This window comes from Szabonella alba (assembly GCF_016765775.1).
GTDB classification, from domain to species: domain Bacteria; phylum Pseudomonadota; class Alphaproteobacteria; order Rhodobacterales; family Rhodobacteraceae; genus Szabonella; species Szabonella alba.
Window position 1 is genome coordinate 111200 of the sequence record NZ_JAESVN010000006.1, and the last position, 55995, is coordinate 167194.

Here is a 55995-nt window from a genome sequence, read left to right on the forward strand (position 1 = left end):
TCCGTCCTTTTCGACCTCGGCGGTTGCGTCAAAGCGTTCCACCAATTCGACGAATTTCGCCGAAGCCCGGGCATGCAGGCCCTTTTCATTCACGATCTTCAGACTGCGTTCGATCATGGATGCGCGTCCTCTCCGCCCAGATCGAGGCTGTTGATATATTTGCGCCCCGCATCCAGCGACAGCGCCACCGCAACCGGAACCTCCAGATCGCGCGATTTCGCCAGCTTGATGAGCATGGGAAGATTTGCGCCATACAGGATGCGCCGGTTGCGCCCGATACAGGCGGGCATCGACAGGTTAGAGGGCGAGCCGCCGAACATGTCGGTGACCACGACGACACCCCGTCCGGTATCGACCGCCTCGGCCGCCGCGCAGATCTCATTCTGCTTGTCGCTGCGGTCGTGATCCTCCTCGATCGAGATGGCGACCATGTTTTGCTGTCGGCCCACGACATGCTCAACTGCGGAAAGATATTCCCGCGCCAGCCCGCCATGCGCGACGATGACGATACCGATCACCCCAGATCACCCGTTCCCGCTGCTGGCACGGCAACCGCGCCGCGTTCAAGCTCCCTGTGCCGTTTTGCCACCGGCCAGCCCGCCTCTGCAAGCCGTGCCGCAAGAATTTCGGCCATTGCGACCGAACGGTGTTGCCCGCCGGTGCAGCCAAAGCCGATGGACAGATGCGCCTTGCCCTCTTCGGCCTGCGCTGGCAGCAGGAAAAGCACCATTCCAGTCACCCGTTCAAGGAATTCGGCAAAGCGCGCATCGGTCGCGATATGATCCACCACGCGCGGATCCCGCCCGGTCAGCGGGCGCAATTCGGCGTTCCAATGCGGATTGCGCAGGAAACGGCAGTCGAAAATCATGTCGACACCGCGCGGCAGGCCGCGCTTGTAGCTGAAAGACTGGATCGAGACGGCAAGCCGCGTCGCCGAACTGACCGCAAACCAGCGCCCGATCTCGGCCTTCAGGTCATGGGGCGACAATTCGGTCGTGTCGATCAGATGATCGGCCCGCGCCCGCACGGCGGCCAGCAGATCCATTTCCCGCGCGATACCCGTGGCGGGCGTGTCATCCGGGGCCATCGGATGACGACGCCTTGTCTGGTTGAAGCGACGGATCAGTTCCTCGACCGCGCAGTCAATATAGATCACTTCCAGCATCACGCGCGGGTCGCGGGTCATGCTGTCGATCAGTTCGATCAGCGCCGTGGTATTGAATTCGCGGTTGCGCGGATCCAGCCCCAGCGCCAGCGGGCGCCCGGGATTGGGCGCCTCGATCAGCCGCGGCACAAGGCTGAGCGGGATATTGTCGATCACCTCATAGCCCAGATCCTCCAGCGCGTGGATCGTAGTGGACCGCCCGGCCCCGGACGGGCCGGTCACAAGGACCATGCGCTGTTCAGCCTGTGAAGGGCCCTGCGTCATCCGATCATCCCTTCCGCGCGGCGTCCATGCGTTAGGTAGAGCATTATTGCGGCTGCAAAATGCCCCCCCTGTCCGGGAAAGACAAGATCAACCGCCACGTCAAGAAGGTCACGTTTTCGATCAGGCGGCAGGCGCTGATCCTCACGCCCGTCCAGATCGACGATCAGCGCCACGGGGGCCGGCCCGGCGGGTGCGGCGGGCAAAAGGCCAAAGCCCCGCGCCTCGATCAGCCCCGACAGGCGCGGCGGACAGGCGGCAATCACTTCCGCCCCTGACCGGGACAGCCGGACCCTGTCATCGGCGATCAGCCCCGCCCCCAAGGCCATCAGTTGCAGCGCCAACCCCGATTTGCCCGCGCCCGAAGCGCCAAGGATCAGCGCCGCGCGGCCATGATGGGAAATGCAACTGCCATGAACCGTTACAGTCGCAGGCCCGGCCATCGCGGTCACACCGGAAGACCGACCACGAAACGGGCGCCCAGCGGTTCCGAGGTCGGATCGGCATGGGTCGGGCGGATGTTTTCCGCCCAGATCACGCCGCCATGCGCCTCGACGATCTGTTTCGAGATCGCAAGGCCAAGGCCCGAGTGATTGCCGAAATCCGCTTGCGGACGCTCGGAATAAAAGCGCTTGAACACTTTGGTCAGCGCCTGTTCGGGAATGCCCGGCCCGGTATCCTCGACCACCACCAGCACGCGGTTTTCACGCTTGCGGGCCCAGACCCGCACGGCATCCCCCTCGTCACAAAAGGAAATCGCATTGGTGATCAGATTGACAAAGACCTGTGCCAAACGCCCTTCGAGTCCCTGAATGACGATGGGATCCACCGGCAGGTCGGTGATGAAATCGACGCCCTTCCCGGCCGCCTGCTGGCCCAGATACTCACCCAGATTTTCCAGCGTGTGCAGAAGGTTGAAGGGTTCTTCCTCTTCCTTGACCAGTTCACTGTCCAGCCGTGAGGCGTTCGAGATGTCGCTGACCAGACGGTCGAGGCGGCGCACGTCATGGTCGATCACTTCCAGCAGGCGGCTGCGCTGGTCGTCACGTTTCGCGACATGCAGAGAGGCCACCGCCGAGCGCAGGCTGGCCAGCGGGTTCTTGATCTCATGCGCGACATCGGCGGCAAATTGTTCATTCGCGTCGATCCGGTCGTAAAGGGCCGCCACCATGCCGCGCATCGCCACCGACAGGCGGCCGATCTCATCGGGGCGGGCGGCCAGATCGGGCAGGCGGACGCGTCCGGGTGTCATGCGGCTGCTGTCGCGGTCACGGCCCAGTTCGGCGGCGGCGGCCAGATCGGACAGCGGATTGGCGATGGTCGAGGCCAGAACCAGCGACAGGCCGACCGAAACCAGCAACGCCACCACGAACATTTGCAGGATCTGCTCACGCTCATTGCGCACAAGGCGGTCGATCTCGCCTTCAGCCGAGGTCAGGGCCACGACCCCCAGCACCTCACCTGCCACCATGATCGGGGTCGCTACTGAAAACAGGGTGCCGCCATCCGGCACCTGCGCGGTATTCGCGGCGGTCTGTCCCTGCGCGGCAGGGCCATGCAGATTGCGCGCTAGCCCTTCGGCATCCACCGTCGCAGGTTCGGGACGTGAAAAGGTCAGAAGGCCCGAAACCGTTTCCCAGACCGCGTTGAGGAAGTCCGTGATCACGGTTGATTCATGCTGCGGGCCCGGGGCCGTCACCGGATTGCCCGCAACCGAGGCGACCAGTTGCCCTGCCGGATCAAAGACGTAAAGACTGACCCCCGGTTCGACATTCAGCCTGCCCAGCATGTCCCGCATCGCCTGCCCGTCCAGCTGCGCGGCAGGGGTGTTTTCGGTGGAGGTATTTTCGGTGCGGGTGTTTTCGGCGGGGCGGTTCTCGGCGGTGCCAAGCGACAGTTCGAAAACGCTGGCGATCAGTCGCGCCTCGGAGACAAGCGCCTGTTCGCGCTGCAACACCAGCGTGTCGCGGAACGGGTTCATGAACAGGACACCGGCCACCAGAATGACCAGCGCCATCATGTTGAACAGGATGATCTTGCGCGCCAGCGGCGACCGGTTCAGCGAGACCAGACCCCGCCGCCCGCGATATTCGCGCAAGGCCGGTTCGACCACCTCTCCGGGGGCAACCCAGTCTTCACCCAGCAAGACCTCAGCCTCGGATCCGCTTTTGCGGTCCGGCCGGGTGCTGCCCTGTGATCCTCGGGGCGATGCTGGGGGCGATACTCGGGGCATGGCGGTCATCGCGCGCCGTCATTCCTCATTATAGCGGTAGCCGATCCCGTACAGCGTCTCGATCGCCGAGAATTCTGAATCCGCCATGCGCATCTTCTTGCGCAGGCGCTTGATATGGCTGTCGATGGTGCGGTCATCGACATAGACCTGATCATCATAGGCCACATCCATCAGCTGATCCCGGCTTTTGACGAAACCGGGCCGTTGCGCAAGGGTCTGCAGCAGCAGGAATTCCGTGACCGTCAGCGAGACATCATTGCCTTTCCAGCTGACCGAATGGCGCAGCGGGTCCATACGCAGGTTGCCCCGCTCGATCACCTTGGTTTCCTCGGTCACCGCGACGGTATCATCGGCCAACGCCTCCTGCCGGCGCAGCAGCGCGCGGATGCGTTCAACCAGCAGGCGCTGGCTGAAAGGCTTCTTGACATAGTCATCCGCCCCCATCCGCAGGCCAAGCACCTCGTCGATCTCATCATCCTTGGAGGTCAGGAAGATCACCGGCATCGAGGATTTCTGCCGCAGGCGCTGCAACAGATCCATCCCGTCCATCCGGGGCATCTTGATATCCAGAACGGCCATATCCGGCAGGCGCCGGTTGAAGGCGTCAAGCGCCGACTGGCCATCATTGTAGGTCTCGACCTCAAAGCCTTCGGCTTCCAGGGTCATCGCGACCGACGTCAGGATATTCCTGTCGTCATCCACGAGGGCGATCCTTGACATGGGCTGCTTCCCTATACTGCTCGGATTTTCTATTTTTTCTACATAATCCTGACTTTGAAGGGTGGAATCAACCGGTAACTGCGAATCACCCCACAGCACCCCCCTCAGGAGACCGGAAATTCCCCAAGGAATGGCTAATATGTCTCAGTCCCCCTGCTGGTTGCGCTATCATCCGGTTTGGTTGCGCTAACGACCTGTATCGCTGCTGTTACGATCCGGATTGCCCGTGATATAGCGGGCGCGTCAGCCCCGTTGCGGGGCGGGCCGGTGCAACCCTGTGGCCGGGGCCGCCGATTTCAGACCCGGAGAAGCCGCGCTGCGGCAAGGGGAGTTCGCATCAGATGACCAATGGACACGTCAACCCGGATCATACACTGGAACAACACGGTCTCCGGGACCTCGGACAGGTCTATTACAACCTCGTCGAACCCGCCCTGATGGAGGCCGCCATCGCACGCGGTGAGGGGCGGCTGGGTCTGGGCGGCGCCTTTCTGGTTTCGACCGGGCAATTCACCGGGCGTTCACCGAAAGACAAATTCGTTGTCCGCACGCCCTCGGTCGAAGACAGCATCTGGTGGGAAAACAACAGCCCCATGACGGTCGCAGGCTTCGATACGCTGCGGGCAGACATGGTCAACCACATGAAGGGGCGCGATTATTTCGTGCAGGATCTTTATGCCGGGGCCGATCCGGCGCATCGTCTGGATGTGCGGGTCGTGACCGAACTGGCCTGGCATGGCCTGTTCATCCGGCATCTGCTGCGCCGTCCCGACCGCGCCGATCTGGCGACCTTCACCCCGGACTGGACGATCATCAACTGCCCCTCCTTCAAGGCCGATCCCGCGCGCCATGGCTGCCGCACGGAAACCGTGATCGCGCTGAATTTCGACGCGAAGGAAATCCTGATTGCCAATACCGCCTATGCGGGTGAGAACAAGAAATCGGTCTTCACCCTGCTGAACTACCTGCTGCCCGAAAAAGGCGTGATGCCGATGCATTGCTCGGCCAATCACGCGGCGGGCGATCCGTCGGAAACGGCGGTGTTCTTCGGCCTGTCGGGCACCGGCAAGACCACGCTTTCGGCCGATCCCGCGCGCATCCTGATCGGCGATGACGAACATGGCTGGTCCGACAAGGGCAGCTTCAACTTTGAAGGCGGCTGCTACGCCAAGACGATCAACCTCAACCCCGAGGCGGAACCGGAAATCTATGCCACCACGCATCGTTTCGGCACGGTCGTGGAAAACATGGTCCATGATCCCGACACGCTGGTGCTGGATTTCGACGATGACAGCCTGACCGCGAACACCCGCTGCGCCTATCCGCTTGAGGCGATCTCGAATGCCTCGGCCACGGGTCTGGGCGGGCATCCGAAGAATATCATCATGCTGACCTGTGATGCGTTCGGCGTGCTGCCCCCCATCGCGCGACTGACGCCTGCGCAGGCGATGTATCACTTCCTGTCCGGCTTCACCTCCAAGGTTGCGGGAACCGAGCGCGGCGTGACCGAACCGCAGCCGACCTTTTCCACCTGTTTCGGTGCGCCCTTCATGCCGCGCCGGCCCGAGGTTTACGGCAAGCTGTTGCAGGAAAAGATCGCACGCCATGGTGCGACCTGCTGGCTGGTCAATACCGGCTGGACCGGGGGCGCCTATGGCACCGGGCGGCGCATGCCGATCAAGGCGACCCGCGCCCTGCTGACGGCGGCACTGGATGGCAGCCTGTCGGATGCGGCCTTCCGCCGTGACCCGAATTTCGGCTTTGAGGTTCCCGTCGATGTGCCGGGCGTGGATGCAGCATTGCTGGACCCGCGCGCGACATGGGCCGACGCATCCGCCTATGACGCGCAGGCCGCCCGTCTGGTGCAGATGTTTGCCGATAATTTCGGGCAATATGTGCCCCATATCGACGCCGATGTGAAAGCCGCCGCTATCGGTTGATCGGGCGGCTGAACGGGTTCTCAGGGGCGCCAGTCACGGGCGCCCCATCCGTTCAGAACCCCAGCGCGCGGCGCATCAGGTTCAGACCCGTCAGCACCAGCAAGACCTGCGTCCACCAGCGGAACCGGGCCTGATCCATCCGGTCCTGCACCCGGTATCCCAGCATCAGCCCCGCCATGCCGGGCAGGATCAGGGCCGCCGAGAACGGCACGGTCTGCGCGTTCATCACCCCGGTCTGCAGATGCGCCAGAAACAGCACCACCGCCCCGATCAGGAAAATGACCCCGCTGACGCGGATGCTTTCCACCTTTTCCGCTCCGACCGACAGCAGATAGACCAGCACGGGCGGCCCCCAGACCCCGGAAATCCCGCCATAAAGCCCGCCGATAATGCCCAGCCCCCATTCCGCCAGCCTGCGGTTGCGCAGGGGCAACGCAAGGCTGCGCCCGCTGAGTTGCAGCAGCGCATAGGCCGTCACCGGCACCCCCAGCAGCAGCAGGAAAAGATCCTGCGGGATCGCGCGCACGAACTGCGCCGAGATGATGATGAAGACCACTGTCGCGGTAATCATGCGCCAGTATTTGCGCGCCGACTCCAGCGCCGCCGCGACGCCCTGCCGGAACGCCTGCGAGATATTGGTGACCAGCGTCGGCAGGATCAACCCCGCCAGCGCGATCTCGGGCGGCAGGAAGGCCGAAAAGGCGGAAATCATGATCAACGGCATGGCAAATCCCACCGTGCCCTTCACGAAACCCGAAAAGAAGGTGACCGCAACCGCGCCCCAGAAGGCAAGCGCGGGCAGGCCCGCCATGATGCTGTCCATATCTCTGCCCCTTCTGGCTTTTCCACCGTTCTAGCGGCTTCGCAAAGCGGCTGCATCAGCGATTCGCCCGCGACACTTTCAATCCCTCAGACGCGCCATATTGAAATCTTGTTGCGCTGCGCGCGCAAAGATCCTATCCCCTTCGCAGATGCAGAAACGGAGCCTGACCATGCCGCATGACGGACAGCCCCCCCGCCCCGCCAAGACCGCGCAGCTTGACGGTCTGACCGCCCTGACCGCCGCCGCCCTGCCCGAGATCGAGGCGCTGTTCGCCGCAGGACGCGAGGCATTGCGCGCGCTCGTCACCGTCGATGGCAAGGTTTCCACCCCGGCGATGGAGGTGCATCAGTTCGCGGCCCATACGCTCAGCTGGCTTGCGACCTATACCGAGGCGCTGCGCCAGTTGCAGGGCTGGGCCGACCGGCTGCAATCGGCGGGCAGCTTCGGCGAGATGGAGACGCTGATCCTGCAGATCGGCTTTGGCGAATATCTGGCACAGATCGCGGGCGGTATCCCGATGAGTCAGGGAGAGATTGCCCGCCTGTCGGATCTGAGCCTTGACTGGCAGCCGGGCCCCGAGGCCACGCGCCTGATCGCCTGCGGCAATTCCCCCGCCGCGCGGATGCGGCTGCTCGCCCTGATGCGCGACAATGCAGGCCGCGCGACCTTTGGCGCCACCGGTCTGGATGAGGAACTGGAGATGATCCGCGACCAGTTCCGCCGCTTCGCCGATAGCGAAATCACCCCTCATGCCCATGGCTGGCATCTGAAAGATGAATTGATCCCGATGGAGATCATCGACAAGCTGGCCGAAATGGGGGTTTTCGGCCTGACCATCCCGGAAAATCTGGGGGGTTTCGGCCTGTCCAAGGCCTCTATGGTCGTCGTCTCGGAAGAACTGTCGCGCGGCTATATCGGTGTGGGCAGTCTGGGCACCCGGTCCGAGATCGCGGCCGAGCTGATCCTCTGCGGTGGCACGGATGAGCAGAAATCGCATTGGCTGCCGAAACTGGCCAGCGGGGAAATCCTGCCGACAGCGGTGTTCACCGAACCCGATACCGGGTCCGATCTGGGGTCCTTGCGCAGCCGCGCGCGGCGCGACGGCGACGACTGGACCATCACCGGCAACAAGACATGGATCACCCATGCCGCGCGCACCCATGTGATGACGGTTCTGGCCCGTTCCGTCGAGGGAACCAGCGATTACCGGGGCTTGTCGATGTTTCTGGCCGAAAAGACGCCGGGAACCGAGGCCGAACCCTTTGTCGATCCGGGCCTGTCGGGCGGTGAGATCGAGGTGCTGGGCTATCGCGGCATGAAGGAATACACCGTCAACTTCGACGGCTTCCGCGTAAAGGGCGAGAACCTTCTCGGCGGGGTTGAGGGGCAGGGCTTCAAGCAATTGATGCAGACCTTTGAATCGGCCCGCATCCAGACCGCCGCCCGCGCCATCGGCGTTGCCCAGAACGCGTTGGAGGTCGGATTGCATTACGCAGAGGACCGCAAGCAGTTCGGCAAGGCGCTGGTGGAATTTCCCCGCGTCGCGGGCAAACTGGCCATGATGGCGGTCGAGGTGATGATCGCCCGGCAACTGACCTATTACAGCGCCTGGCAGAAAGACCATGACAAGCGCTGCGACCTCGAGGCGGGCATGGCGAAACTGCTGGGCGCGCGGGTCGCCTGGGCGGCCGCCGACAATGCGCTGCAAATCCATGGCGGAAACGGCTTTGCGCTGGAATATCAGATCAGCCGTATCCTGTGTGATGCGCGGATCCTCAATATTTTCGAAGGCGCTGCCGAAATTCAGGCGCAGGTCATCGCGCGCCGCCTGCTGGACTGAACTGATCTGCGGGGCCGTCTGTCTGGTCGGTCCCGTCAGAGCCTCGTCACGGTGCGCTGACCGGGCCTAGGGGGAACCGGGGCAAAACTCAGCCCAAGGCCCCCTCGGCCGTCCCGGCCTGCCGCGCCAATGCCGCGACCAGCCTTGTCCGCGCCTCGGGCAGGCTACGCCCGTTCAGAACCGGCTGCCAGCCGCGATCCAGAAAATGCCCGGTGATCGCCAGCCCCTGCATCACCTCGGCCCGATCCGCAGGGCCCTGCCCCAGCATCGCCACAGGCAGCGGAAGCAGCCTTGGCGCCCAGTCCCCGGCCCCGGCCCGACTGACCGCGCGACCACTGCGCGGGCTGACATAGGCCAGATCGTCGCGCGCCCCCGTCACCGCACAGCGCGAAAGATCCAGCCCGAATCCGGTTTCCTCCAGCAACAGCAACTCCCATCGCAGATAGGCCAGCGGCCAATCCGCCGCCCCCGCCTCCATCGCGGCCAGCAGGCCAAGGGTCGGTTGCCACAGGCCGGGTGCGGGCGCGCGCTCGGGCAGGGCAAGGCGCAGCATCGCGCAGACCGCCCCCAGCCCCAGAAGGGCCAGCCGGTCCTCCATCAGGCCCGCGCGCGATTGCAGCGGTTCAACCGTGAAGGCGCCCAGATGATCGTCCAGCCGCGCCCGCCAGACCACGGCAAGCTGCGTGCCCGGCTGCAGGGTCGCGGCCATCTTGCGCGAACCGCCGCCCCGCACCACCCCGGCATGACGGCCATGGCCCAGCGTGAAGATCTCGACAATCGCCGAGGCCTCGCCATGCGGGCGCAGGGCAATCAGCAGTCCTTCGTCACGCCATTCCATCCCGGCACTATCCCGCCCGGCCGTGGTCTTGCCAAGGGGATTGCGCATTTGCCTCCCCTTGCCAATCGCGGCCGGCCGCTTCACCTCCCCGTCAAACGGCGCCGCGCCCCCTTGCCAATCGCGGCCCCGCGCGGCACATCCCCGGGATGAATGCCCGCAACCGCGCCCTTTCCGCCGTGATCTGCGCCATCGCCTCTGCGGCGCTCATGGCGCAATTCTTGGTCGTGCAGGGTCGCGCGCCGGGGCTGGGGCCGACGCTCTGGGGGCTGGCGGGCTATTTCACCATTCTGACCAACAGCCTTGTGGCGCTGGCCTTTGGCGCGCAAGCTCTGGGCCGCCGCCTTTCCGCGCGAGAGGCCGCCACCCTGACCATCTCCATCGTGATGGTCGGGCTGGTCTATCACCTGCTGCTTTACCGGCCGCTGGTGCCGTGGTCGCTGCGGTGGTGGGCTGATCTGGGCCTGCACCGGATCATGCCGCTGCTGACCGCTTTCTGGTGGTGGCGCCACGCGCCCCGGACGCTCGTGCTGCGCGATCTGCCCTACTGCCTGATCTGGCCGCTGGCCTATTGCGGCTATGCGCTGCTGCGCGGGGCGTTCAGCGGCTTTTATCCCTATCCCTTCCTGCATGTCGCGCGGCTGGGATGGGAGACGGTCGCGGTCAATATCGGCGGGCTTGCGCTTGCCTTTACCGGGCTTGCGGCGGTGCTGTGGCTGATCGGGCGGCTCAGTCGCTGAGCCCCTCCTCCTCCAGCAGGGTGCGGCCCGCGCGATCCTCCACCTCGATCACCCAGAGATCGGGGTCATAGCCCCGCTGCCGGGTGATTGCGGCATCCACCGCCGCCTCCGCGCCCTCGGCCAGCACGACCCAGACCCGTGCACCGCTCATCAGGTCGAAAGACCGCTGATAGGCCCGCGCCTGCCCGTCCAGCGTGGCCAATTTCACCAGAACAGCGCCTGCGGTGGCATCACCGCGTGCCACGACAAAGGCCGGAATATCGGCCAGCCGCAGCCGCGCCAGATAGGCCCGAACCCAGAAATCCGCCGTCAGCCGGGGCGTCATCGCTGCCCTTTCATCTTGGCAAAAATACCTCCGCCGGAGGCATCCGGACCCTGCAAAGCGCCGATCCGGCGCAGATCAGGTCCCGTCTCAGTTCCCGTCCTTGAAATCCAGCCCCATCTCGGAATAGCGCTCGGGCTCATCCTGCCAGTTCTCGCGCAGCTTGACCTGCAGGAACAGATGCACCGGACGGCCCAGAAACTCCATCAGATCGACCCGCGCCGCCTGCCCCACGGCCTTGATCGTCTCACCCTTGTTGCCCAGCACGATGCCCTTGTGACCATCGCGTGAGACATAGACGATCTGGTCGATCCGGGTCGAGCCGTCAGGGCGGTCTTCCCATTTCTCGGTCTCGACGGTCAGCTGATAGGGTAGTTCCTCATGCAGGCGCAGGGTCAGTTTTTCGCGCGTGACCTCTGCCGCGATCATGCGCATCGGCAGATCGGCGATCTGATCCTCGGGATAGAACCACGGCCCGTCAGGCACTTCATCCGCCAGCCAGCGGCGCAGCTTGTCCACCCCGTATCCGCGTTCGGCGGAAATCATGAAGGTCTCGGCAAAGGGAAAGGCCGCGTTCAGCTTTTCGGTCAGCGCCAGCAGAACCTCGGCCTTCACCCGGTCGATCTTGTTGATCGCCAGCGCCACCTTGCGGCCCTGCGGAATGCGGTCGGCCAGCGTGTCGATGATGGCCTGCACCCCTTCGGTCAGGCCGCGATGCGCCTCGATCAGCAGCACGATCACATCGGCGTCCCCTGCCCCGCTCCAGGCTGCGGCGACCATTGCCCGGTCCAGCCTGCGGCGCGGACGGAACAGGCCCGGTGTGTCGACAAAGACGATCTGCGCCTGCCCCTCCATCGCGATGCCCCGGATGCGCGCCCGCGTCGTCTGCACCTTATGCGTGACGATGGATACCTTGGCCCCCACCATCCGGTTCAGCAGCGTTGATTTTCCCGCATTGGGTTCGCCGATCAGGGCCACGAAACCCGCCCGCGTGCCTGTTGCCTCGGTCATGTCCGTTTCTCCATCCGCGCCAGAAGGGCGCGCGCGGCGGCCTGTTCGGCGGCCCGTTTCGTTCCGGCTTCGGCCCGCTCGGCCTCGCCGTTTTCCAGTCGCGCCTCGACGGTGAAGACCGGCTGGTGATCCGGGCCTGAACGGCCTAGCTCGTCATAAACCGGGGGCGGCATTGCGCGCGCCTGCGCCCATTCCTGCAGCGCGGTCTTGGGGTCGCGCGCATCGGTTTCCACCAGCGCTATCCGCCGCCCCCAAAGCCGCAGCACCAGATCGCGCGCCGCCTCGAACCCCGCATCCAGATAGACGGCGGCAATCACCGCCTCCATCGCGTCGCCCAGCAGCGCCTCCTTGCGCCGCCCGCCCGACATCATTTCCGACCGGCCCAGTTTCAGCACCTCGCCCAGCCCGATTTCCCGCGCGACATCGGCACAGGTCTCCTTGCGCACAAGGGCGTTGAACCGCGGCGCCAACCGCCCTTCTGACGCTTTCAGGTCCGCCGCCAGCAACGCCTCGGCCATGACCAGACCCAGCACACGGTCGCCCAGAAATTCCAGCCGCTGATTGTCACCCCGCGTCGGCGAGGAGATCGAACTGTGCGTGACCGCGCGTGTCAGAAGGTCAGGCGTGGAAAACCCATGGCCAAGCCGCGCCGCAAAGGCGGCCAGATCGGCCGAGAGCTTCACTCCACCGCCTTGAAGAAACGGTCGGAACGCCATGTCCAGAAATAGAGCATGGACCGCCCCGCCGAAGAGAACATGATCCGGTCCGCGCGCCCGATCAGATGGTCGGCGGGCACGAAGCCCACGCCCCCCACCGATTGCGCATAGCGGCTGTCCTGACTGTTGTCGCGATTGTCACCGACAAAGAAGTATTGCCCCTGCGGCACGGTGAAGACATCGGTATTGTCGCCGAACCCGTTGCTGTCGATGTTCAGCACCGAATAGCTGCGCCCGCCCGGCAGGGTTTCGGTGAATCGTTCCTTCTGGCACAGCCCGCCCTGACCGACCGGCGCATTCTGGCAGCGCGGCAAACCGCCCATTGGTCCCTGCGGTTCATTCACTTCCTGAAAGATCCCGTTGGGGGCCTGCGGCAGTTCCTCACCATTGATCCAGATGCGGCCTTCACGCAGTTGCACCGTATCGCCGGGCAGGCCGATCAGGCGCTTGATGAAATCCGACCCGTTGACCGGGTGACGGAAGACCGCGACATCGCCGCGTTCGGGTTCGGAAAAGAACAGCCGCCCCTCGAAGGGACAGGCCGAAAACGGGCAGGAAAAGCGCGAATAACCATAGGCCATCTTGTTGACGAACAGGAAATCACCGATCAGCAGCGTATCCTTCATCGACCCCGAGGGGATCCAGAACGGCTGAAAGAACAGGGTCCGGAACACCCCGGCAATCAGCAGCGCATAGACGATGGTCTTGATCGTCTCGACAATGCCGCCTTCGGATTTTGCCTTGCTGGCCATGTGGTTTCGCGCCCTGTTTGTGCTGTGCCGCGCTTCTTGCGCTTGTGAGGGTCAGAGTCAAGCCGGGGGCTGTTTCGGGTCGGTCTCGATCATACGGGCCTCGATCACCACAAAGGCCTGCGCCCAGGGGTGATCGTCGGTCAGCGTCACATGCACCAACGCCTCATGCCCCGGCGGGGTCATTGCAGCCAGACGTTCGGCGGCCCAGCCGGTCAGATGCATGACGGGCTGGCCCGTGGCAAGGTTCGACACCGCCATGTCGCGCCACGAAATCCCCATGCGCAAACCCGTTCCCAACGCCTTGGAACAGGCCTCCTTGGCAGCCCATCGCTTGGCATAGGTGCCCGCCTCATCCTTGCGCGACGCGGCCTTGCGCTGCTCGCGTTCGGTAAAGACACGGTTGCGGAACCGGTCGCCAAAACGCTCCAGCGTGGCGGCGATCCGCTCGATATTCGCCAGATCCGTGCCAATGCCAAGGATCACCGTGGCCCGTCCCCGTTCCGCCCATCCTGCCGCTGACCGCGCATCCCGCTCAGGCCAGCCGCGCGCGGGCCGCATCCATGCGGCGGCGCATTTCCTCGATGGCCGGGCCAAGGCCCCGGAACACTGCCTCTCCCATCAGGAAATGGCCGATATTCAGTTCCACCACCTGTGGAAAGACCGCGACATGGGTGGCAGTTTCATAATCCAGCCCATGGCCCATATGCACCTCAAGACCCAGCGCATGGGCCTCTTCCGCGCCCCGGCGAAGCGCCTCCAGTTCGGTCGCCGCCTCGGCCTCGCGCCCTTCGGCCCGCAGATCGCAATAATGCCCGGTATGCAGTTCGACCACTGCAGCACCAATCCGCGCCGAGGCGGCGATCTGCGCCGTCTCATGCCCGATGAACATCGAGACCCGGCTGCCTGCCTCCCGCAGTGGCGCGATGAAGGCGGCAAGCCGTGCCTCGTCGCCCGCCACATCCAGCCCGCCCTCGGTCGTCCGTTCCTCGCGCTTTTCCGGCACGACGCAGATGGCATGGGGCTTGTGGCGCAGCGCAATGGCCTGCATTTCCGCCGTCGCAGCACATTCGAAATTCAGTGGCAGCGAAATCCCCGCCATCAGCGCCTCGATATCTCCGTCGCGGATATGGCGGCGATCTTCGCGCAGATGGGCGGTGATGCCGTCGGCCCCGGCCGCCTCGGCCAGCAATGCCGCGCGCAACGGGTCGGGCAGCGCCCCGCCGCGCGCATTGCGCAGCGTTGCCACATGGTCGATATTCACACCCAGTCTGAGCCGTCCGGCGGTTTGCATCGCGTCGTCCCTCGCATCATCCCTTGCGGCGCGCCGGACGATCCGCCCGCAGCGCCGCCTGCCGCCGCCAAGGTAGGAGCCGGACCGCGCCAAGGCCAGCGGAAAATCGCCGCATCCCACCCGCGCGGGCCACCGGAGAACCGCCCGTCAGGGTGCGCCCGGTGCATCATCCGCGCCCGGTGCCGGGGTCGTGGATTTCGCTTCGATCGCGGCAAGGCGTTTCTCAAGCCGTTCGCGCAGCTTCTTCTTGCGCCGGTTCTGATAGGCGATGATGACCGGCAGGCTGATGTAAAAGCAGATCCCGCCCGCAACGATCCCGGGCAGGATGCCGCCCACCAGATAGGGATACCAGACCGAGCGGACAAAACGGAACAGCCGGTCCCAATGCGCCGGTTCCCCGCTGAAGGGCGAGGCCAGATTGTGCCAAAGTTCATTGCCAGCCTGTCCGAAGGCGGTGAAAATCTCCAGCGCGGGCATTTCACCGGGCCGGCCCAGAATCCAGTTGCCGAATTCCACGCCAAAGGCCGCGATGAAGGGAAAGGTGATCGGATTGCCGAAAAACGTCGCCATAAGCGAGGCAAGGATATTGCCGCGCATGATCCATGCCAGCCCCGCAGCGCCCAGAAAGTGAAATCCGAACAACGGGGTGAAGGAGATGAAGACCCCGGCAAAGATACCGCGCGCGATGCGGTGGGGCGCATCGGGCAGACGCCGCAACCGGTGGTTCACATAGGACGCCGCCCGGGCCCAGCCCCCACGAGGCCAGAGGCTTTCGAGGATGACCCGCCCCCAGCTACGCTTGTCCCGACGCTTGAAAACCATCTTCGCCCGTTCCGGCCTTTCAGGGCTTGCGCTTCAGATCGCGCCGCCGGGCGACCTCGGCCACATCCGTCTCGGCCTCAAGCGCGGTCATCACCATATGCAGATGCTCTACATCCCGCAGATCAACGTCAACCAGCAAACGATAGAAGTCGGGCTTGCGGTCGATGAACTGCAGGTCCGAGATATTGGCCTTCTGCTCTCCGATCAAGGTGCAGACCCGCCCCAGCACGCCCGCATCGTTGGAAATCGTCAGATCAAGGCCCACGGTATTGACTGGCGCATGGCGCCCCGAATGCCAGTTGAGATCAACCCAACGTTCGGGCTGCTCCTCCAGTTCCTCCAATGCGGGGCAGTCGATGGCATGCACCACGACGCCCTTGCCGCGATAGGTGATGCCAACGATCCGTTCCCCCGGCAGGGGCTGACAGCAAGGCGCGCGCTCATAGGTCTGTTCAGGGCTCAGCCCGACCACGGGGCGTCGGGCATCCACCTCATCGCCCGACTGGCGTTCAAGTTCGGGATACAGCGTTTCCAGAACCTTGCGCGCATTCAGTTCGGCACTTCCCAGACGGGCCAGCAGATCCTGTTCATCGGCAAGGCCCAGTATCTTGGCCGCCGTGCGCAGCGCCTTGTCCGTCGCCTTGCGCCCGACATGGTCAAAGGCCGCCCGGGCCAGTTCCTGCCCCAGCCGGATGAAGCGGCTGCGATCCTCTTCGCGCAAGCTGCGGCGGATCGCGGCCTTGGCCCGGCCTGTGGTGACAATGTCGATCCAGCTTGCCTGCGGACGCTGGCCCTCAGCGGTGATGATCTCGACCGACTGCCCGTTCTTGAGCCGTGTCCAGAGCGGCACGCGGATCCCGTCCACCTTGGCCGAAACGCAGGCATTGCCGATGCGGGTATGGATGGCATAGGCGTAATCCAAAGGCGTGGCACCGCGCGGCAACTGGATCACATCGCCCTTGGGCGTGAAGCAGAAAACCTGATCGGTATACATTTCCAGCTTCACGTTTTCCATGAAGTCGTCGTGATCGGCCTCATCCAGCCGTTCCGAGAGGCTCGCCACCCATTTCGCCGGATCGACGGCAAAGGGGTTCTGGGCGCGCACGCCCTCACGATAGGACCAGTGGGCTGCCACGCCCGCCTCGGCGACCTCATGCATCTGGCGGGTGCGGATCTGCACCTCCACCCGTTTGCCGTCGCGGCCCGAAACCGTGGTGTGGATGGACCGGTAGCCGTTCATCTTGGGCTGGCTGATATAATCCTTGAACCGCCCCGGCACCGCGCGCCAGCGTTGATGGATCACCCCCAGCACACGATAGCAATCCGCCTCGGACCCGGTGATGATGCGAAAGCCGTAAATGTCGGACAGGCGCGAAAAGGCCAGATCCTTTTCCTGCATCTTGCGCCAGACGGAATAGGGCTTCTTGGCGCGACCGTAAACATCGGCCTCGATCCCGGCGCGGTCAAGTTCGGTGCGGATATCGGCGGTGATCTTGTAGACCACATCACCCGCCTCGCGTTGCAGCGTGATGAAACGGCGGATGATCGAGTTGCGGGCCTCGGGGTTCAGGACGCGGAAGGCCAGATCCTCCAGTTCCTCACGCATCCATTGCATGCCCATGCGACCGGCAAGGGGGGCGAAGATCTCCATCGTCTCGCGCGCCTTCTGGGCCTGCTTTTCCGGGCGCATCGACTTGATCGTGCGCATGTTGTGCAGACGGTCGGCCAGTTTGACAAGGATCACCCGCAAGTCCTTGGACATCGCCATGAACAGCTTGCGGAAATTTTCGGCCTGTTTCGACTGGGCCGAGGACAGTTGCAGATTGGTAAGTTTGGTCACCCCGTCGACAAGTTCGGCGATCTCATCCCCGAACAGGCGCGCAACTTCCGAATAGGTGGATTTCGTGTCTTCGATCGTGTCATGCAGCAGCGCCGTCACGATGGTCGCATCGTCCAGCCGCTGTTCGGTCAGGATTGCCGCGACCGCGACGGGATGCGTGAAATAAAGCTCTCCCGAATGACGGAACTGCCCGTCATGCATCTGCAATCCATAGGCATAGGCCTTGCGGATCAGATCGGCATTGCTGCGCGGATTGTAGTTATGGACGAGCGCGATCAGGTCTTCGACGTCGATCATGCCCGTCCGCTTTCACCCAGTCCGACGTCAGTTCGCGCCTTGCGCTTCCATCAGCGCGCGCAGAAGTTTTTCCTCGGACATGTCGTCACGGGCGGGGCGATCTGCCTCACCGCCCATCAACAGGGCCATCTGGTCCTCTTCCGGCTCATCCACCTCGATCTGGGTCTGGTGGCTTTCGATCATCCGCTCGCGCAGGGCATCGGCCGACTGGGTTTCCTCGGCGATCTCACGCAGGCTGACGACCGGATTCTTGTCATTGTCGCGCTCAATCGTCAGCGGCGAACCGGACTGGATTTCCCGGGCGCGATGGGCTGCGAGCATGACCAGCTCGAAGCGGTTCGGGACCTTGTCGACGCAATCTTCGACCGTAACGCGGGCCATGGGGAAACCTTTCTGCCTTGGGAAGCGAGGAAGCGTCTATGTAAGCCCATGCGCGAAGCTTGACAAGTCGCGAACCAGGACGAAACCGCGTCACAACCGCGCGATTTCCGAAGATTGCAGGGTCATCCGGCCCAATTGCCACGCCGATCGGCGCGGATCGGGGCGCATCGGGGAATCGCCCGACGCGTCCGCCGTCCGGTAACCGCGCCAAGAGTGGGGATCAGCCCTCCGGCGCCGTTGCCTGCGGCAAAGCCCCCTCCCCCCGAGGTCTTTCTGCCAGGATGAAAGGGCAAGGACCGCGGATCAGTCCAGCCGCCGAACCGCGTCACGGTCCCCTTGCGGCAGGGAATTGAGCATGTCGGTCGCGGTCAGGCCGGTCGCGGGGTGGCGCCAGTCGGGCGCGACATCGCAAAGCGGGACCAGAACAAAGGCGCGGTCGGCGATGCGGGGATGCGGCAGGATCAGGCGGTCGGGCGCTTTCTGCCGCTGCAACGCCGGATCCATCAGCCGCCAGCGGGATTCAGTCGCGACATCGGGCAGGATCCTGTCACCCATGGCCAGAAGGTCCAGATCCAGCGTCCGCCCCGCCCAGCGGCTGATGCGCAGCCGCGCATGACGCGCCTCGACCCGGTGGAGCCGATCCAGAATCTGCACCGGATCGGTTGCGGCATCGGATGTCAGGGGCGGATCAAACGCCGCCACTGCGTTGACATAATCGGGGCCAGCCCCGGCGGGAAAGCAGGGTGTTGCGTAAAACGGGCTGATCAGCCGCAGCCGCAGCCCCTCTGCCGCCAGATCCGTCAGCGCCGCGCGCAGGGTGGCGGCGGGTTGTCGCGCAGGTGTCACCGCGTCATTGGGCAGGTTCGCGCCGAAAGCGACAAGGATCGGCGCTGCAACAGATGTCATCTTTCTTACACTTTCGTATAGATGCGCTTGAATCGGGAACAAATGACCCGATACTTCGTTCATTCGTTGACGGATTGATAAAGGCCCGACACTCGGGGCCAGTTTACCCAGTTATACGGTCCGTCCGCGAATTGATTTGAGGGGACAAGAAATGTTTTACAAGGACGAAAGACTGGCGCTTTTCATTGATGGATCGAACCTCTATGCCGCCGCCAAGGCGCTGGGGTTCGACATCGACTACAAGCTCCTGCGACATGAGTTCATGCGCCGCGGAAAACTGCTGCGCGCGTTCTACTACACTGCGCTGCTGGAAAATGATGACTATTCGCCGATTCGGCCGCTGGTCGACTGGCTGCATTACAACGGCTATTCCATGGTGACCAAACCCGCCAAGGAATATACCGACAGTCAGGGCCGCCGGAAGGTCAAGGGCAATATGGATATCGAACTGACTGTCGATGCCATGGAGCTTGCGCCGCGCATGGATCATGCGGTGCTGTTTTCGGGCGATGGCGATTTCCGCCCGCTGGTGGAAAGCCTGCAGCGTCAGGGCGTGCGCGTTTCGGTGGTCTCGACCATCCGCAGCCAGCCGCCGATGATCGCGGATGAGTTGCGCCGTCAGGCCGACAATTTCATCGAGCTGGACGAGTTGCGCGAAGTCGTAGGCAGACCGCCGCGCGAGCCGCGCTTTGACCGGGCCGAAACCACGGAAACGGTCGAATCGAAGTGATCGTCTGATCTTGCGGAAAGGGACGCGCAGCCGCAGGGCCGCGCGTCCTTTTGCATTTTCCGGCGGACAGTCAGCGGGCCATGCGCGGCTGATCTTGACAGGATGGCGCAGATCGGCCAAAGAACCGCCGCAGTGGGGTCGTAGCTCAGTTGGGAGAGCGCGTCGTTCGCAATGACGAGGTCAGGAGTTCGATCCTCCTCGGCTCCACCATTTCCCTTGTTTCGCCCTCTTCGGGATGCAGGCGTGCAGCCCTCACCGGCGGCGTCAGGGATGAAAGAACACTTCTTCCATCGGCGCCCACCATTCCCCTTTCGCCACGCTGTCCAGTTGCCGCTGGCAGGGTCCGCACTGGGCCCACCACTCCTGCGTCACCGGATCGGCGGCCATGCGTGCGGCGTCCGCAGGCCAGTCCTGCCCGTGATATTCAAAATGGGAAAACAACAGGTTTTCCGGTTCGCGCAGATAGATCACGAAATTGCGGATGTTGCAGTCGCTGATCTTCTTCAGCACATCAGGCCATGCCGCCGCGTGCAGGCGCTTATACTCGGCAATCATTTCCGGCCTGACGCCGATCACGCCCCCCATCCGCTGCATCACGCGTCCTTTCGGATGTCGATGTTGAATTCCGCAATCCCCCGCGCGGCCAGCGCATCATGGTCCCAGGCGATGCCGATGCCGGGGGTTTCCGGCGCATGGGCCATGCCGTTTTCGATATGAAGGCCGGTCTCGGTGATCTCATCCAGTTGCGGGATATATTCCACATAGCGCCCGTTCTGCACGGCACAGACAAGGCTGACATGCAGTTCCATCAGGAAATGCGGGCAGACCGGCAGATTGAAGCATTCCGCCATATGCGCGACCTTCAGCCAGGGGGTGATCCCCCCGATCCGCCCGGCATCGACCTGAATGACCGAGGCCGCCCCCTGCGCGATATATTCCGCGAAATGCCGGACGGAATAGAGGCTTTCGCCAACGGCAATCGGCATGACCGCCGCGCGCGCCAGATCGACATGGCCCGCAATATCATCGGCGGCCAGCGGCTCCTCGATCCAGGCCAGATCGAAGGGGCGCAGCGCCTCGGCGCGCCTGCGCGCGGTGTCGCGGGCAAAGCCCTGATTGGCATCGGTCATGATTTCATAGGCTGGCCCCAGCGCATCCCGCATCGCGGCGATGCGCGCCACATCCTCGGCGGCTGTTGGCTTGCCGATCTTCACCTTGGACCCGGTAAAGCCCTTTTCGCGCGCCGCCAGCGCATCCTCGACCAGTGCCGGAATCGGGATATGCAGCCAGCCGCCCTCGGTCGTGTAGCAAGGGGCTGCGGGGCGCGCCCCCCCCGCCAGCCGCCACAGGGGCAGACCCGCCCGCTTGCATCGCAGATCCCACAGCGCGGTGTCGATGGCCGCCAGCGCGATGGAGGTGATCGCCCCGATCGTCGTGGCATGGGTGGCGAATTCCAGATCATGCCAGATCGCCTCAACCTCCTCGGCCTCACGCCCGATCAGGCGGGGGGCCAGGTGATCGGCCAGAAGCCGCATGACCGAGGATCCCCCCGTGCCGATCGTGTAGGAATATCCGATACCCACCGCGCCATCGCTGTCGGTGATGGTCACCATCGGGGTTTCCTGACTGACGAAACTCTGGATCGCATCCGTGCGTTTCACCTTGGGGGCAAGGTCAACCATGGACAGTTGCACGCGTTCGATTCTGGCCATTGTCCCCTCGATTCAATCAGGAAGATTGTAGAAGCTGCGCGCGTTCAGATGCCCGATCTGCGCGCGCTCATCCGCCGAAAGACCGGCCAGCAAGCGCTGCGTCAGGTCGATCCAGCCGGGCAGGCCCGGTCCCAGATCGACCACCGGCCAATCCCCGCCCCAGATCAGCCGGGACGGTCCGAACAGGTCCAGCGCGGCCCCGGCAATCGCGGCGGGCGGATCGGCAGGGCCCGCATCGGGCGGCACATAGGCGGTCATGCCGGAAAACTTCACCCAGACGTTCGGCAGGTCCGCCAGCCGGGCCATGCCCGCCCGCCAATCGTCAAAGCCGCCCGCGCGGAAATTGTTGGTGCCGAAATGATCCAGCACGAAGGCCACATCCGGGCAGGCGCGCACCAGATCGGCCGCGATATCCAACTGATGTGCCGACAGGCACAGATCCACCGGCCAGCCCGCCGCCCCGATGCGGCGGATATTGCGGCGATAGGTTTCGGCGCGTGACATGTCATCGGGCATGGTCTGCATCAGCCGCCGGAAACCCACCACATGCAGGTCGCGGCATTCGTCAAGCCACGCCTCGAAACCCTCATCGCTTTCCGGGCGGCAGGCGGCGATCTGACCCAGCATCGGCAGATCGCCGGTGTCTGCAGCATCCTTGCCCATCATCCCCGCGACCAGCCGCGCCTCGCGTTTGTAATCGGCCTCATCCACGCCGGTTTCCATGAACAGCGTCGCGATGACCCCGCGCCCGGCGACAAGGGCGTTGTAATCGTCGCGGGTGAAATCCCCCGCCAGCGCGTCGATGCCTTCGGTCCAGCCATAGCCCAGATGATTGCGCAGGATCAGGTGTTGATGCGTGTCGATAAGCTCCATCGCGGGGCTCCTTCTGTCTGGTTCTCGGTCAGCCGCGCCTCAGGGCTTCAGCGCAAATTCATCCATCGCGGGCCAGACCGCATCGGGCACGCTCCGATCAAAGAGGTCGATATTGCGCTGCAGGCTGGACGGTTTTGCCGTTCCGATCAGGACCGAGGCGACCAGCGGATCGCGCAGCGGGAAATGCAGCGCCGCCGTGGCAAGGTCGGTGCCCTGATCCGCCGCGACCTGCTCCATCGCGGCCACGCGGTCCATGATCTCCGGCGGGGCCTCGGCATAGTTGAAGGTCGCGCCGGGACGGGCGCCGGTGGCAAGGATGCCCGAGTTGAACACGCCCCCCACGACAAAGGCCGTGCCCCGTTCGCGGCATAGATCCGTCAGCCGCCCCGTCGCCGTCCGGTCCAGCAGCGAATAGCGCCCCGCCATCAGGATGCAGTCCAACTCAACCCGCTCCATCACGTTCACGCAGGCCGCAACCTCATTCACCCCCAGCCCGAAGGCGCCGATCTTTCCCGCCGCCTTCAATTCACGCAGGGCATGAATGCCACTTGTCGCGAAGGTTTCCAGATGCCGGGCATAGTCGCCGCCAGTGAAACTGCCACTTTCCAGATCATGCACATACAGAATATCCACCGAGGGCAGGCCCAGCCGGGCAAGGCTGTCCTCCCACGCCCGCAGGATTCCGTCATGGCTGTAATCGTAGTTGATCGAGAAAGGCAGCGCATCGACATAGCCGTTATCGGGCTGGCTGCCATCGGTTATGGGCTTCAGAATGCGCCCGACCTTGGTCGAGATCACATAGTCCCCACGCGGCTTGCCTTGCAGGAAATCCCCGATGCGGCGCTCCGACAGGCCCTGCCCATAGAAGGGCGCGGTGTCGAAATAGCGCATCCCCGCCTGCCATGCGAGATCCAGCGTTGCCATCGCATCCTGCCGCGCCACGGGGCGATACAGATTGCCGATCCCGGCCGCGCCAAAGGAAAATTCGGTCAGGTGAAGATCGGTGCGGCCCAGTCGTCTGCGGTTCATCTTGGCGTCCTTGAGTGTTCATTCCGGGGCTTGTTCGTTCCGGGGCGGGGTTGCCCTGTCCCGGCCTGTCCTCTGTCGAAGTCATGGGGAAATCCCGGCCGGGACCTCAAAGGGCAGGCGGGCGCGTTCCTCTTCGGTCATCCGGCCGAAGATCACGAAAACCATGTCCAGATGCGACGCCAGCGCGGTTTCCGAGGCCGCCGGATCGCCCGCATCCAGCGCGTCGATGATCGCGCGATGTTCGCGCAGCACATCGGCCAGACGGCTGCGATGCGCCCAATAGCGGTGAAAGCGCATCAGCGGGATTTTCGCCGCCCGGATCGCGGCCCAGACACCTTCGCGGCCCGAATATCCCGCCAGCGTGCGGTGAAAGCGGTCATCCTCCTCCAGAAACCCCTCGGGGTCATCCGCCGCGACCAGCCGTTCCTGCCCGGCGATCTGGCTGCGCATCTCGGCGCTCATCCCAGGGGTCCAGCGCGTCAGGGTCTCGCGCAGCAATGCCACCTCCAGTGACCGGCGCACGAACTGACAATCCTGCAGTGCCTCCAGCCGAAGGGGGGCGACGAAACTGCCGCGCTGTGGCGAAACATCGACCAGTCCTTCCTCGGCCAGCCGCTGGATCGCGGCGCGGACCGGGGTGCGGGAAACCGAGAACTGCTTGCAGATCGAGTTTTCACTGATGAGTTCATCGGGCTTCAGCCGGACCTCGACGATGGCCTTGCGCAGCACGGCATGGACCTGATCGCAGACCGAGGAATGGCGGTCCAGTGTCAGCATCAGCCCGGCCAGACCCGGTAGCGCCGAAGGGGGCTGATGCCCGGGGCTGCCGGTCTGCGGCGCCGTCTCTGCCATGTCCCCTCCCCCCCGCGATAAAATCCGGCGATGAACTCTGACGGTGAAATCCGTCTTGCTGCTTGGATACAAGACTACTAGTGTTCCAGTTGTGAATGCAAGCCGGTGATTCAGGCCCTGTCGCAGGGCGGGGGCAGCCGGTCGGACGGAACGGGAGGTTCCGGCCGGGGGGCATTTCCTGTGGAGGAGGAAAACATGACAACGATATTCAGGACGATGGGTCTTGCCGCGCTGATGGGCGGCGCGGCCGCGACTGCGGCACTGGCCGCCGATGACAGCAAACTGGCGCTGGTGCCGGGCGGCCCGCATCCCTATTTCGCGGCATGGGAACCGGCAGGCGCCGATGCGGCGCAGGAATTCGGGCTGGCGGGCTCGGACTACAAGGTGCCGCAACGCTGGGAACTTGCGCAGCAGAACCAGCTTCTCGAAAGCCTGCTGAGCCAGGGCTATAACGGTTTCATGATCTTCCCGGGCGATCCCGTGGGTGCCGTGGCCACGGCCGAGGAACTGGCCGAATTCGGTGCCCCGGTGATCGCGGGCGGCGGCTGCTACAAGGACCCCTCGCCTGCGGCCTTCTGCCTTGGCACGGATACCGGCAACTCGGCCTATCTGGGCACCAAGGAACTGCTGGCCGCGATGGGGGATGGTGAAAAGCGCATTGCCCATTTCACCGGTTTCCTTGTCGATCCGAACACGCAACTGCGCATTGACGCCGTGAACCGCGCCGCCGAAGAGGCGGGCGCGACCGTCGTGCAGGTGATCGCCGATATCGACGCGCCCGAACCTGCCGAAGAAAAGATCAACGCCTATCTGGCCGCCCATGCGGGCGATGTCGACGGTATCGTGACCACCGCATGGGTGCCCGCCGTGGTTGCCGCCAATGCGCTGCGCCGCATGGGCGATACCGGCATCCACATGGTAGGGATCGACCATGACGAGGTGGTGCTGGCCGCCATCAAGGAGGGCATCATCGACGGCACGATGATCCAGAACCCTTACGGTCAGGGCTATATCGGGTCTTTCGCACTGGCCCGGATGCGGTCGGGCTGCACGGTGAAAGAGGACGCGCCTTTCGGGTCCAACGCACTGACCGACAAGTTCATCGATTCCGGCACCGCCTATGTCGATGCCAGCAATGTCGACGGCTATCTGGACACGATGCGCGAGGAAACCGCGCGCATCCTTGCCGATTTTGAGGCAACCTATCTGTCCTGCCCCTGATCGCGTGACACGGTGCTGCCGGCCCTGACCGGGGCCGGTCTGACCTGCCCGCCGGCATTGCGCCCGGCGGGCAGGGCGCTGCCCCGTCACGGCACAAGTCCCCCCACCCGGAAAGTCCCGAATGTCCGTTGCCCCTGTTCCCTCCGCGTTGCCCGAAAGCTCTTCCGACGGGTTTGCCCGCCTGTCGCGCACCCGGTTCCTTTTGTCCAACGAATTCGGCCTGATCCTGCTGATCGCGGCTTTCGCGTTGTTGTTCGCGGTCTATACCAGCGGGTTTCTGTCGGTCTTCAACCTGTTCTCACTGGGGCGCAACGCGGCCGTCAACATCATGATCGGCCTTGCGATGATGACCGTGATCGTGACCGGCGGGCTTAACCTCGCGGTCGGCGCGATCGGCGTCTGCGCGGCCATGGGCTGTGGCTGGCTTTTGCAGATTCTGGGTCTGCCCTGGCCTGTTGCCATTCTCGGGGGGCTTGCCCTCGGGGCCGGGCTGGGGGCGGTCAATGGCTGGATGGTGGTGCGCACCGGGCTGCACAGTTTCATTATCACCCTTGCCACGATGAGCATCTTTTTCGGCGTCATGATCTTCCTGACCCGGGCCGAGGCGTTCCGCGACTTCCCCGAGGCGATGACCGCCTTTGGCAAGATGCGGCTGCTGACCTATCTTTCACCACTTCTGCTGCTGACCTTCGCGGTCGCGCTGGCGCTGGCATGGCTTTACCGTTTCACCGTCACCGGGCGGGAGATGCTGGCCGCAGGGGCCAATCCGGCCGCGGCAGAACTGTCGGGCATCCGCGTCGGGCGGGCGATCATCCTGTGCCATATGCTGTCGGGGCTGCTGGCCGGGATTGCCGCGATGATGCTGGTCACGCGCAACGGGGCGGCGATTCCGTCCATGGCGGGGCAACTGGGGCAGGACTGGCTGCTGCCGGCCTTTCTGGGGCCCGTTCTGGGCGGCACCCTGCTGCAGGGCGGCAAGGTTTCGGTTCTGGGTACGGTGCTGGGGGCCTTTCTGGTCACCATGCTGTCCAGTGGTCTTCTGATGCTGCAGGTCGGCGCCTTCTGGGTGCAGACCTTTCTTGGCCTGATGCTGCTGGTCGCGGTGCTGCTGGACAAGGCGCGGCGCTCATGGCTTGCGCGCCGCAATCTGGCCTGAGGAGAATACCATGACCAACCTTGCCCGCCTTTCGCGCACCGACTGGTTCGGCCCTCTGCTGGCCACGATCCTTGCGGTGCTGTTGATCCAGAGCCTGAGCGCGAATTTCCTGTCGGCCTACAACATCCAGATCCTGCTGCTGGCCATTGCGGTCAATGCGCTGGTCGCCTATTCGCAGATGATCATCATCGCCATCGGCCAGATGAACCTGTCGGTCGGTGCCATCGGCGGGCTGGCCGCGATTTCCTTTGCCGGTGCGATGGAGGTCTGGGGCCTTCCTGCGCCGCTGGCCCTGACCTTTGCGCTGCTGATCGGTCTGGGTTGCGGCGCGCTGAACGGGGTGCTGATCCGCATCACCGGCATTTCCGCCTTCGTCATCACGCTGGCGACGCTGTCGATCTTCAAGGGCATCAATCTGGGCATCACCGAGGCGCAGCCCTTCTATGGCATCCCCGAAGGGGTCAAGCGGTTCGGCGGGGCGGTTCTGGTAGGGCCGGTGCCGTGGCTTCTGGTGCCGACATTGCTGGTCACGGCGATCCTGTGGTTCACGCTGCGGCGCCTGCCGGTGGGGCGGTTCATCCTTGCCGTGGGCAGCAATGACCATGCGGCTGGCCTTTCTGGCATATCGGTGGGCCGGACCGTGATCATCGCCCATGCGATTTCGGGCCTGCTGGCGGCGATTGCCGGGGTGCTGGTCGTTGCCCGGCTGCAGATCGGCCAGCCCTCCATCGGGGACGACTGGCTGATCCTGTCCTTTGCCGCCCCCGTCATTGGCGGCGCCATTCTTGCGGGCGGCCATGTCAGCACGACAGCCACCTTTCTGGGCGTCGTGATCGTTGCCATCATCACGCAGGCGCTGGTCCTGTTCTCGATCGACCCCTTCCTTGTGCAGGTCGTTCTGGGGGTGCTGATCCTTGCCGCGGTGGGGCTGAACAAACTGCGCGCGGGCGCCGCGACAGGAGGGCGCTAGGATGGACAGATCCCCGATTTTCGAAGCCGTCGGCGTGCAGAAGGCCTTTCCGGGGGTTCTGGCGCTGAAGGGCGTCAACATCTCGCTGCTGCCCGGGTCGATCCATGCGCTGCTGGGTGAAAACGGCGCGGGGAAATCCACGCTGATCAAAATCATCACCGGGGTGCATCAGCCGACAGCAGGGCAGTTGCGGCTGGACGGGCAGGCCGCCACCTTCGGATCGCCCCGCGATGCGATTGCCCGGGGCATCGGCGTCGTGCATCAGGAACGCAATCTTTTCCCCCGCTTTTCCGTGGCCGAGAACATCCATCTGGAACGGCTTGCCATGTCCTATCTGCGCCCGGTCGATTATGCCGCGCTGAACCGCGCCGCCCGGCCCTGGCTTGAGGCGCTGGACCTCGATATCGACCCCGCGACCCCGGTTTCGGAACTGTCCGTCGCGCGGATGCAACTGGTCGAGATCGCCAAGGCGCTGTCGCTGCAAAGCCGCGTGCTGTTGCTGGACGAACCCACCGCCTCGCTGACCTCAAGCGAAACCGACCGTCTGTTCACCATCCTGCGCCGTCTTCGCGATGACGGCACCAGCCTTGTCTTTGTCAGCCACAAACTGGAAGAAGTGCAGGAGATCTGCGACCGCGTCACCGTGCTGCGCGACGGGGCCAATGCCTGTGAAAGCCGCAGCATGGAGGGCGTGGACCGCAAGCAGCTTGTGCAGATGATGATCGGCCGGTCCGAGGGCGCGGGCGCATGGCGCCACCGCGACCGGCGCGACCAGCCTGAGGTTCTGGACCTTGCCGGGGTCGACACCGCCTTGGGGCATCGCGATGTGTCGCTGACCGTCCGCAAGGGTGAAATCGTCGGCCTTTACGGCCTTGTCGGCGCAGGCCGGACCGAGCTTGCAAAGGCGATCATGGGCCAGTTCGCCGTCACGGGCGGTGAAGTTCGCGTGAACGGCGCGCCAGTGAAAATCCGGTCTGTGGCCGAGGCGATCCACCGCCATCGCATGGGCTATATCAGCGAGGACCGCAAATCCGAGGGGCTGATCCTGCAGCATTCGGTTCTGGCCAATGCGGGCGTGCCGATCTGGCGCAGGCTGGCGCAGGCCATGGGCAGCCTGACCGACGGGCGGGTGCGCAAGGTGGCGTCGCCCTTCCTGACGAAACTGGAGGTCAAGACCCCCAGCCTTGCGCAAAGCGTGGGCAACCTGTCGGGCGGCAACCAGCAGAAGATCAGCGTTGCAAAATGGCTGGCGGCCAATGTCGGCTTTCTGATCGTCGATGAACCCTCGGTCGGCATCGACATCAAGACCAAGGCCTATCTGCACGATCTTCTGCGCGAACTGGCCGATAACGGCACCGCGATCCTGCTGATTTCCAGCGAGATGCCCGAGATGATCGCGCTGGCCGACCGGATCATGGTGATGGATGAGTACCGCATCCGCGGCGAGGTCACGAATTCCGGGGTCTATGCCGAGATCAGCCACCGGATCATGGATCGGATCCATGATGCGCCCCAGCCTGCGGCCTGACGGGCGGGCATTGCGGGCAGCCCGTGCTGCTGCGGAAACGGTCCCCGCAACCAACCGGTTTTCCCGCCCCATCGCGGGCAGTGGCATTTCCTTCTGCAGCCGCATGTTGCAAAAGGTCTGCAGGCATCCCGCGCAAGGCGCGCGCATCCGGATGCCGCCCGGCCCCGCAGGCGGAGAGAAAACGTGACATTCGACAGGCAACTCTGGCGCAGCCGGGTGCTGACGCTGGCCATCGCAGGGGCCGGGGCGGTGCTGTTTCAGCTTGCCGGTCTGCCGCTGCCGATGCTGCTGGGGCCGATGGCGCTGTGTCTGGTCGCGGCGCTGGCCGGGGCGCGGATGAAGGATATGGGCCCGGTGGGCACCTATCTGCGCAGCTTTATCGGACTTGCGGTCGGCGCCTCGATCACGCCCGATCTGGTCTATCAACTGCCCGCCATGGCCGGATCGCTGATCTTCGTTCCGATCTTCATCATCGCCATCGCGGCGGTCGGCTATCCGCTGTTCCGCCGGGTGTTCCGGCTGGACCATGCGACCGCATGGTATGGCGCAATGCCCGGCGGTTTGCAGGACATGCTGATCTTCGGGCAGGCGGCGGGGGGCGATCTGCGCGCACTGTCGCTGATCCATGCAACGCGGGTGCTGGCCATTGTCACCATCGCGCCGGTCCTGATGACGCTGATCTGGCAGGTCGACCTGACGCGCCCCCCCGGCGCACCGGCAAGCCAGTCGGGGCTGGACCAGATCCTGATCCTGATGGCGACCGGCCTGATCGGCTGGAAACTGGCCGAGCGCATGCGGCTGTTCGGGGCCTCGCTGCTGGGTCCGATGCTTCTTGCCGCGATCCTGTCGCTGGCCGGGATCATCACCGCACGCCCCCCCGCCGAGATGATCCTTGTCGCACAACTCTTCATCGGCATTTCGGTCGGCGTCAAATATACCGGCATCACCCTGCGCGAATTGCGCCTGTTCGTCGGGGCGGGGCTGGCCTATGCCGCGCTGTTATCGCTGATCTCGATTGCCTTCATCGAGGTGATCGCGCTTTCCGGGATCGCCCCCCCGGCCGAGGCGTTCCTCAGTTTCCTGCCCGGTGGTCAGGCGGAAATGGTGGTGATCGCGCTGCTGGCCGGGGCGGATCTGGCCTTTGTCGTCAGCCATCACCTGTTGCGGCTGGTGCTGGTCATCCTGTTTGCCCCGGTCGCGGAACGGATCTTCAACCGACGCACGTGACGCGCCGCCCGTCACCCCGTGTCATCTTTCCATCCTCTTCCGCAGGTCCTACTCTGCCCGCAAAGATCGGAGCATGAACCCATGGCCGAAGCCCCTTTTCCCAGCCTTGCCGAGGCCGCGCGCATCTGGGCGCGCATCGGACTGCTGAGCTTTGGCGGACCTGCCGGGCAGATCGCGCTGATGCACCGGATGCTGGTCGAGGAACGCCGCTGGCTGGGCGAAAGGCGGTTTCTGCATGCGCTGAATTACTGCATGTTGCTGCCCGGCCCCGAGGCGATGCAGCTTGCCGTCTATATCGGCTGGTTGATGCACCGCACCGCAGGCGGTATCGTGGCGGGCGTTTTGTTCATGCTGCCCGGCATCGTCGCGATCATGGGGCTGAGCTGGATCTACGCGCTGCATGGCGATGTGGGGGCGGTGGCCGCGCTCTTCTTCGGGCTCAAGGCGGCGGTACTGGCCATCGTGGTGCAGGCGGTGCTGCGGATCGGGGGCCGCGCGCTTGGCCATCCCGCGCTGGTGGTCCTTGCCGCGCTGGCCTTTCTGGGGATCTTCCTGCTGGGCCTGCCCTTTCCGCTGATCGTTCTGGGCGCGGGCCTGATCGGGCTGGCCGGGGCACGGGCAGGGCTGGCCGCCTTCCGGGGCGGCGGGGCCGGTCATGGCCCGGCAGGCAAGACGCAGGTCGCCGATACCGCAACGCTGATCGGTGAGGGCACACCCGCCCATGCCCGCCCCGACCGGGGCCAAATGCTGCGGGTCACGGGGCTGACCCTGATGCTCTGGCTGGGTCCGGTCCTGCTGCTGTTCGCACTGTACGGGGATCAGAATGTCTTTGCCCGCATTGCCGGGTTTTTCAGCGTCATGGCGGTGGTCACCTTTGGCGGGGCCTATGCGGTGCTGGCATGGGTCGCGCAGGAAGCGGTGCAGAATTTCGGCTGGCTGTCCCCCGGTGAAATGCTGGACGGGCTGGGCATGGCCGAAACCACACCGGGACCGCTGATCCTTGTCACGCAATTCGTGGGGTTCATGGGGGCCTTTCGCGATGCGGGCGTGATGCCTGCGCTGCTGGCAGGCACGCTGGGGGGCCTCTTGACGACATGGGTGACGTTCCTGCCGTCGTTCCTGCTGATCTTTCTGGGCGCACCGTTCATCGAGCGGCTGCGCGACAACCGGATGCTGACCGGGGCGCTGACCGCGATCACGGCGGCGGTGGTGGGCGTGATCCTGAACCTTGCGGTCTGGTTCGGCCTGCATGTGCTGTTTGACGAATTGCGCCCTGTCGCCGCCTTTGGCCTGCGGCTGGACCTGCCGGTCTGGTCCTCGCTGAACCTGCCTGCAGCGGCGCTGTCGCTGGCCGCACTGGTAGCGGTCTTCGGGTTCAGGGCCGGGCCAGTGACGGTGCTGGCGGGATCAGCGCTTGGCGGATTGGCGCTGTGGGGGGCGGGGCTGGTCTGACCCCTCCCCACGCCCCCGTCCGTCAGCGCACCCGCCAGGCCTGCGTGCGCCGCATGATCCGGCGCGACGCCATCGCATGCAGGATCCGCGCCGCCGCATTGGTGTAGAAGATCATCATCCCCATCGCCGCCGCCGGTGCAATCGTGCCCGCATCATCCATGTTCAGCACCGCGACCGAGGCCAGCGCCGTCTTGGTGGAGTAAAGGAACACCACCGCCGAAACCGTCGTCATCGCATTCACGAACATATAGATTGAGATATCGAGGATCGTCGGCAGGCAGACCGGCACCGTGACCCGCCCGAACAGCCGCCAGAACGGCTGACGCAGCGATGAGGCGACGGGTTCAAATTCAGCATCAATCTGCTTCAACGCGGTCAGTGCAGTCAGATGCCCAACCGTGTAGAAATGGGTGACTGTCGAGACGACCAGAATGACCATCGTGCCATAGATGACATTCGCCGGATTGGCTGGATCGTTGAAGAAAAAGATATAGGCCAGCCCCAGAACCATGCCCGGAATCGCCATGGGCAGCATGGCCAGAAACTGAAAGAGCGTGCGCCCGCTGCGGAACCCATCGATCTTTTCCACCATGTAGGCGCCGGTGAAAACGATCACCGTGCCCACCACGGCCGTCCAGCCTGCCATCTGCAGCGAATTCCAATAGGCCGCCCAGCCCCCGCCATCCATGCGGTTGAAATCGTAATTCGCCAGCGTCGGCGTCAGGTCATAAGGCCAGAACCGGATCAGCGCCGCCGCCTGACAGGTGGCGATGATGCTGGTGATGAACAGTGCGACACAGATGCACCACAGCAGCCACAGCCGGTCTGCCTTCCGGTCAGGCCGGGGCTGGAACGGCACCGACCGCGCCGACAGCAGCGAGACCTGCCGCCGCGTCACGATCCGGTCCACCACGAACGCCAGCACCGCAGGCACCAGCAAGATGACCGACACGACCGCGCCCATCTCGAAATTCTGCTGACCGATCACCTGTTTGTAGATATCGACCGCCAGCACATTGTATTGCCCGCCGATCACCTTGGGCAGGCCGAAATCGGTGATGACCAGCGTGAAGGTCACGAACGCCGCCGAAATCAGCCCGTAACGCGCGCCCGGAATCGTCACCGTCCAGAAGGTGCGCCAACTGCTGGCCCGCAGCGATTCCGCCGCCTCGTATTGTCGCTGATCCGCAATCGACAGCGCGGTTGATATGATCAGAAATGCATGCGGAAAGGTGAAGAAGACCGATCCGATGACGATGCCGATGGGTCCATAGATCGAATGCCCCATCAGTAGCGGCGTCAGATAGCCCTGCGTGCCGAACATATAGACCAGCGCGATACCCGGCAGCAGCGAAGGTACAAGGATCGGCATCATCGCGATCATGCGGAAGGTGGATTTGAACCGCATGCAGGTGCGGTTGATCGCATAGGCAAAGCCGAAGGCCAGAAACAGCGTGATCACGGTGCTGATCGCGGCGATGGTCACCGAGTTTCCGATGGACCCGAAAAGGGCCGGGTTGCTGAAATAGGCGGAATAATTGTCCATCCCGGTTTTCGGCAGCGGCCGCAGGTTCACCCGCCGGAAGGTGTTGCTGTCCAACTCGCGCCATTCGTCCGACCGGATCAGATCCAGCCCGACCAGATAATGCGACTCGGCGTCAAGGCCCCGGATCCGCCAGCGTTCGGGGCTGCGGAAACTGAAATCAGGGAAGAATTCGGTCGGGGCCAGCCGCCCGTTCACATTGCTGGCCAGATCCTGAGGCGTGAAACGGCCAAGTTCGTCATTGATCGCGGCAAGGCTGCGCGCCGGGCCCCAATTGCCCTCGGCGTCCGAACGCATCACCTCGTATCGCGACAGATCGAAGGAATAGGTGACAAAGGATTTCGACAGCATCGCATAAAGCGGCAGCGCCAGTGCGCCAACCAGATAGAGCCCGATCACGATGACGAAGAACCGCTTGATCCAGCCGTCCCGGTCAACCGCCAGCCGTGTATCGCGCCCCGGCGGCAGGGCTGTGGCGGTTTGCACGGACGCACCACTCATGCGGAGGCCCCGCGAAAAACCAGCACACGTTCGGCGGGGATCTCGACCAGTTGCGCGGCCCCGCTGCGGATATCGAAACGCCGAACCGCATTCATCGAGAAATTGGCGACCAATGCGACCTCCCCCACCTTCAGATGCGCGCGCCAGTAAGAGCCCAGAAATTCCATATCCGCGACCTGCGCCGCCAGCCGGTTTTCGGCCTCGGGCGCATCACTTGCCATGGGCAGGATATCCTCGGGGCGGATCGCAACCCGCACCGCGCTGCCGGGCGCATGGCCCCCGGTCACCGCCGCCAGATCCAGCCCCGCCATCTGCACCCGGCCGGACTGCACCTGTGCGTCGAAATGGTTCGTCTCACCGATGAAATCTGCCACGAACAGCGTCGCGGGATGACGATAGATTTCGGTCGGCGTTCCGACCTGTTCGATCACGCCATGGTTCATCACCACGATGCGGTCGGCCATGGACAGGGCCTCTTCCTGATCATGGGTCACCATGATGGTCGTGACCCCCAGCTTGCGCTGCAGTTCCTTGATCTCATGGCGCAGATGCACCCGCACCTTGGCATCCAGCGCAGACAGCGGTTCATCCAGCAGCAAAAGCCCCGGGCTGATCGCGATGGCGCGCGCCAGGGCGATGCGCTGCTGCTGCCCGCCCGAAAGCTGCGCGGGGTATTTCTGCCCCTGTTCGGGCAGACCCACCAGCGCCAGCAATTCGGCAACGCGCGCCTTGATTTCGGCCTTGGGACGGCCGGTATTCTCCAGCCCGAAGGCGATATTGCGTTCCACCGTCAGATTGGGAAACAGCGCATAGGACTGAAAGACGATCCCGTAATCGCGCCCCGAGGCGGGAAGCGTGGAAATATCCTTGCCCCCTTGCCGGATCGTGCCCCGGCTTTGCGGATCCAGCCCTGCAATCGCGCGCAGCAATGTGGTCTTGCCACAGCCCGAAGGGCCAAGGAAACAGACAAATTCCCCCGGGTGGATATCAAGGTCGATATCGCGCAGCGCCACGAAATCGCCAAAGGCTTTCCAGAGATTGCGGATTTCAAGATAGGGCTGTGCGGCCGGGGTCCGGTCGGTCATTTTGGCCTGTCATTCTGGTGAGGGGGGCTGGAATCTGACGAGAGCGTGACGGGCGGAGCGCGCATGCGGCCCCGCCCGACCGGTCGGTTTGTTATTGCGCCTCGGACTTGCCATCGTAGCGCTTGGTCCATTCATCCAGAATGGCCGAACGGTTGTTTGCGGCCCATTCGAAATCGTTGTCGATCAGCATCGAGGCGAAATCCTCGGGCAGATGTTCAACTGGGCGGGAAATCGACGGTACCGCGACCAGCGCATAGCCCTCATTGTAAAGCTCCATCGCCTTGTCCGAAACCGACCAGTCGACCAGCGTTTTAGCGGCTTCTTCATTCGCGGTGCCCGCGATGATCGCGGTCGCCTCCATGTCCCAGCCGATGCCTTCAGAGGGCACGATGATGTCGATGGGCGCACCATCGGCCTTGGTGCGCGAGGCGCGGAACTCGAAGGAAATGCCGATCACCGATTCGCCCGCGCCGGCATGGCGGCAGGGCTTCGATCCGGAATGCTGGTATTCCTTGATGTTCTCATGCAGGGCATCCATGTAGGCCCAGCCTTCTTCCTCACCGAAAAGCTGCAGCCAGCTGGACACATCAAGGAACCCCGTGCCCGAGGATGCCGGATGCGGCATCACGATATGACCGCGATATTGCGGATCGGCCAGATCCTTCCAGCTTGTCGGCGCGGTCAGGCCATGCTTTTCGGCCTCGACCGTATTGAAGCAGATCGCAGCCGCCCAGGCATCCATGCCGACCCATGCGGGCGGCGTATCGGTATCGCGGAACTTGGGGTCCAGCCGGTCCAGCCCCGCGGGCTCATACGGTTCCAGCATCCCTTCGGCCTTCAGCACCAGCAGCGAGGTCGCCGCCAGACCCCAGACCACATCGGCCACGGGGTTGTTTTTCTCGGCCAGCAGTTTCGCGGTCACGATGCCGGTAGAATCCCGCACCCAGTTGATGGTGATATCGGGATGATCCTCATTGAAGCGCGCGGCGTATTTCTCAAGGTCATCGGCCTCGATGGCGCTGTAGACCGTCAGTTCGGTCTGGGCGATTGCGGTGCTTGCAAGCAGGACGGCGGCAAGGCTTGCCAGCGCTCCCGTCAGATATTTGGTCATGGTTCTTCCCCTGTCGGTGGATGGATGGGCCTGCGGCTGGTGCCGTTCTCGTATACTGGCGCCCCGTTCTGTCCCCCGTGAGTGCGGGACGGAACGGTCGGATCCCGGTCAGGAACCCCAGCCGAAGGTGGGCAACTCGTTACAGCAAGTAAAATTTATATTTCTTATGAAACAGAAAAATGAATTGATACTCGGGGCATTCACCCCCCGATGGCAAGGGCCGCAACCCCGATCGCAACCACCCCCGCCGCAACAAGACGCAGGCCAGCGGGCCGTTCCCCGAACAGGAAAACGCCGATCAGCGCGGCGATGATAACACTGGATTCGCGCACCGCCGAAACCGCGCCAATAGGCGCTATCGTCTTGACGTAAAGTGCAATTCCATAGGCCGCGACCGAAAAGACCCCACCCAGAAGCCCAAGCGCCAGCACCCTTGGGTCCAGCCTTTGACGCTGGCGCAGCCGCCGCCCCAGCACAACCGCAGGGATCAGTGCCTCGGACAGGAACAGCCAGCCCATATAACCCAGCAGGGCATTGCTGGCGCGAACACCGATCCCATCGGCAACTGAGTAAATTGCGATCATGATGCCCAATGCGACGGCAAACCACAAAGGCGCACGCGCCCGGCCCCGGGCCGAGAAGGCCAGAAGGCCGATCCCGCAGGAGACCAGCGCCACCCCGGCAAACCCGGCAGGCGTCAGCGTTTCGCCGATCAGGACCATCACCCCCAGCGTCACCAGCGCGGGCGACATGCCCCGGGATATCGGATAGACCTGACTGAGATCGCCCTCGCGGTAAGCGCGGAACAACAGCCAGTAATAGACGTAATGCACCACCGCCGAGAGCGCGAGCCAGGGCCAGCTTTCCGGTGCGGGCGGGGGGGACAGGGCGATGAACACCGCGCCCAGAATACCATGGGCCATCGCGACCCCGGCCAGCGTCAGGGCGCGGTCGCTGCCCCCACGCACCATCGCGTTCCAGCTTGCATGCAGCACTGCGGCAAACAGCACCAGACCAAGGGCTTGGCCGCTCATCTTCGCTCAACCTTCAAGAATGGCGCTTTCCACGATGGCCAACGCGCGGTCCAGATCCGCCACCTCGATCACAAGCGGCGGTGACAATGTCAGGACAGACCCCGCGCTTATCTTGAAACTGACGCCAGCCTCAAGGCAACGGTAATAAATCGCCTCGGCCCGGGCCGGATCGGGGCTGCGGCTTTCGCGGTCAGTGACGATCTCGACCCCAAACATCAGCCCCCGGCCCCGGATGTCGCCAACATGGGCGCAACCGGCCAGTGCCGTCTGCAGCCGGTCCATTGCCCGGCGTCCCAGTTCGGCGGCGCGGTCGGCCAGCCCCTCCTCGCGCAGGATATCCAGCGTGGTCAGCGCGGCGCGGGCGGTCAGGGGGTTCTTTTCATGCGTGTAATGGCCGATCGCGAAATCGCCGCAGATATCCAGATCGCGCCGCGCCACCACGGCCGCGATGGGCAGCATCGCGCCCCCCAACGCCTTGCCCAGCGTCACGATATCGGGGATCACGCCATCATGCTGAAACGCGAAATCGCGGCCCGTCTTGCCAAGGCCGGTCGGAATTTCATCAAAGATCAGCAATGCGCCATGCCTGTCACAGGCCGCGCGCACCGCGGCCCAGAACCCCGGCGGCGGCACGACGGGCACAGCGCGCATCGGCTCGGCAATCACCGCCGCCACATCGCCCTCGCGCCCCAAAACGTAATCGACCATATTCGCACAGGCCAAACCGCAGTTTTCCGGCCCTGCATGGCCGTAGGGGCAGCGATAGCAATGGAAGGGGGCAACATGTTCGGCCCCCGGCAGCAGCGGCCCCGCGATATGGCTGCGGAATGTCGCCTCCCCCCCCACCGATGCGGCCCCGAACCCCGCGCCGTGGAAGGCATCCCAGAAACTGAGCGTCTTGAACCGCCCGGTGGCGGCGCGGGCGATTTTCAGCGCCACCTCATTGGCATCCGATCCGCCGGTGGTGAACAGCACCTTGCCCAGATCCCCCGGCGCCATCTGGCCCAGCCGTTCGGCCAGTTCCACCGCCACCTCATTGGCAAAACGGCGCGGCGAAAAGGTCAGATCATCCAGTTGCGCCTTCAGCGCCGCCACCAGACGCGGGTGGCGATAGCCGATGTGATGCACCGAATTGCCGTGAAAATCCATATAGCGACGCCCGGCCAGATCCTCGATCCAGATGCCCTCGGCCCGGGCAATGGTCAGCACGCAGGGGCTCGACAGGCTTTGATGCAGAAAGGCATCGGCATCACGGGCCAGCAGGTCGCGGCTGGGGTCATGATCCTGCCCCGCCTGCCATCGCGCGCGGGCCGCCGAGCGGTTGGATTCGCCCTCGGTATGGGTCAGCGCCATGGGTCGGTCCTTTCAGTCGAAGAGTTCCGCCACGGTTTCCTCACCAATGGCAAAGCCGGTGCTGGCCCCAGTGCCGCTGGTCACCATGACCAGACGGGTATCGGCATCGGGCGCATCGCGGAAGGCCGAAGCGGCGGCCGAGGAATAGCTGCCCGTCCAGCGCGCGGTGACCCTGACGGGGCGGGGGCCGAAAACGGCGGCGAATTCCGACAGGATCAGCGCATCCACCGCGTCGGATCCGAACGGGTCGGGCGTGGCACCGTAATGGTGGGAATCGCCCAGCACCAGCGACCCGTCCGCACCCTGCACCGCGATCATATGCACCCCATCGGCCAGATGCCCGGGCTGTTCCGTCTGCAGGCGCGCGCGCAGGGCCGCCGCCTCGGGCAGCGCGGCAAAGCCGCCATAGCGCAGAAGGCTCAGATCGGTCATCACCCCGGCGCGCAGCCGGAACCCCGGATCGGCCAGCCGCAGCATCTGCAGCTTGCAGCGCGTGACCTGCCGCGCGGCAATAAGGTCGGGATAAAGCCCGGTCAGATCATCACCGGGGCAGATCACGATCCGCGCGGCGCGCAGCGGCCCGGCCCCGGTTTCCAGCACGGGCGGGGCAATGCCGGTGACGCTGGTGCCGAACCGGAACTCAACCCCCATCTCCTGCGCCAGCCAGCGGGTCAGGGCGGGAATGGCCAGACGGGATTCGACGCGGATTTCATGCGGGCTGTAAAACCCGCCGGCCATTCCGCCCGCGTCGATTTCAGGTTGCAGATCCGCCAGTTCCGCCCGGTTCAGCAGGCGGCAATCCGCGGCCTCCCCGTCCCGGCAGAAGGCCTCCAGCAACGCCATCGCCTCGGGGCGGCGGGCGGCGAGGATCATGCCGCGATGCTCGACCGCGATGCCTGCTGCCGCCGCGACCTCAAGCCAGATATCACGGCTTTGACGCGCGCGGGCCAGATCCTGCCCCGGGGCCTGCCCGGTAACGACGACAAAGCCGAAATTGCGGATGCTCGCGCCATTGGCCTGCGCGTCGCGGTCCAGCACCACAACGCGCAGGCCCCGGCGTGCTGCGGCCAGTGCATGGGCCAGCCCCAAGATCCCCGCGCCGACAATCGCCAGATCATACATGCGCGGCTACCACGGCAAGGAGAAGGTCTTGACATTGGTGAAGGATTTCATCGCCTCAACCACGCCTTCCTTATAGCCGTTGCCGCTGTCCTTGATGCCGCCGAAGGGGGACATTTCGGTGCGATAGCCGGGCACTTCCCAGATATTCACCGTGCCCACCACCAGCCCATCGATATAGGCCCGCATCCGGCGCCAGTCATTCGTGCAGACGCCCGAGGACAGGCCGAAATCGGTGGAGTTGGAAATTGCCATCGTGGCCGCATCATCATCGGGCACGCGCACGATGGGAATGATGGGGCCAAAGGTTTCCTGCATCACCAGATCGGACGCATGATCGACATGATCGACCACGATCGGCGGCAGCAGCGCGCCCCGGCGGCCCGGATGATAGAGGATCTTCGCCCCCCGCGCCTCGGCCTCGAACACCCGCGCCTCAAAGGTTTCCGCCGCCTTTTCATGGACGACGCAGCCCAGTTCGGTCGCCGGATCCATCGGATCGCCGAAGCGCAGGGCCCGGGCCCGCTCCAGCACCAGCGGCACGAAACGCTCGGCGACGCTCTCCTGCACCAGAATGCGTTTCACCGCCGTGCAGCGCTGGCCCGAGTTTTTCGTGGCACCCGCCACCGCCAGATCGGCGGCGCGTGCAAGATCGGCATCCGACAGGTCATTGCAGATGATCAGCGGGTCATTGCCGCCCAATTCCAGCACCTGCCGTTTATAGACCGCCTTGGCCGCGATCATCTTGCCGACCGGCACGCCGCCGGTGAAGGTGATCAGCTCAAACTCGGGATTGGTGATCATCTCATCGCCGATATCGCCGGGCCAGCCAGTGACGACCGACAGCATCTCGGGCGGCAGCCCTGCCTCATAGAGCGCATCCGCCAGCCAGATCGCGGTCAGCGGCGTCAGTTCTGTGGGCTTCACCACGATACAATTGTTGGTGGCAATCGCCGGCGCGATCTTGTGGCTGACCATGTTCAGCGGATGGTTGAAGGGCGTGATGGCCGAAATCGCCCGCAAGGGTTCGCGCAGGGTGAAGATGCGCCGCGCCTTGCCATGCGGGGTCAGATCGCAGGAAAACGCCTCGCCGTCATCCTGAATGCACAGCATCCCGGCCAGCGCATAGACATCCTGCGCGCGGCCACATTCGTAAAGCGCATCGGCATGGCTGATCCCCAGTTCCGCCGTGATGATCGCGGCGAGTTCCGCCTTGCGGTCGCCGATGATGCGGGCGGTATTCGACAGGATCTGCTGGCGCTGATGGCGGGTCAGGACGGGGTGGTAGGCCGCGGCGATGGCGAAAGCTTCGCGCGCATGGTCGGCCTGTCCGGCGGGAACCGAACCAATCTCCTCTCCGGTATAGGGATAGAAGACCGGCACGCGTTCAGCCCGGTCAACCTTGCGGCCCGCGATGCGCATCTGTTCATGACGGTAAGGGATGGGGGGCATGGATCACTCCGCCGCTGCAAGACAGGCGATGTGGAACGCGTCGAAATTCCGCAGCACCGGGGCGCGGGCCAGATCCATCACCCGGTTGACGATGAAGGGCACTTCCTGCTCGGTCAGGCCACCATGGCTGCGCAGGGGCACATCCAGTGCCGCAAGGTCATGGCGATGCGCGGAGGTGCCAATGGTAATATTCTCGGTCGAGGTCATCACCACATCGCCGATCCGGTCGGCGGGCAGTTCGAAACGGGCAACGGCCTCTTCCCGGGTCAGGACGACATCCATGCCCGGCGTCGCCGCCAGTTTCGCGATGATCGCCGCGCGGTCCGCACCCGCAGGCAGATAGGCCGTGGCGAAAGACCCCAGCGCGCCGTGATGAACCACATAGGGATCGGTGATCGGCAGGATGACCCGGGCCGCATCCTTGCCCAGCCATTCGTCCAGCAGATCCTGCACATAGACCACCGCCGGGCTGCCATCGGCATTGTGCTTGGGTTTCATGCCGTGATCGGCGGTCACCACAATCGCCGCCCCCATCGCATCCAGCTCGGTCAGATAGCGGTCGAACATGGCGTAGAAATCATTGGCCTCGGCATCGCCCGGGGCGAATTTATGCTGAATGAAATCCGTGGTCGTCAGATACATCACATCCGGGCGCCATTCGCGCAGCAGTTTCACCCCGGCGGCAAAGACAAATTCCGACAGTCCGGCGGAATAGACATCCGGCACCGGGCGGCCCAGCCATGCGCTTGCATTGTCGATCCCGTGTTCGGCCTCGGTCGTGCTGTCGGATTTCTCCGACGAAAAGCAGATCGCCCGACCGCCCTGAAAACTCAGCCCCGCGCCCAGCAGCGCGCGCAGTTTGTCCTTGGCCGTGACGATGGCAACCCGCGCGCCCGCATCATGGAAGGCGGCAAAGACGGTCGGCGCGCGCAGGAAGCGCACATCGTTCATCATCACTTCCTGTCCGGTTTCCGGCTCATACAGGTAATTGCCGCAGATCCCGTGCACCGCAGGCGGACGGCCGGTGGCAATCGACAGGTTGTTGGGATTGGTGAAGGACGGCATCGCCGAATGGCAGATCCGGTCGGTTCCAGTCTCCCGCAGCCGTTTCAGCGTCGGCATCAGCCCCGCCGCAATGGCAACCTCAAGATAGGCCGGTTCGCAGCCATCCAGACAGATGGCAATGGCAGGGCGCGAGGGCCAGGGATAGCTGCGGCCATTGGCGGTAACGGTTCGGGTCATTCTGCGTCCTTCCGGGTCGGTCATAACGGGGGGCGGCGGCGTACAGGGCCGAAGCAGTCTCAATACCCCGGGCCAGATCCGGCCCGGGGCAAAAGGTCAAATCAGGCGGCAAGCCGCGCGCGTTCCTCCAGCGCAAGGGCCGGGGGGGCGGCGCTCGCCACGCCCATCCGCGTCAGCGCCCGGCCAGCAGCATCGGCCGCGCGGCGCATCACGGCGGCATCCATCCGCCCGATGCAGCCCAGCCGGAAACTGTCCACCACGGTCAGCTTGCCGGGATAGATGATGAACCCGTCCTCTTTCATCAGATCGTAGAACCGGGCGAAATCAAAGGCGGGATCGGCCGGGTTGAAGAAGGTCACGATGATCGGCGACAGCCAGCGGTCATCCAGCAGCGTCTCGAAGCCCAGCGCCCGCATTCCCGCGACCAGCGTATCGCGATTGGCGCGGTAGCGCGCGCCCCGGCCCGCAACACCACCCTCGGCCTCATGCAGATCCAGCGCCTTCAGAAAGGCCGCCACCACATGCGTGGGCGGGGTATAGCGCCATTGCCCGGTCTTTTCGAGATAGACCCATTGCGCATGCAGATCGAGCGCGAGCGAATGGCTGTTGCCCTTGGCCGCCGCAATCTCGGTTCGCCGCGCGATGACAAAGCCGAAACCCGGCACGCCCTCGATGCATTTATTGGCCGAGGACACCAGCGCCTCGAACCGGATGCGGCGCACGTCCAGATCCACCGCACCAAAGGCTGACATGCTGTCGATCAGAAGCTTGCGGCCATGCGCCTCGACCACTTCAGCGATCTCCTCGACCGGGTTCAGGATGCCGGATGAGGTTTCGCAATGGATTGCCACGACATGGGTGATGCCCGGATCGGCGGCCAACGCCGCCGCGACCTCATCCCCGCGCGGAGGCAGGTAATCGCCCTTGTCGATCACCACATGGTCGCGCCCCAGATAGCGCAGGGTTTCCGCCGCCCGCAGCCCATAGGCACCATTGGCCAGCACCAGCACCTTGCCGTCGCGCGGCACCAGCGTGCCCAGCATCGCCTCAACGGAAAACGACCCCGAGCCCTGCATTGGCACGCAGACATAGTCCCCGGCCTCATCGCCCGCCATGGCCAGAAGGCGGCGGCAGATTGTCGCTGTCATCGCGCGGAAATCCCCGTCCCAGGACCCCCAGTCGCGCAGCATCGCCTCTTTCACCTCATAGGCCGTGGTCAGCGGCCCGGGCGTCAGCAGATAGGGTTCCCCCAACCGGGGCGTCGGAAATTCCGCTGTCTGTGTCATGCATTGATCTCCTGCAGGATGACCCTGCTTCGCAAAAGCTGTTTCATTTGTAAAATCGTTAAAAACCATGCTAGCATAAATTTCACTGATCCCTCCGAAAGGTCGCCCATGCGCTATGTCCAGCTTCGCGCCTTCCACAATGTCGCCACATCGGGGGGCTTTTCCCGTGCCGCCGAAACGCTGCGCCTGACCCAGCCCGCCGTGTCCGATCAGGTGCGCAGGTTGGAGGAGGAGTATGACGTTCTCTTGTTCAATCGCGTCCGCAAGCAGATCACCCTGACGCCCGAGGGTGACGCGCTGCTGCAGATCACCCGCCGCATGTTCGACAATGAACGCGAGGCGCTGGACCTGCTGACCGAGAAACGCGCCTTCCGCGCGGGCAATCTGCGCATCATCGCCGACAGCGCCCATCACCTTGTCGGGGTGCTGACGCAGTTCCGGCAGAAATATCCGATGGTCCGCATCCATGTTCAGGTCGGCAACAGCGACAGCGTAAGCGCCGCACTGCGCCGCTATGATGCCGATATCGGCGTGGTGGGCGAAGTGCCCGACAGCACGGAATTTGAGGCCTTTCCCTTGGGCTACAGCCCGATCATCGCCTTTGCCGCAACCGGGCATCCGCTGGCCGCACGCCCTGCCCTGCGGCTGTCCGATCTGCCGGGCCTGCCGCTGGTGTTTCGTGAGGAAGGGTCGCGGACCCGCGCGACACTGGAACAGGCGGCAGCCAGTCTGGGCCTGACCCTGTCACCCGTCATCGTCGCCGAAGGGCGCGAGGCCGTGCGCGAGATTGTGGCAGCGGGGGCAGGGATCGGCTTTGTCTCGATGGCCGAATTCGGCGAGGATCGCCGGTTGCGCCGGATCGAACTCTGCGACGCGCCCCGTATGGACATGCATGAAACGCTGATCTGCCTGCCCGAACGGCGCGACACGAAACTGGTCGCGGCCTTTCTGGACATCGCGCGCAACGCGCCCCCGGTGCCGGGCCTTGTGGCGGGTTAGCCGCGACCCGCTCAGCCGGAGCCGTTCCCTACCCGTCCTTCCCGCCCGTCCAGGGCCGTCCGCCGCTCAATTCTGATGACAGGTGATCGACAAGCGCGCGCAGTTTTGCGGGCATGGGTGAGACAGGGGGCCACAGCGCGTGGATCGGCAGGGCGCGCGTCGGGTGGTCGGGCAGGATCTGTTCCAGTCGCCCGGTGGCAATCTCGGGGGCGGCGATGAAGCCGGGCAGCATGGCAAGGCCAAGCCCCGCCAGCGCGAAATCGCGCATCGCCTCACCATTGTTCAGCGTGACACGGCTGGAGACCGGAACCGTCACCGGCGCGCCGTTTTCGGTGAACTGCCAAAGCCGCGCATCCGACAACAGGCTGTAGCCGATCACCTGATGCGCGGCCAGATCGGCAAGGCTTCGGGGCCGCCCCTGCCGCGACAGGTATTCGGGACTTGCGCAGGCAATCATCCGGTCAGTGCAGAGAAGCCGCCCGATCAGGGCCGCATCGCGCGCCTCGCCGATCCGGATGGCCAGATCATAGCCGTCGCGCACCAGATCATGCGCGCGGTCGTCATAGTCGATCCGCAGATCCAGCCCCGGATGCGCCGCCGCAAACCGCGCAAGGATCGGCCCCAGATGCAGCATTCCGAAACTCATTGGCACCGAGATGGCCAGACGTCCGCGCAGGGGGGCCGCGCCGTCCATCTCCCATGCGGCACTTTCAGCGGCGGCGCGCAGGTCGGACAGGGCCGGGCGCAGCCGGTCGGTCAGACGCAGCGCCGCCTCGGTCGGGGCAATCCGGCCTGCGCTGCGCAGAAACAGCGCCGCCCCTAGGGCGCGTTCCAGATCGGTGATGCGTTTGCTGACAACCGATTTCGACAGGTTCAGCCGGGCCGAGGCGGCGGTGACGCTGCCCAGTTCCATGACGGCAAGGAAAGTCTCAATCTCATCCAGCGTGTAGCGCATGGCATGACCCTAGCGCCGCGCCCGGCGTTCGACAATCGCGAACGCGGGGTTGGCAAGGCCGGGCCTGCACAGGGGCGCCCGGGCCTGCCATCTTGGGGGCAGCAACGAAAGGGGGCCATCATGGACCTGACCGGAATTCACCACCTGACCGCAATCACCGCCGATGCGCCGGGCAATAACCGATTCTACACGCAGACCCTTGGCCTGAGACGGGTCAAGAAGACCGTCAATCAGGATGATACATCGGCCTATCACCTGTTCTTTGCCGATGGCGCGGGCAGCGCGGGCAGCGATCTGACCTTCTTCGACTGGCCGGTGGGGCCGGAACGGCGCGGCACCCGGTCGATCAGCCGCACCGGGCTGCGCGTCGATGCCGCAAGCCTTGATTACTGGGCTGCGCGGCTGCGCGAGCAGGGGCTGACCACCGGCGCGATTGCCGAAACCGATGGCCGCGCCAGCCTTGATTTCGAGGATCCCGAGGGCCAGCGCCTGCGGCTGACCGCCGATCAGCCCGGCCCCGCCCATCCGTGGGAGCGCAGCCCCGTTCCCGCCGAACACCAGATCCGCGGCCTTGGCCCGATCACGATTTCCGTGCCCGACCTTGCCCCCACGGCAGCCGTTCTGACCAAGGTGATGAACATGCGCGCTGCGCGGGCTTATGCCAGCCCCGACGGGCAGGGGCAGGTCCATGTCTTCGAAATGGGCACAGGCGGGCCTGCCGCCGAACTGCATGTCGCGGTGCAGCCGGGCCTGCCGGTCGCGCGGCAGGGGGCGGGCGCAGTGCATCACGTCGCTTTCCGCGTCCCCGACCGTGCCGCTCTGACCGAATGGACGCAGCGCGTCGGCGGCTTCCGGGTTCCGAACTCGGGTGAGGTGGAGCGGTATTACTTCCGCAGCCTTTATTTCCGTGAACCGGGCGGAAACCTGTTTGAACTGGCGACGGATGGCCCCGGCTTCGATGTTGATGAACCGTTTGAAACGATGGGCGAATCGCTGTCGCTACCGCCCTTCCTTGAACCGCGCCGCGCCGCGATCGAGGCGGGTCTGAAGCCCCTCGACTGAGAGCACGTCCCGCGCCACGATCATCCGAAAGAACAGGACCACCACCGGGGACACGCCCCGGTGGTTTCAGCACAGGAAAAACACCCATGACCAAGACCATCCTCGGCCTGTCCGGCAGCCTGCGCCGGGCCTCGTTCAACTCCGGGCTGCTGCGGGCGGCAGCGGATCTTGCCCCCGAGGGCGTGACGGTTCAGATCGGATCAATCCGCGATGTGCCGCTTTACGATGGCGATCTGGAAAAGGCCGAGGGCCTGCCCGCCGCCGTCACCCGGCTTCAGGCGCAGTTGCAGACGGCGGATGCGGTGCTGATGGTGACGCCGGAATATAACAACGGCATGCCCGGTGTGTTCAAGAACGCCATCGACTGGATGTCGCGCGGTCCGGGGTTGAAACTGTGGGTGGGCAAGCCCGTAGCAGTGATCGGCGCCTCACCGGGCGGGTTCGGCACGGTGCTGGCGCAGTCGCACTGGCTGCCGGTGCTGCGCACCTTGCGGGCCGCGCATTGGGGCGGCGGGCGGATGATGGTGGCGCGGGCAGGGGATCTCTTCGATGAGAATGGCACTCTGACCGATGCCGACAGCCGGGAAAAACTGGCCGAATTCCTGCGCGGTTTCGCCGGAAGCCTTTGACCGGCCCTCTGCCGGACGACAACAGGACAGGAAAACGCCCCCGACGCTATGATGGCGACGGGGGCGTTCTCGTCTTGCAGTGGCCTGCCGGTCAGATCCAGCCTGCCGCGATCTCGCGATCCGCCTCGGTCAACCCATGCCCGGCGGGCAGCAACCGGGCATCCAGCGCCGCACCGCCCTGCCGCAGACTGGCCTCCAGAGCCGGGGCCATGCGGGCAAAAGGATCCTGCGCCCCGGTCAACAGCAGCACCGAACTGCCCGCCAGATCAGCGGCAGGCGGTTTCTCCAGCGCCGCGATGCCGCGCAGAAGGATCGCGCGCCGCACCGTGCCCGGATGCAGCAGCATCATCGCCCCCAGAAGGTTTGCCCCGTTGGAATAGCCCAGAAAGGTCATCCGGTCCGCCTCCAGCCCATAACTGCGCAGGGCCCCGTCGACGAAACCGGCAAAGGCCGCAGCCTCGGCGCGGATATCGTCCTGATCATAGGTCACCGCATCGAAACGGCGGAACCAGCGGTTGATGCCCTCCTCGGTGGACCGGCCCCGCACCCCCAAAAGGGTTGCATGCGGTGCGATGGAATGGGCCAGCGGCATCAGGTCGGATTCGTTCCCGCCCGTGCCGTGCAGCAGGACAAGAACCGATCCATCGGGATCCTCGGGCCGATAAAGACGATGGATGAAGGGCAGATCGCGCATCGGTATCCTTTCCTCGCCCGGTCGGGCGAATTGCGGCAGCATGACGCGCAGTTCTGCTGCGCGCGCGGCCTCATGCGGGGGGAAGACCAGGGTCTGGCCCAGATTCTCCACGGTCTCGTCAATGGCAAAGCCCGGCCCGTCGGTCGCCTGTTCGATCAGGATACCGCCGGGTTCGCGGACATAAAGCGACAGGAAATAGCGCCGGTCATGCACTTCGGTAAGGCCCGGTGCGGTGCCAAGCGCGCGGCGTGTGGCGCGCAGGGTGTCCGCATCCGCCGCGCGGAAGGCGACATGGTCGATCATGCCGGTGCCGGGGATCGCGGGGAAAAACCCGGTCGCATCGCGCAGATCCACCGCATCCGCCCCCGAAACCATGCGCAGGGTGGCGCCTTCGCGCGCCCCTTCCCGATAGCCGAAACGCGCGACAAATTCGGCGCTGGCCCCCGGTTCGGCGGTCAGCAATGTCACCGCGCGCAACCGCGTCGGCGCGATCGGATCCGGCAGCGGCGCCGTGGCGGGCAGATCGACGCCCACCAGCTTGACGATGATCCCGTCAGGATCCTTCAGCCGCAGCACCGGTTCGCCGAATTCGCGCAAGGGCCCCTCGACCGGCACCTGCGCCGACAGCGCCCGGGCCAGCCAGTCGCCGATACTGGCAGGTGGCACGGCCAGCGCAATCTCGGATGGTTGGCCATGGCCGGTCCGCCCGCGCCCGCCCGCCTCCCAGACAAGGAAGCTGACCAATGATCCGGGGCTGGCCGCCGCATCGCCATAAAACAGATGCAACTGTTCCCCATCCGCGAAACCGGCGGTCTGCTTGACCAGCCGCAGCCCAAGGAAACCGGCATAGAAATCGACATTGGCCTGAACCCGTGCCGTGATCGCGGTGACGTGGTGAAGCCCGCCTGACATCTGAAACGCTGACATCTGCACCCTTGCCCTTTCCGCCGCAGCCCTTGTGGCGCGGCTTCCGGTCGGTAGGACCGGCCCGACCGAAATAGCCGCTGGTGTAGCCTGTCCCAAGCATCGGGCGGACGAAAGCCGTGTTCGAAAGCGCCGAACGGCACGAGGAGACAAAGCGGAAAAGATCCGGACCGGAAAGGCAGGGGCAGGCCATGTCAGGGCAGCAGGATATCCACCCAGACCGGATAATGGCGCGAGGCGCGGGCAAAGATCGCGGCCTCCTCGCTGCCATGGGGTGGCCAGAGGACCCCTGCCGCCTGCAGGTTCAGCCCGGCAGAGGGCAGGATATAATCCACCCGCAACCCGCCGATCCGGTCATAAAGCGCCGTGTCCAAAGCCGGATCGCCCTTGTGGGCCGGATCGGGCGGGCGGCCGCGCCACGCTGCGGCAGGCGCCCGGGGGGCAGGATCCTGCAGCGCCGGATGGGACAGCAGCGTGCTGATCGCCTGCCGCATCCCGTCACCATCCGCGGCATCCAGATTGGCATCCCCCAGCAGCACGAAGGGCGGATCGGGCGGCGCGAAGGGCAGCCGCCCCTCGATCAGATGCTGCCAGAAAATCGTCTCATCATGGTTGCGCGCGGCATTGCGCCGGATCGGCCCGTCAAAGACCGGTGGCGTGGCATGCCAGGCCAGCAATGTCAGTTCGCCGCCCCCCGGCAGGATCACCGGCACCGCCCAATGCCCGGTCGAGGACAGGCGCTGGATGCCGCCCCCCGGCCCGGCAGGCAGCAGGCTGCCGGGCAGGTCGCGCCACAGGAAGCCCGAAAAATCCTGCACCGGCCCCAGCGGCAGACGCGACAGCAGCGCCATGCCGCCCTGCCCCGCAAACCGCCCGAAGCCCTGCGCGTCGCGCGCGCCGCCGATCCTGCCATCGCCATCAAGGTCCAGCCCGGTCTGCACCCCGCGATTGGGCGCAAGGGCCAGACGATGAGGATAGGACAGCCCCGCCGCCTGCAACAGATCCGCCAGTGCCGTCAGCGCCAGCAACCCGTGGTCATAATCCAGATCGGTCAGCAGCAGGATGTCGGCATCCAGCCGCTGCAGCACCGCGACTGCGGCAAGGCTTTGCGCGTCTTGTCCCGAAAGCAGGTCGCGCAACAACAGCCCAGGTCCGTCGCGCGACAGATCCGCATGCCATGTCGCCACCCGCAATCTGTCGGCCATGCCCGGCAGTGGCGCGAAGAGACAGAAAAACACCAGCAGCCAGCGGCAGACCGCCCCGGGACAGATCAGGCGGAACCGGATCAAGCAGCACCGGATCAGGCAGGCAGATACCCCTCGGCCGGAACCTCCTGGCCGCGCGCGCGCATCTCGCGGATCATGCCCGCGATCCGCGCCATGGCGATGCCGCGCATGCAAAGCGAGGCAGGCAGAAAGGCCCATGCCGTCATCACCCAGACCAACGATTGCTGCGATGAAAGATCCAGCGCGCGCAGACCCGCACCACCGAATTTCAACACTGTCGGGATCAAGAATGGCAGCAGGAAGCCTAATACAAGGTTAATGCGCGCATCCCGCTCCAGCCGCGCCACCACATCGCCGCCGGCGGTCGGATCGAAGGTCGGAAGATTCACCCAGACATTGAAGGCACCGCTTTGCGTCGGCCAGCGATAGAGCCGCAGCAGCACCACGAAGATCGCAAGGGCTGCCAGCGAGATCATGAAGGCCGCCGCCGCCGCGTTGCGCACCGCGTCGGCCAGTTCAGGGCGCGCCGGATCGGCCAGAACCAGCCGCGCCAGACGCACCGGGCTGTAGGGGAAATCCAGCGCGCGGCCCATCAGGATGCCCAGAGCCTCGAACAGCAATCCAACGGTCGAGGGTTCCCCCGGACCCGGCTGCATCATCGACAGCACGAAGACGGTGGCCATCAGCATCATGAAGCGCACACGGTTATAGGGTGGCGCATCGCGGAACTCGACAAGGCCCGGATAGGTGGCGTTATATTCGACGAAGGTCAGAACGGCGAGAAACAGCGCGACAAGCGCCACCATCTGCCGCCCATCCATTCCGGTGCCCGGCAGGATGACCGAAGGCATGGCGACAAGCACCATGACCAGAAAGGCCCGCATCACTGCGCCCGGGAATCGCGAAAACACTGCTGTCTCACCCTCATAAGGGACGGACACGATACGATGCCGTGGCCTTGTTCCCATCCATGACCGCGCTTTACGGCGGATTGCCTCAATCTTGCCCAAATTCTGCCTTCTTTCAGATTCTGCTGCAATCACCGAGACAGAAAACCGGGAATATGTGTCCATTTCGCGGTAAATGTGTCGCTAGATTGCATCAAATCGGCGCAAAAAAAGAGGCCGCCTGGTCAGGACGGCCCCCGAAGGCAGGCTGTCAGAACTGTCAGATCCAGGGCCGTTGGCCACTGACGCGGGCCTCATAACTGTCGATAGAGGCTGCCTTTTCCATCGTCAGCCCGATATCGTCGAGCCCGTTCATCAGGCAATGCTTGCGGAAGGGGTCAAGCTCAAACCCGAAGCTTTGGCCGTCGGATGTGGTGACGGTCTGGTTTTCCAGATCGACCGTCATCCGCGCATTCGCCCCCTTGCGGGCGTCTTCCATCAGCACATCGACCACGTCCTGCGGCATCACGATGGGCAGGATGCCGTTCTTGAAGCAATTGCTGTAGAAGATATCGGCAAAGCTGGTCGAGATGACGCAGCGGATGCCGAAATCCAGAAGCGCCCAGGGCGCATGTTCGCGGCTTGAACCACAGCCGAAATTATCGCCCGCCACGATGATTTCCGACTGCCGGTAGGCGGGCTGGTTCAGCACGAAATCCGGTTTCTCGGATCCGTCCTGATTGTAACGCATCTCGTCAAACAGGTTCTTGCCAAGCCCGGAACGCTTGATCGTCTTCAGGAACTGCTTGGGGATGATCATGTCGGTGTCGATATTGACCAGCGCCATGGGGGCCGCGATGCCGGTCAGGGTGGTGAATTTATCCATGGGATGTCCTGAATGATGGGCCGGGGTCCGTTTGGCGCGCGCCGGGGCGCTGCCCCGGACCCCGGGATATTTGGAAACAGAAGAGGATCAGACCGTCTCGGCCATCATCTCACGCACATCGGTCAGATAGCCGGTCAGGGCCGCGGCCGCCGCCATGGCGGGGGACATAAGATGGGTGCGTCCGCCCCGGCCCTGACGGCCCTCGAAATTGCGGTTCGAGGTTGCGGCGCAACGCTCACCGGGGGCAAGCTGGTCGGGGTTCATCGCCAGACACATCGAGCAGCCCGCCAGACGCCATTCCATCCCGGCATCGAGGAAGATCTGCGCCAGACCCTCCTCCTCGGCCTGTGCGCGCACAAGGCCCGAGCCGGGGACGACCATGGCCCGCATCCCCGGGGCGATCTTCTTGCCCTTCAGAATGGCGGCGGCGGCGCGAAGATCCTCGATCCGGCCATTGGTGCAGGATCCGATGAAGACCGTGTCGATCTTGATATCGGTCAGTTTCATCCCCGGCGTCAGCCCCATATAGTCAAGGCTGCGTTGTGCCGCGCCAACCTTGCCGCCGGCGAAATCGGATGCGGCAGGCACGCTGCCGGTGATCGGCAGCACATCCTCGGGGCTGGTGCCCCAGGTCACGACGGGGGCGATATCCTCACCCTTCAGGGTGATGACCTTGTCGAAATGCGCGCCCTCATCCGTATAAAGGGTTTTCCAATAGGCCAGTGCGGCCTCCCATGCGGCACCTTTCGGAGCATGGGGGCGGCCCATCACATAGGCAAAGGTCTTTTCATCCGGCGCGATCAGACCGGCCCGCGCGCCACCCTCGATGGCCATGTTGCAGACGGTCATGCGGCCTTCCATCGACAATTCGCGGATCGCCTGACCGCAATATTCGATGACATAGCCGGTGCCGCCTGCCGTCCCGGTGGCGCCGATGACCGACAGGGTGATGTCCTTGGCCGTGACGCCCGGGCGCAAGGACCCGGTGATTTCGACCTTCAGGTTCTTCGATTTCTGCTGGATCAGCGTCTGGGTGGCCAGAACATGTTCAACTTCCGACGTGCCGATGCCATGGGCCAGCGCGCCGAAGGCGCCATGGGTGGCGGTATGGCTGTCACCGCAGACCACGGTCATGCCCGGCAGGGTCCAGCCCTGTTCGGGTCCGACGATATGCACGATACCCTGACGGATATCGGTCACCGGATAGTAATGGATGCCGAAGTCGCGGGCATTCTTGTCTAGCGCCGCGACCTGAATGCGGCTTTCCTCGGGCATCTGGTCGGGGTTTTCGCGCCCCGGCGTGGTGGGCACGTTATGGTCGGGCACCGCGATGGTCTTTTCAGGCGCGCGGACCGGACGGCCCGTCATGCGCAGACCTTCGAATGCCTGCGGGCTGGTGACCTCATGCACCAGATGGCGGTCAATATAGAGCAGGCAGGTGCCGTCCTCGGCCTGATGGACGACATGTTCATCCCAGATCTTGTCATAGAGGGTACGCGGAGCGGTCATGGCTCTCTCACTTTGTGATGGCTGGCTGCGGTAGGATTCGGAAAAGCGGCCGGGGCCGCAGGGCGCGAACCGTCAGAGACGCGCGAGAATCGTGCGGGTCATGCCGAAAAAGCGGGCCGGAAGCCGCGCATGATCGGTGATGTTGAAATAGATGAAGCCTCGCATGATGGTTTTATAGGCGGGTTTGCGCGATCAGGCAAGATTTGGCTTTGCCCCGGCGCAGGTCCGGAATGGGTGCCCGGACTGCGGGGCCAGAGCGCAGGGCCGCGATCAGAACGGCAGCGGCGCGGTGAAGGACAGCGCGGCATCCGTCCGGGGGTGGCGCAGGGCCAGCGTTTCGGCATGCAGCATCAGGCGCGGATGATCCATTGCGTCCCCGGTCGCATAAAGCGTGTCGCCCAGAATCGGATGGCCAAGCGCGGCCATATGCACGCGCAACTGATGGCTGCGCCCGGTCAGCGGGATCAGCCGCATTCGGGTTTCCTCCTGCCCGCGCGCGATCACCTGCCAGTCGGTCCGGGCCGGGCGGCCGGTTTCATGGTTCACATGCTGGCGGGGGCGGTTGGGCCAGTCCACGATCAGCGGCAGATCGACCCTGCCCTGATCCGGCCCCACAAGCCCGGCCAGCCGCGCGACATACTGCTTGTCGACCACGCGCTTTTCGAATTGCTGGCTGATTGCGCCCTGCGCGGATTTGTTGCGCGCAAAGACCATCACACCCGATGTATCCAGATCCAGCCGGTGGACCAGCAGGATCTCGGGCCAGACCGCGCGCAGCCGCGTGATCAGGCAATCGGCGCGATCCTCGCCCCGCCCGGGAACGGACAAAAGCCCCGCAGGCTTGTCCACGATCACGAAATCGCGGTCCTCATGGATCACCGACAGGGGCTGATCGGGGGGGCTGTAGACGAATTCAGTCATCGGCATTCACACCAGCACATGATCGGCGGCGCGCAGGCGGCGGGCCAGTTCGGCGATATGGGCCGGACCCACCTCACAGCACCCGCCGACGATGGTGGCCCCCATCGCGACCCAGTCCATCGCGAAGCGGGCGTAAAGATCGGGAGTCAGGTCATGGCGGGTTTCCAGCGCGCGCACTGTCGGGTTGGCCTCAAGAAAGGCGGGGGCGATATGGGAAAACCCGTTGGCATAGGCGCCGAAGGGCAGCCCGAAGCGCGCCACCTCGGCCAAGGCTGCCGCCATCGCCTCGGGGACCGAGCAATTGACCAGCACCGCCTGCGGGCGATAGCGCGCGACCAGTGGCGCAAGATCGGCCAGCGCCTCGCCCGAGCGCAGGCACGTGCCGTCACCATCCGCGACCGTCACCGAAAGCCAGACCGGCAGCCCCCCCGCTGCCGCCCCCTTCAGCGCCCCCTCCGATTGCAGGACCGAGGCCGAGGTCTCGATCAGGAACAGATCGACATGCGGGGCCAGCAGGCGGGCGATTTCGGCGAATTTCGGGGCGGCCTGATCCACGCTTTCGGCCAGATCGGCACGGTAACTGGCCCCGAGCGGCCCCAGCGACCCGGCGATGCGCCCCGACCCATGGGCATCACGCGCCGCAACCGCCTGCCGCAGCGCCGCCATGTGCAGCGTCTCGAACAGATGGTCACGGCCGAACTTCACCAGACGGTCGTGATGGATCGCATAGGTGTTCGTCGTGGCGACGGTCGCACCGGCGGCGAAGTAATCAGCATGGATCGCACGAACCAGATCGGGATGGTCCAGCATCACCTGCGTCGCCCAAAGCGGTGTCGGTTCATCCCCCGAACGGGCCAGAAGTTCCTGCCCCATGCCGCCATCCAGAAGCGTGATCTCTGCCATTGCCCGCGTCCCTTGCAACCATCCGCGTCCCTATAGCCGCAGCGGGCGCGCTTGCACAGGGACCCCGCGCCCGCTTGACCCCGGGCGCGGCATGGGGCCACTCTGCCCGGCACCGCACCCTGCCGAAAGCACCGCCTTGAAAATCGCCTATCTGGTCAACACCTATCCCCGCGCCTCGCAGACCTTCATCCGGCGCGAGATACAGGCGCTGGAGCGGCAGAGCATCACGCTGCACCGATTCGCCATGCGGTCGGACCGGGACAATCTGGTCGATGCGGCGGATCTGGCCGAGGATGCCCGGACCGAACATGTGCTGGAACTGGGCGCGGCGCGGCTGGGGATGTCGGCCCTTGGCTGGATGCTGCGCCATCCGGGGCGGACATGGGCCGCGCTGCGGCTGGCGCTGGACTGCGGCACGCAGGGGGCCGGGGGCGTGGCGGGCACCGGCGGGCGGCTGCGCCATCTGATCTATCTGGCCGAGGCCGCCCATGTCGCGCGGCGCTGTCGGGATCTGGGGATCACGCATCTGCATGCGCATTTCGGCACGAATTCGACCACGGTCGCGATGCTGGCCCATGCCCTGGGCGGGCCGCGCTACAGTTTCACCACCCATGGCCCCGAGGAATTCGACGCGCCCCATGCGCATTCGCTGGGGGAAAAGCTGCGCCATGCCGCCTTTGCCGTCGCGATCAGCAGTTTCGGGCGCAGCCAGTTGTGCCGTCAGGCAGCCTTTGCCGACTGGCCGCGCATCCATGTCGTGCATTGCGGGATCGAGCCCGCGCGCTTTGCGACCCCCGCCCCGCTGCCCCCGGGCGGGCCGCATCTGGTGGCCATCGGGCGGCTGGCCGAACAGAAGGGATTTCCGCTGCTGATTGCCGCTATGGCCGAGGCCGCGCGCGATTTGCCCGGCTTGCGGCTGACCATTCTGGGCGACGGCCCGCTGCGCCGAGAACTGGAGACGGCCATTGCAGCGCAGGGATTGCAGGCGGTGGTCCATCTGGCAGGCTGGGCCGATGAGAAGGGCGTGCG

54 protein-coding genes and 1 tRNA gene (2 of these 55 only partly in view) are annotated in these 55995 nt (G+C 64.6%); 15 read left to right on the plus strand and 40 right to left on the minus strand.

Annotated elements, in window-relative coordinates; genetic code table 11:
- The 6 genes in view from JL811_RS14420 to JL811_RS14445 are tightly spaced (at most 9 nt apart) and all read right to left on the minus strand, a layout consistent with a single transcriptional unit that may run on beyond the window.
- Window positions 1–117, minus strand: partial view of an HPr family phosphocarrier protein gene (locus tag JL811_RS14420; RefSeq protein ID WP_202689407.1) — the start only. Its footprint begins 153 nt before the window's first position; only the first 117 of its 270 coding nucleotides appear in the window; its start codon is at window positions 115–117; its stop codon lies beyond the left edge, outside the window.
- A complete protein-coding gene (locus JL811_RS14425) occupies window positions 114–518 on the minus strand; it encodes a PTS sugar transporter subunit IIA domain-containing protein (protein ID WP_202689408.1) in 405 nt (134 codons plus the stop codon). Before JL811_RS14425 ends, JL811_RS14420 begins: the two co-directional genes overlap by 4 nt.
- Window positions 515–1429, minus strand: a complete 915-nt coding sequence (gene rapZ, locus JL811_RS14430; protein ID WP_202689409.1) for an RNase adapter RapZ — start codon at window positions 1427–1429, stop codon at window positions 515–517. The genes JL811_RS14425 and rapZ overlap by 4 nt, the downstream gene beginning before the upstream one ends.
- The gene (locus JL811_RS14435) at window positions 1426–1869 is read right to left on the minus strand and encodes an HPr kinase/phosphorylase (RefSeq protein WP_202689410.1); all 444 of its coding nucleotides are present in this window, start codon (window positions 1867–1869) and stop codon (window positions 1426–1428) included. The genes rapZ and JL811_RS14435 overlap by 4 nt, the downstream gene beginning before the upstream one ends.
- Before the next feature lie 5 nt (window positions 1870–1874).
- Window positions 1875–3668 carry a sensor histidine kinase gene (locus tag JL811_RS14440; RefSeq protein WP_420496784.1) on the minus strand — a complete coding sequence of 598 codons (1794 nt, stop codon included), beginning with the start codon at window positions 3666–3668 and terminating at the stop codon, window positions 1875–1877.
- Between the two features lie 9 nt (window positions 3669–3677).
- Window positions 3678–4379, minus strand: coding sequence for a response regulator transcription factor (locus JL811_RS14445; protein WP_202689411.1), 702 nt, complete (start codon window positions 4377–4379; stop codon window positions 3678–3680).
- A 341-nt stretch (window positions 4380–4720) separates the two neighbouring features.
- Here JL811_RS14445 and JL811_RS14450 point away from each other — a divergent pair, with 341 nt between their 5' ends.
- Window positions 4721–6319 carry a phosphoenolpyruvate carboxykinase gene (locus tag JL811_RS14450; protein WP_202689412.1) on the plus strand — a complete coding sequence of 533 codons (1599 nt, stop codon included), beginning with the start codon at window positions 4721–4723 and terminating at the stop codon, window positions 6317–6319.
- A gap of 52 nt (window positions 6320–6371) precedes the next feature.
- Here JL811_RS14450 and JL811_RS14455 read toward each other — a convergent pair whose 3' ends face one another.
- Window positions 6372–7142, minus strand: coding sequence for a sulfite exporter TauE/SafE family protein (locus JL811_RS14455; protein WP_202689413.1), 771 nt, complete (start codon window positions 7140–7142; stop codon window positions 6372–6374).
- A gap of 169 nt (window positions 7143–7311) precedes the next feature.
- Here JL811_RS14455 and JL811_RS14460 point away from each other — a divergent pair, with 169 nt between their 5' ends.
- The gene (locus tag JL811_RS14460) at window positions 7312–8982 is read left to right on the plus strand and encodes an acyl-CoA dehydrogenase family protein (RefSeq protein ID WP_202689414.1); all 1671 of its coding nucleotides are present in this window, start codon (window positions 7312–7314) and stop codon (window positions 8980–8982) included.
- An 88-nt stretch (window positions 8983–9070) separates the two neighbouring features.
- On the opposite strand, the gene recO is transcribed toward JL811_RS14460, so the two are convergent.
- A complete protein-coding gene (recO, locus tag JL811_RS14465; protein WP_202689537.1) occupies window positions 9071–9820 on the minus strand; it encodes a DNA repair protein RecO in 750 nt (249 codons plus the stop codon).
- Between the two features lie 146 nt (window positions 9821–9966).
- On the opposite strand from recO, the gene JL811_RS14470 reads away from it, so the two are divergent.
- On the plus strand, window positions 9967–10557 hold the full coding sequence (locus JL811_RS14470; protein WP_202689415.1) for a Pr6Pr family membrane protein: 591 nt from the start codon (window positions 9967–9969) through the stop codon (window positions 10555–10557).
- Here the strand turns inward: JL811_RS14470 and JL811_RS14475 are convergent.
- The 10 genes from JL811_RS14475 to folK all read right to left on the minus strand — a co-directional run bounded on the left by JL811_RS14475 (window position 10547) and on the right by folK (window position 18895).
- Complete coding sequence (locus JL811_RS14475; RefSeq protein ID WP_202689416.1) at window positions 10547–10882, minus strand: DUF1491 family protein; 336 nt, start codon at window positions 10880–10882, stop codon at window positions 10547–10549. The genes JL811_RS14470 and JL811_RS14475 overlap by 11 nt on opposite strands.
- A gap of 87 nt (window positions 10883–10969) precedes the next feature.
- Window positions 10970–11890, minus strand: coding sequence for a GTPase Era (era, locus tag JL811_RS14480; protein WP_202689417.1), 921 nt, complete (start codon window positions 11888–11890; stop codon window positions 10970–10972).
- Window positions 11887–12573 (minus strand): ribonuclease III, encoded by a 687-nt coding sequence (gene rnc / locus JL811_RS14485; RefSeq protein ID WP_202689418.1) that lies wholly within the window; start codon window positions 12571–12573, stop codon window positions 11887–11889. The genes era and rnc overlap by 4 nt, the downstream gene beginning before the upstream one ends.
- Window positions 12570–13358 (minus strand): signal peptidase I, encoded by a 789-nt coding sequence (lepB, locus tag JL811_RS14490; protein ID WP_202689419.1) that lies wholly within the window; start codon window positions 13356–13358, stop codon window positions 12570–12572. Before lepB ends, rnc begins: the two co-directional genes overlap by 4 nt.
- A gap of 57 nt (window positions 13359–13415) precedes the next feature.
- Complete coding sequence (gene acpS / locus JL811_RS14495; RefSeq protein ID WP_202689538.1) at window positions 13416–13841, minus strand: holo-ACP synthase; 426 nt, start codon at window positions 13839–13841, stop codon at window positions 13416–13418.
- Window positions 13842–13890: 49 nt separating this feature from the next.
- On the minus strand, window positions 13891–14649 hold the full coding sequence (locus tag JL811_RS14500; protein WP_202689420.1) for a pyridoxine 5'-phosphate synthase: 759 nt from the start codon (window positions 14647–14649) through the stop codon (window positions 13891–13893).
- Between the two features lie 147 nt (window positions 14650–14796).
- The gene (locus JL811_RS14505; protein WP_202689421.1) at window positions 14797–15471 is read right to left on the minus strand and encodes a DUF2062 domain-containing protein; all 675 of its coding nucleotides are present in this window, start codon (window positions 15469–15471) and stop codon (window positions 14797–14799) included.
- A gap of 19 nt (window positions 15472–15490) precedes the next feature.
- Window positions 15491–17608 carry a RelA/SpoT family protein gene (locus tag JL811_RS14510; protein WP_202689422.1) on the minus strand — a complete coding sequence of 706 codons (2118 nt, stop codon included), beginning with the start codon at window positions 17606–17608 and terminating at the stop codon, window positions 15491–15493.
- 27 nt (window positions 17609–17635) lie between these two features.
- The gene (gene rpoZ, locus JL811_RS14515) at window positions 17636–17989 is read right to left on the minus strand and encodes a DNA-directed RNA polymerase subunit omega (protein WP_202689423.1); all 354 of its coding nucleotides are present in this window, start codon (window positions 17987–17989) and stop codon (window positions 17636–17638) included.
- A gap of 303 nt (window positions 17990–18292) precedes the next feature.
- Window positions 18293–18895 carry a 2-amino-4-hydroxy-6-hydroxymethyldihydropteridine diphosphokinase gene (folK, locus tag JL811_RS14520; RefSeq protein WP_202689424.1) on the minus strand — a complete coding sequence of 201 codons (603 nt, stop codon included), beginning with the start codon at window positions 18893–18895 and terminating at the stop codon, window positions 18293–18295.
- Between the two features lie 151 nt (window positions 18896–19046).
- Between folK and JL811_RS14525 the strand changes: the two genes are divergently transcribed.
- Both JL811_RS14525 and JL811_RS14530 read left to right on the plus strand, forming a co-directional pair.
- The gene (locus JL811_RS14525) at window positions 19047–19625 is read left to right on the plus strand and encodes a LabA-like NYN domain-containing protein (RefSeq protein WP_202689425.1); all 579 of its coding nucleotides are present in this window, start codon (window positions 19047–19049) and stop codon (window positions 19623–19625) included.
- 134 nt (window positions 19626–19759) lie between these two features.
- Window positions 19760–19835, plus strand: a tRNA-Ala gene (locus JL811_RS14530).
- Between the two features lie 54 nt (window positions 19836–19889).
- On the opposite strand, the gene JL811_RS14535 is transcribed toward JL811_RS14530, so the two are convergent.
- The 5 genes from JL811_RS14535 to JL811_RS14555 form a co-directional block, all read right to left on the minus strand.
- Complete coding sequence (locus JL811_RS14535) at window positions 19890–20219, minus strand: L-rhamnose mutarotase (RefSeq protein ID WP_202689426.1); 330 nt, start codon at window positions 20217–20219, stop codon at window positions 19890–19892.
- On the minus strand, window positions 20219–21337 hold the full coding sequence (locus tag JL811_RS14540; protein WP_202689427.1) for a mandelate racemase/muconate lactonizing enzyme family protein: 1119 nt from the start codon (window positions 21335–21337) through the stop codon (window positions 20219–20221). Before JL811_RS14540 ends, JL811_RS14535 begins: the two co-directional genes overlap by 1 nt.
- A gap of 12 nt (window positions 21338–21349) precedes the next feature.
- Complete coding sequence (locus JL811_RS14545) at window positions 21350–22210, minus strand: amidohydrolase family protein (protein ID WP_202689428.1); 861 nt, start codon at window positions 22208–22210, stop codon at window positions 21350–21352.
- A 39-nt stretch (window positions 22211–22249) separates the two neighbouring features.
- Window positions 22250–23239, minus strand: a complete 990-nt coding sequence (locus tag JL811_RS14550) for an aldo/keto reductase (RefSeq protein ID WP_202689429.1) — start codon at window positions 23237–23239, stop codon at window positions 22250–22252.
- A gap of 81 nt (window positions 23240–23320) precedes the next feature.
- Window positions 23321–24091, minus strand: coding sequence for a GntR family transcriptional regulator (locus JL811_RS14555; RefSeq protein ID WP_202689430.1), 771 nt, complete (start codon window positions 24089–24091; stop codon window positions 23321–23323).
- Between the two features lie 195 nt (window positions 24092–24286).
- Between JL811_RS14555 and JL811_RS14560 the strand changes: the two genes are divergently transcribed.
- From JL811_RS14560 to chrA, 6 genes are all read left to right on the plus strand, one after another.
- Window positions 24287–25312, plus strand: coding sequence for a sugar ABC transporter substrate-binding protein (locus JL811_RS14560; protein ID WP_202689431.1), 1026 nt, complete (start codon window positions 24287–24289; stop codon window positions 25310–25312).
- Between the two features lie 121 nt (window positions 25313–25433).
- Window positions 25434–26468: an ABC transporter permease gene (locus tag JL811_RS14565; RefSeq protein ID WP_202689432.1), complete on the plus strand. Its 1035-nt coding sequence runs from the start codon at window positions 25434–25436 to the stop codon at window positions 26466–26468.
- Window positions 26469–26478: 10 nt separating this feature from the next.
- Window positions 26479–27438 carry an ABC transporter permease gene (locus JL811_RS14570; protein ID WP_202689433.1) on the plus strand — a complete coding sequence of 320 codons (960 nt, stop codon included), beginning with the start codon at window positions 26479–26481 and terminating at the stop codon, window positions 27436–27438.
- 1 nt (window position 27439) lies between these two features.
- Complete coding sequence (locus JL811_RS14575; RefSeq protein ID WP_202689434.1) at window positions 27440–28966, plus strand: sugar ABC transporter ATP-binding protein; 1527 nt, start codon at window positions 27440–27442, stop codon at window positions 28964–28966.
- A 183-nt stretch (window positions 28967–29149) separates the two neighbouring features.
- Entirely contained in the window at window positions 29150–30193 is a 1044-nt protein-coding gene (locus JL811_RS14580) for an AbrB family transcriptional regulator (protein ID WP_337924752.1), read from the plus strand.
- 81 nt (window positions 30194–30274) lie between these two features.
- The gene (chrA, locus tag JL811_RS14585; RefSeq protein WP_202689435.1) at window positions 30275–31645 is read left to right on the plus strand and encodes a chromate efflux transporter; all 1371 of its coding nucleotides are present in this window, start codon (window positions 30275–30277) and stop codon (window positions 31643–31645) included.
- Window positions 31646–31667: 22 nt separating this feature from the next.
- On the opposite strand, the gene JL811_RS14590 is transcribed toward chrA, so the two are convergent.
- The 9 genes from JL811_RS14590 to JL811_RS14630 all read right to left on the minus strand — a co-directional run bounded on the left by JL811_RS14590 (window position 31668) and on the right by JL811_RS14630 (window position 43371).
- A complete protein-coding gene (locus JL811_RS14590; RefSeq protein ID WP_202689436.1) occupies window positions 31668–33689 on the minus strand; it encodes a putative 2-aminoethylphosphonate ABC transporter permease subunit in 2022 nt (673 codons plus the stop codon).
- A complete protein-coding gene (locus JL811_RS14595; RefSeq protein WP_202689437.1) occupies window positions 33686–34774 on the minus strand; it encodes a putative 2-aminoethylphosphonate ABC transporter ATP-binding protein in 1089 nt (362 codons plus the stop codon). Before JL811_RS14595 ends, JL811_RS14590 begins: the two co-directional genes overlap by 4 nt.
- A 91-nt stretch (window positions 34775–34865) precedes the next feature.
- Complete coding sequence (locus JL811_RS14600; protein ID WP_202689438.1) at window positions 34866–35885, minus strand: putative 2-aminoethylphosphonate ABC transporter substrate-binding protein; 1020 nt, start codon at window positions 35883–35885, stop codon at window positions 34866–34868.
- 200 nt (window positions 35886–36085) lie between these two features.
- Window positions 36086–36919 (minus strand): EamA family transporter, encoded by an 834-nt coding sequence (locus JL811_RS14605; RefSeq protein WP_202689439.1) that lies wholly within the window; start codon window positions 36917–36919, stop codon window positions 36086–36088.
- Between the two features lie 6 nt (window positions 36920–36925).
- Complete coding sequence (pbfA, locus tag JL811_RS14610; RefSeq protein WP_237684980.1) at window positions 36926–38272, minus strand: (R)-1-hydroxy-2-aminoethylphosphonate ammonia-lyase; 1347 nt, start codon at window positions 38270–38272, stop codon at window positions 36926–36928.
- Window positions 38273–38284: 12 nt separating this feature from the next.
- Window positions 38285–39394 carry a TIGR03364 family FAD-dependent oxidoreductase gene (locus JL811_RS14615; RefSeq protein WP_202689440.1) on the minus strand — a complete coding sequence of 370 codons (1110 nt, stop codon included), beginning with the start codon at window positions 39392–39394 and terminating at the stop codon, window positions 38285–38287.
- Window positions 39395–39400: 6 nt separating this feature from the next.
- Window positions 39401–40843 carry a phosphonoacetaldehyde dehydrogenase gene (gene phnY / locus JL811_RS14620; RefSeq protein ID WP_202689441.1) on the minus strand — a complete coding sequence of 481 codons (1443 nt, stop codon included), beginning with the start codon at window positions 40841–40843 and terminating at the stop codon, window positions 39401–39403.
- Between the two features lie 3 nt (window positions 40844–40846).
- Complete coding sequence (gene phnA / locus JL811_RS14625) at window positions 40847–42085, minus strand: phosphonoacetate hydrolase (RefSeq protein ID WP_202689442.1); 1239 nt, start codon at window positions 42083–42085, stop codon at window positions 40847–40849.
- 101 nt (window positions 42086–42186) lie between these two features.
- A complete protein-coding gene (locus tag JL811_RS14630; protein WP_202689443.1) occupies window positions 42187–43371 on the minus strand; it encodes a 2-aminoethylphosphonate--pyruvate transaminase in 1185 nt (394 codons plus the stop codon).
- A gap of 108 nt (window positions 43372–43479) precedes the next feature.
- Between JL811_RS14630 and JL811_RS14635 the strand changes: the two genes are divergently transcribed.
- Window positions 43480–44370: a LysR substrate-binding domain-containing protein gene (locus JL811_RS14635; protein WP_202689444.1), complete on the plus strand. Its 891-nt coding sequence runs from the start codon at window positions 43480–43482 to the stop codon at window positions 44368–44370.
- 28 nt (window positions 44371–44398) lie between these two features.
- Here the strand turns inward: JL811_RS14635 and JL811_RS14640 are convergent, their stop codons facing one another.
- Window positions 44399–45325 carry a LysR family transcriptional regulator gene (locus JL811_RS14640; protein ID WP_202689445.1) on the minus strand — a complete coding sequence of 309 codons (927 nt, stop codon included), beginning with the start codon at window positions 45323–45325 and terminating at the stop codon, window positions 44399–44401.
- A gap of 120 nt (window positions 45326–45445) precedes the next feature.
- On the opposite strand from JL811_RS14640, the gene JL811_RS14645 reads away from it, so the two are divergent.
- Window positions 45446–46387, plus strand: a complete 942-nt coding sequence (locus JL811_RS14645; RefSeq protein WP_202689446.1) for a ring-cleaving dioxygenase — start codon at window positions 45446–45448, stop codon at window positions 46385–46387.
- An 86-nt stretch (window positions 46388–46473) separates the two neighbouring features.
- Window positions 46474–47016 carry an NADPH-dependent FMN reductase gene (locus JL811_RS14650; RefSeq protein WP_202689447.1) on the plus strand — a complete coding sequence of 181 codons (543 nt, stop codon included), beginning with the start codon at window positions 46474–46476 and terminating at the stop codon, window positions 47014–47016.
- 91 nt (window positions 47017–47107) lie between these two features.
- On the opposite strand, the gene JL811_RS14655 is transcribed toward JL811_RS14650, so the two are convergent.
- The 7 genes from JL811_RS14655 to JL811_RS14685 all read right to left on the minus strand — a co-directional run bounded on the left by JL811_RS14655 (window position 47108) and on the right by JL811_RS14685 (window position 54966).
- A complete protein-coding gene (locus tag JL811_RS14655; protein ID WP_202689541.1) occupies window positions 47108–48622 on the minus strand; it encodes a VOC family protein in 1515 nt (504 codons plus the stop codon).
- A gap of 206 nt (window positions 48623–48828) precedes the next feature.
- The gene (locus JL811_RS14660; protein WP_420496785.1) at window positions 48829–49839 is read right to left on the minus strand and encodes an endonuclease/exonuclease/phosphatase family protein; all 1011 of its coding nucleotides are present in this window, start codon (window positions 49837–49839) and stop codon (window positions 48829–48831) included.
- Window positions 49840–49934: 95 nt separating this feature from the next.
- On the minus strand, window positions 49935–50744 hold the full coding sequence (locus tag JL811_RS14665) for a hypothetical protein (protein ID WP_237684982.1): 810 nt from the start codon (window positions 50742–50744) through the stop codon (window positions 49935–49937).
- 283 nt (window positions 50745–51027) lie between these two features.
- Complete coding sequence (leuD, locus tag JL811_RS14670; protein WP_202689449.1) at window positions 51028–51633, minus strand: 3-isopropylmalate dehydratase small subunit; 606 nt, start codon at window positions 51631–51633, stop codon at window positions 51028–51030.
- Window positions 51634–51720: 87 nt separating this feature from the next.
- Window positions 51721–53142: a 3-isopropylmalate dehydratase large subunit gene (leuC, locus tag JL811_RS14675; RefSeq protein WP_202689450.1), complete on the minus strand. Its 1422-nt coding sequence runs from the start codon at window positions 53140–53142 to the stop codon at window positions 51721–51723.
- A 270-nt stretch (window positions 53143–53412) separates the two neighbouring features.
- Window positions 53413–54063 (minus strand): RluA family pseudouridine synthase, encoded by a 651-nt coding sequence (locus JL811_RS14680; protein WP_202689451.1) that lies wholly within the window; start codon window positions 54061–54063, stop codon window positions 53413–53415.
- Between the two features lie 6 nt (window positions 54064–54069).
- Window positions 54070–54966 (minus strand): homocysteine S-methyltransferase family protein, encoded by an 897-nt coding sequence (locus tag JL811_RS14685; protein ID WP_202689452.1) that lies wholly within the window; start codon window positions 54964–54966, stop codon window positions 54070–54072.
- Between the two features lie 136 nt (window positions 54967–55102).
- Between JL811_RS14685 and JL811_RS14690 the strand changes: the two genes are divergently transcribed.
- Window positions 55103–55995, plus strand: the 5' portion of a protein-coding gene (locus JL811_RS14690; RefSeq protein ID WP_202689453.1) for a glycosyltransferase. 352 nt of this gene lie beyond the right edge of the window; only the first 893 of its 1245 coding nucleotides appear in the window; it begins with the start codon at window positions 55103–55105; its stop codon lies beyond the right edge, outside the window.

What these genes read in the sequence shown, in the direction of transcription:
- rapZ (WP_202689409.1), bottom strand. Translation starts at nt 1,429, where the DNA reads ATGACGCAGGGCCCTTCACAGGCTGAACAGCGCATGGTCCTTGTGACC.
- JL811_RS14435 (WP_202689410.1), bottom strand. Translation starts at nt 1,869, where the DNA reads ATGGCCGGGCCTGCGACTGTAACGGTTCATGGCAGTTGCATTTCCCAT.
- JL811_RS14440 (WP_420496784.1), bottom strand. Translation starts at nt 3,668, where the DNA reads ATGACCGCCATGCCCCGAGTATCGCCCCCAGCATCGCCCCGAGGATCA.
- JL811_RS14445 (WP_202689411.1), bottom strand. Translation starts at nt 4,379, where the DNA reads ATGTCAAGGATCGCCCTCGTGGATGACGACAGGAATATCCTGACGTCG.
- JL811_RS14450 (WP_202689412.1), top strand. Translation starts at nt 4,721, where the DNA reads ATGACCAATGGACACGTCAACCCGGATCATACACTGGAACAACACGGT.
- JL811_RS14455 (WP_202689413.1), bottom strand. Translation starts at nt 7,142, where the DNA reads ATGGACAGCATCATGGCGGGCCTGCCCGCGCTTGCCTTCTGGGGCGCG.
- JL811_RS14460 (WP_202689414.1), top strand. Translation starts at nt 7,312, where the DNA reads ATGCCGCATGACGGACAGCCCCCCCGCCCCGCCAAGACCGCGCAGCTT.
- recO (WP_202689537.1), bottom strand. Translation starts at nt 9,820, where the DNA reads ATGGAATGGCGTGACGAAGGACTGCTGATTGCCCTGCGCCCGCATGGC.
- JL811_RS14470 (WP_202689415.1), top strand. Translation starts at nt 9,967, where the DNA reads ATGAATGCCCGCAACCGCGCCCTTTCCGCCGTGATCTGCGCCATCGCC.
- JL811_RS14475 (WP_202689416.1), bottom strand. Translation starts at nt 10,882, where the DNA reads ATGACGCCCCGGCTGACGGCGGATTTCTGGGTTCGGGCCTATCTGGCG.
- era (WP_202689417.1), bottom strand. Translation starts at nt 11,890, where the DNA reads ATGACCGAGGCAACAGGCACGCGGGCGGGTTTCGTGGCCCTGATCGGC.
- lepB (WP_202689419.1), bottom strand. Translation starts at nt 13,358, where the DNA reads ATGGCCAGCAAGGCAAAATCCGAAGGCGGCATTGTCGAGACGATCAAG.
- JL811_RS14500 (WP_202689420.1), bottom strand. Translation starts at nt 14,649, where the DNA reads ATGCAAACCGCCGGACGGCTCAGACTGGGTGTGAATATCGACCATGTG.
- JL811_RS14505 (WP_202689421.1), bottom strand. Translation starts at nt 15,471, where the DNA reads ATGGTTTTCAAGCGTCGGGACAAGCGTAGCTGGGGGCGGGTCATCCTC.
- JL811_RS14510 (WP_202689422.1), bottom strand. Translation starts at nt 17,608, where the DNA reads ATGATCGACGTCGAAGACCTGATCGCGCTCGTCCATAACTACAATCCG.
- rpoZ (WP_202689423.1), bottom strand. Translation starts at nt 17,989, where the DNA reads ATGGCCCGCGTTACGGTCGAAGATTGCGTCGACAAGGTCCCGAACCGC.
- folK (WP_202689424.1), bottom strand. Translation starts at nt 18,895, where the DNA reads ATGACATCTGTTGCAGCGCCGATCCTTGTCGCTTTCGGCGCGAACCTG.
- JL811_RS14525 (WP_202689425.1), top strand. Translation starts at nt 19,047, where the DNA reads ATGTTTTACAAGGACGAAAGACTGGCGCTTTTCATTGATGGATCGAAC.
- JL811_RS14535 (WP_202689426.1), bottom strand. Translation starts at nt 20,219, where the DNA reads ATGCAGCGGATGGGGGGCGTGATCGGCGTCAGGCCGGAAATGATTGCC.
- JL811_RS14540 (WP_202689427.1), bottom strand. Translation starts at nt 21,337, where the DNA reads ATGGCCAGAATCGAACGCGTGCAACTGTCCATGGTTGACCTTGCCCCC.
- JL811_RS14545 (WP_202689428.1), bottom strand. Translation starts at nt 22,210, where the DNA reads ATGGAGCTTATCGACACGCATCAACACCTGATCCTGCGCAATCATCTG.
- JL811_RS14550 (WP_202689429.1), bottom strand. Translation starts at nt 23,239, where the DNA reads ATGAACCGCAGACGACTGGGCCGCACCGATCTTCACCTGACCGAATTT.
- JL811_RS14555 (WP_202689430.1), bottom strand. Translation starts at nt 24,091, where the DNA reads ATGGCAGAGACGGCGCCGCAGACCGGCAGCCCCGGGCATCAGCCCCCT.
- JL811_RS14560 (WP_202689431.1), top strand. Translation starts at nt 24,287, where the DNA reads ATGACAACGATATTCAGGACGATGGGTCTTGCCGCGCTGATGGGCGGC.
- JL811_RS14565 (WP_202689432.1), top strand. Translation starts at nt 25,434, where the DNA reads ATGTCCGTTGCCCCTGTTCCCTCCGCGTTGCCCGAAAGCTCTTCCGAC.
- JL811_RS14570 (WP_202689433.1), top strand. Translation starts at nt 26,479, where the DNA reads ATGACCAACCTTGCCCGCCTTTCGCGCACCGACTGGTTCGGCCCTCTG.
- JL811_RS14575 (WP_202689434.1), top strand. Translation starts at nt 27,440, where the DNA reads ATGGACAGATCCCCGATTTTCGAAGCCGTCGGCGTGCAGAAGGCCTTT.
- chrA (WP_202689435.1), top strand. Translation starts at nt 30,275, where the DNA reads ATGGCCGAAGCCCCTTTTCCCAGCCTTGCCGAGGCCGCGCGCATCTGG.
- JL811_RS14590 (WP_202689436.1), bottom strand. Translation starts at nt 33,689, where the DNA reads ATGAGTGGTGCGTCCGTGCAAACCGCCACAGCCCTGCCGCCGGGGCGC.
- JL811_RS14595 (WP_202689437.1), bottom strand. Translation starts at nt 34,774, where the DNA reads ATGACCGACCGGACCCCGGCCGCACAGCCCTATCTTGAAATCCGCAAT.
- JL811_RS14600 (WP_202689438.1), bottom strand. Translation starts at nt 35,885, where the DNA reads ATGACCAAATATCTGACGGGAGCGCTGGCAAGCCTTGCCGCCGTCCTG.
- JL811_RS14605 (WP_202689439.1), bottom strand. Translation starts at nt 36,919, where the DNA reads ATGAGCGGCCAAGCCCTTGGTCTGGTGCTGTTTGCCGCAGTGCTGCAT.
- pbfA (WP_237684980.1), bottom strand. Translation starts at nt 38,272, where the DNA reads ATGGCGCTGACCCATACCGAGGGCGAATCCAACCGCTCGGCGGCCCGC.
- JL811_RS14615 (WP_202689440.1), bottom strand. Translation starts at nt 39,394, where the DNA reads ATGTATGATCTGGCGATTGTCGGCGCGGGGATCTTGGGGCTGGCCCAT.
- phnY (WP_202689441.1), bottom strand. Translation starts at nt 40,843, where the DNA reads ATGCCCCCCATCCCTTACCGTCATGAACAGATGCGCATCGCGGGCCGC.
- phnA (WP_202689442.1), bottom strand. Translation starts at nt 42,085, where the DNA reads ATGACCCGAACCGTTACCGCCAATGGCCGCAGCTATCCCTGGCCCTCG.
- JL811_RS14630 (WP_202689443.1), bottom strand. Translation starts at nt 43,371, where the DNA reads ATGACACAGACAGCGGAATTTCCGACGCCCCGGTTGGGGGAACCCTAT.
- JL811_RS14635 (WP_202689444.1), top strand. Translation starts at nt 43,480, where the DNA reads ATGCGCTATGTCCAGCTTCGCGCCTTCCACAATGTCGCCACATCGGGG.
- JL811_RS14640 (WP_202689445.1), bottom strand. Translation starts at nt 45,325, where the DNA reads ATGCGCTACACGCTGGATGAGATTGAGACTTTCCTTGCCGTCATGGAA.
- JL811_RS14645 (WP_202689446.1), top strand. Translation starts at nt 45,446, where the DNA reads ATGGACCTGACCGGAATTCACCACCTGACCGCAATCACCGCCGATGCG.
- JL811_RS14650 (WP_202689447.1), top strand. Translation starts at nt 46,474, where the DNA reads ATGACCAAGACCATCCTCGGCCTGTCCGGCAGCCTGCGCCGGGCCTCG.
- JL811_RS14655 (WP_202689541.1), bottom strand. Translation starts at nt 48,622, where the DNA reads ATGTCAGGCGGGCTTCACCACGTCACCGCGATCACGGCACGGGTTCAG.
- JL811_RS14660 (WP_420496785.1), bottom strand. Translation starts at nt 49,839, where the DNA reads ATGGCCGACAGATTGCGGGTGGCGACATGGCATGCGGATCTGTCGCGC.
- JL811_RS14665 (WP_237684982.1), bottom strand. Translation starts at nt 50,744, where the DNA reads ATGCGGGCCTTTCTGGTCATGGTGCTTGTCGCCATGCCTTCGGTCATC.
- leuD (WP_202689449.1), bottom strand. Translation starts at nt 51,633, where the DNA reads ATGGATAAATTCACCACCCTGACCGGCATCGCGGCCCCCATGGCGCTG.
- leuC (WP_202689450.1), bottom strand. Translation starts at nt 53,142, where the DNA reads ATGACCGCTCCGCGTACCCTCTATGACAAGATCTGGGATGAACATGTC.
- JL811_RS14680 (WP_202689451.1), bottom strand. Translation starts at nt 54,063, where the DNA reads ATGACTGAATTCGTCTACAGCCCCCCCGATCAGCCCCTGTCGGTGATC.
- JL811_RS14685 (WP_202689452.1), bottom strand. Translation starts at nt 54,966, where the DNA reads ATGGCAGAGATCACGCTTCTGGATGGCGGCATGGGGCAGGAACTTCTG.